Source organism: Jatrophihabitans sp. YIM 134969, from assembly GCF_054456675.1.
In genome coordinates this window covers 1-55,194 of the sequence record NZ_JBTJEQ010000029.1, presented here as the reverse complement: position 1 = coordinate 55,194, position 55,194 = coordinate 1, and the positions used below count along the sequence as shown (strand labels likewise).

The following is a 55,194-nucleotide window of genomic DNA, read 5'->3' as shown; positions in this document are numbered from 1 at the left end:
ACGCCGAACAGCTTGGCGAAGCTCAGGTGGCCCAACTCGTGGAGCGCGATCGACGCGAGCAGCCCGACGACGAAGATGAGGACGCCGAGCGCGTACAACCACACAGTTCAGGGCCTCTCACGACGACTCACCCGGTGCGACCGGGAGGGTTCAGACTAGGAGCGACCGCGCGCGGGCGCGCGCCCACTGCTCCGCTTCTTCGACGTCCTCGACGGTACGGGGGTTCCCGCCCCCTCCTCCGTGTTCGCTCAGCCACTGCTCCACGACGGTGCCGATCGAGTCGACGATGCCGAGGAACGGCAGCCGGCCGTCGTGGAAGGCGTCGACCAGTTCCTCGTTGGCCGCGTTGTAGACGGCCGGGGCGCAGCCGCCGGCGAGGCCCGCCCGGCGGCCCAGCGCGATCGCCGGGAAGGTCGTCTCGTCCAGTGGCTCGAAGGTCCAGGACGACGCCACGGTCCAGTCGACTGGTCCGGCGGCGCCCTCGATCCGGTCCGGCCAGCCCAGGGCGAGCGCGATCGGCAGGCGCATGTCGGGCGGGCTCGCCTGGGCGATGGTCGCGCCGTCGACGAACGTCACCATCGAGTGCACCACCGACTGCGGGTGGACGACGACGTCGATGCGGTCGTAGTCGACGTCGAACAGCAGCCGGGCCTCGATGACCTCGAGCGCCTTGTTGACCAGCGTCGCCGAGTTGGTGGTGATGAGCTTGCCCATGTCCCAGGTCGGGTGGGCCAGGGCCTCGGCCGGGGTGACGTCCCGCAGCTGCTCGCGGGTCCGACCCCGGAACGGCCCGCCGCTCGCCGTGACCACCAGCCGGGCGACCTCGCCCGCCGATCCCGAGCGCAGGCACTGCGCGAGCGCCGAGTGCTCGGAGTCGACCGGGACCAGCTGCCCGGGCTTCGCCGCCGCGGTGACCAACGGCCCACCCGCGATGAGTGACTCCTTGTTGGCCAGCGCCACCGTGGACCCGGCGTCGATCGCAGCGAGGGTCGCGCGGAGCCCGAGGCTGCCCGCGACCGCGTTGAGGACGGTGTGGGCGTCGCGCGCGGCGAGTTCCTGCACGGCGGTCGGGCCGGTGACGACCTCGGGGAGCGGACGGCCGTCGAACCGGACCCGCAGCGCGTCGACCAGCGCCTCGCGGTGGTCCTCGTTCGCCAGGCCGACCGCCTCGACGCCGAACTCCGCGGCCTGCTCCGCGAGGGTCTCGACACTCGAGGGCCGGCTGCCACCCGCGGCCACGGCGACGACGTCGACCCGCTCCGGGGCGAGCCGGGCGACCTCGAGGGTCTGGGTGCCCACCGACCCGGTGGACCCCAACAGGACGACGCGGCGGCGCTGATCTGTCACCCGGTCATCCTCCCGCTTCCCGGACTGGCAGAATCCACCCCATGGCGATCGTCCCGAAGCCCGGCAGTGAGCTCGACGCGCACGAGGGTCAGCCCGCCGACTACGTGCACGATCACCCGACCGAGACCCCCGAGGACTGGGGTTGGCACGGTGAGTGGGGCAAGTACGCCCGCATCGGCGGGTGGGTCAGCGCGATCATCCTGATCCTCATGGCCACCGCCACCCACTACAACAAGGCGGGCCAGGTCGCGCTGTTCGCGTTCGCCGCCCTGCTCGTCGTCGCCCTCATCCGCGACGCCGTGGTCCGCCGGACCTCCTGGCGCAGGTAGCCGACACCCGCTCCGGGCGAGTGGTCACGTCCTCCCCGGGCCCTGCTCTGGCGAGTGGGCACCTTCCCCGTCGAGTGGGCAGGAATTGGTGACCACTCGACGCCGGACGTGACCACTCGGCGAAGTCTCGTCACCCAGGTCTCGTCACCGGGGTCTCGTCACCGAGGTCTCGGACACCAGGGTCTCGGCACGAGCCGTCAGGCCGGGTCGAGCTCCTGCTGGCCCCACGGCGAGGCGTAGCCGTCACGGAGCAGGTCGAGGAACGGGATCGGCGGCAGGGCCTCGGGTCCGAGCACACCCGCGCCACTCCAGGCGCCGGTCGAGAGCAGTTCCAGGGCGACCACCGGGTTGACCGCGGTCTGCCACACGACGGCCTGGGCGCCGTACTCCGCCATCGACCACGCGTTGTCGACCACGTGGTAGAGGTAGGTCGAGCGCGGGTTGCCGTCCTTGCCCGTCCCCCGCACCCAGGTGCCGGCGCAGGTCTTGCCGCGCATCCGGTCCCCCAGCGTGGCCGGGTCGGGCAGGCAGGCGGCGACGACGTCGCGCGGTGAGACCTCGACCCCGCCCACCCGCACCGGCCGGGTCGAGTCCAGGCCGAGCGCGTGCAGCACCTTCAGCACGTTGATGAACTCGTTCCCGAGGCCGTACTTGAAGGTGACGCGCTTCGCGTCGACCCAGCGTGGGACGAGCAGCACCTCCTCGTGCTCCACGTTGACGCACTCGACCGGGCCGATGCCCTCCGGGAAGTCGAAGACCTCCGGCTCGGAGAACGGCGCGGTGGTCGTCCAGTCGCCGTTCTCCCAGATCACCGGCGGGTTGAGGCACTCCTCGATCGTGGTCCAGATCGAGAAGCTCGGGGCGACGATCGGTTCGCCGTCGTCACCCAGCACCTCGAGGTTGGCGCCGTCGCGGATGCCGACCTCGTCGATCTCGCTGAACAACTCGTCGGCGGCGTAGCGCGCGAAGACGTCAGCGAGGCCCGGCTCGACCCCGATGCCGACCAGCGCCAGCACGCCCGCCGCCTCGAAGTCGGCGGCGAGGGCGAACTGCTCGTCCCCGAGCTTGACCCCGGGCAGCTGGTGCGGGCGCTCCGGGTGCGGGGTCGACAGCGACATCGCCATGTCGAGGTAGGTGGTCCGGGTCTCCAACGCCGCCCGGAAGATCGGCATGGTGAACCGCGGGTCGGTCGCGCCGAGCACGGCGTCGACGTCCGCGAGCAGTTCGGCCAGGGCGAGTTGGTCGGAGGCGTCGACCCGGGCGGCCTCGAACCGGTCGTCGGCGACCGCGGCCACGGCCGCCTCGGCCTTGGCCAGGTCGTGGTCGGCGACGATCACACGGGTGGGGAACTCACGCCGGGCGAGGATGCGCACGGCGGCGCTCCCGACTCCACCGGCTCCGACGACGGCGACACGCACGATCAGGACACTCCTCGACGAGTAGCGATGCGGATCCCGTCACCGTAGCGAGTGACGGCGACGGAATCCATCGTGGAAACGGAGTCGAAACACCGAAACCCTTGCACCCGCGACGCTCAGCTGGATGAATGACCCTCCATCCGCACCCGTCACCGGACACGTGGGCCCTCGCGGCCCCAGGAGGGGAACCCGTTGACCGCCACCAGCACACCACCACCACCCGGCGCCCCGAGCTACGACCGCGACGACGGTGGCAAGGGGTTGAAGTCCGGCGCGATCGGCCTGGCCTCGAGCGTGGTGGTGGGCGTGGCATCGACCGCGCCGGCGTACTCGCTCGCGGCGACGCTGGGGTACGTCGTCATCCTCGTCGGCCTGCAGGCGCCGGCGGTCATCGTGCTCGCGTTCGTGCCGATCCTGTTCGTCTCGATCGGCTACCAGCAGCTCAACAAGCGCGAGCCGGACTGCGGCACGACCTTCACCTGGGCCACGAAGGCGTTCGGTCCGAAGTCGGGGTGGATGGGCGGCTGGGGCATCATCGCCGCCGACGTCCTGGTCATGGCCTCGCTCGCCCAGGTCGCCGGCCAGTACGTGTTCCTGCTGTTCGGCGCCGACGGCATCGGCGCGAACGCGGCGAGCGGGTGGGTGCTGCTGGTCGGCCTCATCTGGATGGCCCTCATGACGTGGATCTGTTACCGCGGGGTCGAGCTCTCGGCCAACATCCAGAAGGCGTTGCTGGCGCTCGAGGTCGTGGTGCTCGTGATCTTCGCGGTCACCGCCCTGGTCAAGGGCCTGGGCAGCGGCGCGCCCGCCACCGCCATCACGCCGTCGTGGGACTGGTTCAACCCCTTCAAGGTCGACGGCATCAACACCTTCGCCCAGGGCATCATCCTGATGCTCTTCATCTACTGGGGCTGGGACTCCGCTGTCGCGATCAACGAGGAGACCAAGGACCGCGACAAGACCCCCGGCCGCGCCGCGATCATCTCGACCCTGCTGCTGCTGGTCACCTACGTCATCGTCTCGCTGGCGTCCCAGACCTTCGCCGGGGTGGGTGACAGCGGGATCGGGCTCGCCAACGAGGACAACGCCACCGACATCCTCTCCGTGGTCGGCAACGCGGTGTTCGGCGACAGCGCCTTCGGCCAGGTGATGTCGAAGCTGCTGATCCTGCTGGTGTTGACCTCGGCCGCGGCCTCGACGCAGACCACGATCCTGCCGACGGCCCGGACCACGCTGTCGATGGCCGTCTACAAGGCCATCCCCGACACGTTCGCGAAGATCCACCCGAAGTACTTCAGCCCGACGTCGTCGACGATCTGGATGGGCGTGGTCTCGGCGCTGTTCTACCTGGCCGTGAACTTCTACAGCGACGGCGGCCTCATCGCCGACGCCGTGACGGCCATCGGCATGCTCATCGCGTTCTACTACGGGCTGACCGGCTTCGCGTGTGCCTGGTACTACCGCAAGGAACTGCTGGACAACGCCCGGACGTTCTTCCTGTGCGGGCTCATCCCGTTCCTCGGCGGCCTGATCATGTTCGGCGGCCTCGCCCTGACCGTCTACCAGGACTACAAGCCGATCAACAGCTACGTGGTGTTCACCATCCCGGGTACCGAGCACCAGATCGGCTGGGCGTTCCTCATCGGGGTCGGCTCGTTCGTGCTCGGCCTGATCCTCATGCTGATCGCGATGACCCGGTACAAGCCGTTCTTCCGCGGCGAGACCCTCAACCGCGACACCCCGATCCTCGCGCGGGAGGACGACCCGCTCGTCGGTGTGCTGCCCGATTCCCGCGAGAACCTGGTGCTGCCGCCGGATTCACCGCTGCGCAAGAACTGATGCACACAGCAACGGCGGCCGTCCCCGAGGGGGCGGCCGCCGTTGTCGTGTGTGGGGACGCGTCAGCGCAGCTCGGTGCCGACCTCGTGCAGGTAGGCGAGCGCGATGGCGTAGGACTTCGGCGCCGAGGTCTCGGTGTACGGCAGCCCCTGCGTCTCGCAGTGCGCCATGACCAGCGGCTTGAGCGCGCCCATCGAGTGGCGCGGGATGCTCGGGAACAGGTGGTGCTCGACCTGGTAGTTCAGGCCGCCCATGAGCCAGTCCGTGAGCGGGTGGGGGCGCACGTTGCGCGACGTCAGGACCTGACGCTGCAGGTGGGTCCAGTGCTCACCCGGCTGCGGCATCGGCATGCCCTTGTGGTTCGGCGCGAACGCGAGGCCGAGGTGCAGGCCGAAGATCGCCTGGTGCACGAAGAAGAACGCCACGACCTGCAGCGGGCTCAGCACCAGTGACAGCAGACCGAAGTAGAGGACGGCGTGCGTCAGCAGCAGGGCGATCTCGCCCCACGCCTTGCGCTTCCACACGTCCTGGGCGCTCGCGACCTTGAGGTTGAGCCCCTCGAGGGTCAGCATCGGGATGAACGCGTAGCCCTGGTGGGCGGCGAGCCACTTCAGGACGCCGTTGCGGTCGTCGGCCGCCTGCTCCGGGGTCCAGGCGATGACGCCGGTGCCGACGTCGGGGTCCTTCTCGACGTCGTTGGGGTTGGCGTGGTGGCGGTTGTGCTTGCGGTCCCACCAGCCCTGGCTCATGCCCGAGAGCACGTTGGCGAGGACCAGGCCGAGCCGGCGGTTCATCTGCGGGGTGCGGGCGACCTGCCGGTGACCGGCGTCGTGGCCGAGGAAGCCGATGCGAGCGCTCCACAGCGCGAGCGGCGCCGCGGCGCACAGCGCCCACCACGATCCGCCGGCGGCCAGGAGGATCACGACGGTCGCGACGAGCAGCAGCGAGTCCCCGAGGACCGACGCGACGTACATGCCTCGGCGACGCCGGAGCAGGTCGTGCTCCTTGACGAGGGCGACGAGCGGACCGAAGTCGCTCTCGGTCTTCGCGCGGGAGCGGGACGGGGTGCCGGTGAGCGTCGCGGTGGCGACGGGCGCGGGCAGGACAGCGGTCACAGCAGGTGGCCTCCGGGTCGGTTCGAGGGGGTGCGTCCAGCCTGACCGGCCGCGGGCGTGGAGGCAGTGGGTCCACGGAGCGGATCCGTGGTGGGCCTAGACCCCCCTCGGGCGCCGGGACTGTGACGAGGCTGTGGCGACACACGTCGGCGGCTGTGCATCGGGCCGGCCGACGGTGACCTCGACCTCGTGCGACGCGCCGCCGGATCCGCATCGGCCCGGTGGGACCATCGACACCAAGCGGTGCCCGCCCACCGCGGACGACCCGACCACGACCACGGAGGCCCGGATGCCCACGCGCTGGCACGCGCGCAGCGGCCTCACCGCCCTGGCCTTCGCCCTGGTCGTCGCCGGCGTCGTCGAACTGGCCGTGGGCTGGACGCTCTCGCTGCTCGGCGGCGGGCTCGTGCTCACCGTGGTCGGCACGCCGATGGCGATCGCGGCGACCCTCGTGGTCCGCCGCTTCGCCCACATCGAACGGTTCGTCGCCGGGCGCGTGCTCGGGCAACCGGTCCCCCACTACTACCGCCCGCTGACGGGCAACTGGTGGCGCCGCGGGCTGATCGTGGTGGGCGACCCCGCGACCTGGCGCGACCTCACCTGGCTCGTCGTCGCGGCGACCTACGGGGTCGTGCTGAGCGCCGCCGTCGTCGTGCTCGCGTGCGGGATCCTCTGGTACGCGGCCTTCCCCCTGCTGTGGCTCGTCACGCCCACGGGGTTGTTCGCCGCCGACTACGGCTTCGTCCGGTTCGACTCGCAGGCCAGTTCGTTCATCGCGTGGGCCTTCGCGGTGGCGTTCGCCCTCGCGTGGTGGTGGGCGACCCCGCAGTTGATGATCCTGCGGGCGCGGGCCGCCCGGTCGCTGCTGCGCCCCACCGAGGGCGGCGCCCTACGCATGCGGGTCGAGCAGCTCGCGGCGACGCGCGCCCAGGCCGTCGACGCCAGCGCCGCGGAGCTGCGCCGCATCGAACGCGACCTCCACGACGGTGTGCAGGCGCGGCTCGTCGCCCTCGGCATGAACCTCGGCCTGGCCGAGCAGATGTTCGACCGTGACCCGGCCGGCGCACGCGCGCTGATCGCCGAGGCCCGCGAGGCCACCAGCGCCGGCCTGGTCGAGCTGCGCAGCGTGGTCCGCGGGATCCACCCGCCGGTGCTGGCCGACCGCGGACTCGTCGGCGCGGTCCAGGCGGCGGCGATGGCGAGCCCGGTCGAGGTCACCGTCGAGGCCGAGGGCGTCGACCGGTTGAGCGCACCGGTCGAGTCCGCGGTGTACTTCGCGGTCGCCGAACTGCTCACCAACGTCGTGCGGCACAGCGGGGCGCAGCGCGGGTGGGTGAAGCTGAGCGTGGTCGAGGCGGACCGTGGTCCCGGGGTCCTGCGGGCCGCTGTCGGCGACGACGGCTGCGGCGGCGCCTGCCTCGACAGCCACGGCAGCGGGTTGGTCGGGGTGCGGCGCCGGCTGGCCGCCTTCGACGGCACCGTCACCGTCGACAGTCCCCCGGGTGGTCCCACCTGGATCGTCCTGGAGGTCCCGTGCGCATAGTCATCGGGGAGGACCTGGCGCTGCTGCGCGACGGTCTGGTGCGGCTGCTCGAGGCCAGCGGGTTCGAGGTGGTCGCGGCCGTCGACAACGGCCCTGACCTGCTGCGCGAACTGGTGCAGCAACGCCCCGACGTCGCGGTGGTCGACGTCCGCTTGCCCCCGACGTTCACCGACGAGGGCGTGCGCGCCGTCATCGAGGCGCGACGTCAGGTGCCGGGTCTCCCGGTGCTCGTCCTGTCGCAGTACGTCGAGCAGCTCTACGCCCACGAGCTCCTGGCCGACGCCCTGGGAGGCATCGGGTACCTGCTGAAGGACCGGATCTCGGACCCGGCGCAGTTCGTCGACGCCGTCCGCCGGGTCGCCGCCGGCGGCACCGCCCTCGACCCGGAGGTGGTGTCGCAGCTGCTCGGGCGGCGGCGCACGCCGTTGCAGACGCTCACCCCCCGCGAGCTCGAGGTGCTCGGACAGATGGCGCAGGGCCGGTCCAACGCGGCCGTGGCCGCGGCCCTGACGATCACCGAGAAGGCGGTCGGCAAGCACACCAACAACATCTTCTCCAAGCTCGGCCTGCCGCCGTCGGAGGACGACAACCGCCGCGTCCTGGCCGTCCTCGCCTACCTCGACCAGTGACGCCCGCTCCCACCGGGTGACCCGGGGCGGCTGTGAGACAGTCGGACCATGGGCCTGTTGGGACTTCCCGTGCCGGGACCGGGTGACGTCGCCCGCGCCTCCCTCGGGGCGCTGACCGCGCTCGACCAGGCGGTGAACCTCGTGCCGCGGGTGGTGACGCTGGTCGGTCGACTCGAGGTGCTCGCTGCCCGCGCCGACCGCCTCATCACGGCGGTGGAGGAGGTCGTCGGCGTCGCGGGTGGCACCGTGGAGCGGGTCGGGCGCGTGGTCGACACCGCCGCCGGCACGGTCGAGCGGGTCGACGACGTCGTCACCGTCGCCGCCGGCACCGTCGGCCGGGTCGACGGTGTGGTCGACGGCGCCGAGGTCGTCGTGGGCCGCACCGGCGAGGTCGTCGGCGGCGCCGATGCGATCCTGCGCCGCACCGCCGAGGTGGTCGACGGGGCCGACGCCGTGCTCGGCAAGTCGAGCCGGCTGGTCGACCGGATCACCGAGACCACCAGCGACGAGGAACTCGAGGCGATCGTCCACCTCATCGACACCCTCCCGCAGGCCGTCGACGTGCTGCGGGACGAGGTGCTGCCGGTGATGTCGACCCTCGGCACCGTCGCGCCCGACCTGCGCGACCTGCTCGACATCGCCAGCCAGCTCAACGGCGTCATCGGTTCGGTTCCCGGGTTGGGCCGGATCAAGAAGCGGGTGGAGAAGGCCCAGGCCGAGGAGGACGGCGAGAGCTACCGCGCCGACGACGAACCGCCCTCGGCGCCGGCGCGCGACTGACACCAGCGGTCAGGACGACGGATTCCGTCGCGAACGACGGGAAACGCCGCGGAATCGCTTGCACAGCCTGCCACGGTGGGCGACACTGCCCCGGTGGACGCGCCGCGCAGCCCCCACCTCGACGAGGTGTCCCGGGCGATCATCGCCCAGTTGCAGGAGGACGGCCGCCGGGCCTACGCCACCATCGGCAAGGCCGTCGGGCTGTCCGAGGCGGCCGTGCGGCAGCGGGTCCAGAAGCTGCTCGAGGCGGGCGTCATGCAGATCGTCGCCGTCACCGACCCGCTGCAGATGGGCTTCGCGCGTGAAGCGCTCATCGGCGTGGTCACCGACGGCGCCATCACGGCGGTCGGCACGGCCCTCACCGACGACGTCGACATCGACTACGTCGTGGTCACCGCCGGCACCTTCGACCTGGTGTGCGAGGCGGTCGCGACCGACGACGACCACCTGCTCGAGATCATCACCCGCATCCGGGCCATCCCGGGCGTGGTCCGCACCGAGACGTTCATGTACCTGAAGCTGATGAAGCAGACCTACGACTGGGGGACGCGACAAGCATGACCACTACGCCGAACGACGCTCCGACGGGCGAGGCGGCCGGCCGTCGCGCGTCCGAGAACCTCTGGATGCACTTCAGCCGCATGGGGTCCTACGGCGAGTCCGAGATCCCGACCATCGTCCGTGGCGAGGGTGCCTACATCTGGGACGACCGCGGCCGCCGCTACCTCGACGGCCTCGCCGGACTGTTCGTCGTGCAGGCGGGCCACGGTCGCACGGAGTTGGCGGAGGCGGCCTACAAGCAGGCGCAGGAGCTCGCCTTCTTCCCGCTCTGGAGCTACGCCCACCCGCAGGCGGTCGAACTGGCGCAGCGGCTGGCGGACGAAGCCCCCGGCGACATCAACAAGGTCTTCTTCACCACCGGCGGCGGCGAGGCCGTCGAGACGGCCTGGAAGCTCGCCAAGCAGTACTTCAAGCTGATGGGGAAACCCCTCAAGCACAAGGTGATCAGCCGTTCGGTCGCCTACCACGGCACTCCCCAGGGCGCCCTCGCGATCACCGGTATCCCCGCGGCCAAGCAGATGTTCGAGCCGCTCACGCCGGGCGGGTTCCGCGTGCCCAACACCAACTTCTACCGCGCCACCGAACACGGCGACGACCTGGAGGCGTTCGGCCGCTGGGCCGCCGACCGCATCGAGGAGGCGATCCTGTTCGAGGGGCCCGACACCGTCGCGTGCGTGTTCCTCGAGCCGGTGCAGAACTCCGGTGGCTGCTTCCCGCCGCCGCCGGGCTACTTCCAGCGGGTGCGCGAGATCTGCGACCGGTACGACGTCCTGCTCGTCTCCGACGAGGTCATCTGCGCGTTCGGACGGCTCGGCACCATGTTCGCCTGCGACAAGTTCGGCTACGTCCCCGACATGATCACCTGCGCCAAGGGGATGACCAGCGGGTACTCGCCGATCGGCGCGTGCCTGGTCTCGGACCGGATCGCGGAACCGTTCTGGACGGGCACGACCTCGTTCCCCCACGGCTACACCTTCGGCGGGCACCCCGTGTCGGCCGCGGTGGCCCAGGCCAACCTCGACCTGTTCGCCCGTGAGGGCCTGCTCCAGCACGTGCTGGACCAGGAGGGCGCTTTCCGGTCGACGCTGGAGAAGCTCAACGACCTGCCGATCGTCGGCGACGTGCGCGGCGACGGCTACTTCTACGGCATCGAGATGGTGAAGGACAAGGCCACCAAGGAGACCTTCGACGACGACGAGTCGGAGCGGCTGTTGCGCGGCTTCCTGTCCAAGGCGCTGTTCGACGCCGGTCTCTACTGCCGCGCCGACGACCGGGGCGACCCGGTGATCCAGCTCTCCCCGCCGTTGATCTGCGAGCAATCCCACTTCGACGAGATCGAGCAGATCCTGCGCGGGGTACTGACGGAGGCGTGGACTCGCCTGTAGGTCAGACCGTCACCGTCGTCGGGGCGGGTGTCGCCGGCGCGGCGTGTGCTGTCGCGCTCATCGCGGCCGACGTGCCCGTGCGCGTCGTCGAGCGCGGACGCGCGCCCGGCGGCCGGATGGCCTCACCCGAGGTGCAAGGGCGCCGGGTCGACCTCGGTGCCGGCTACTTCACCGTCAAGGACGACGGCTTCTCGGCCGTCGTCGACGGGTGGGAGGCCGCGGGCCTCGCGCGTCCGTGGACCGACACCTTCTCGGTGCTGACGCGCGGCGCGGAACCGTCGAGCTCGAGTGGGCCGGTGCGCTGGGCGACCCCGGGCGGCCTGCGGTCGCTGGTGCGCGCGCTGCTCGACGGCGCGGGCGTCGAGGTCGAGTACGAGGTCGTGATCGAGTCGCCGCCGGAGGGTCCGGTCGTCCTCGCGATGCCCGACCCGCAGGCCCAGCGCATCTTCGCCGCACCGGAACTGCGTTTCGTCGACTACGACCCGGTGATCGCCGTCGCGTGCGGCTTCGACGAACGCCGCTGGTCTGTGTTGCACGATGCAGCGTTCGTGAACGACCACCCCGACGTCTCGTTCATCGCCGACGACGGCGCGCGTCGCGGTGACGGCGCGCCGGTCCTCGTCGCCCACACCACACCCGAACGCGCCCGCAAACACCTCGTCATGCCCGACGACGCCGCCCGCCCGGTCGTCGCGGCCCTGACCGAACTGCTCGGCACCGGCGAACCGCTCTGGACCCACACCCACCGGTGGACGTTCGCCAAACCCGCCGACGCCCACGAGCACACGTTCCACCTGCACCAGGGCAGCAGCGGCGCGCCGGTCGGTCTCGCGGGCGACCAGTGGTGCCCCGAGGGCTCACCGCGCGTCGAGAGCGCGTGGCGCTCCGGCACCGATCTCGGGCGGGCGCTGGTCGCCGCGCTCTGACGTCCGGGTCAGAACCGGCGGATCTCGGGTTCGCGGTCGGGCGACGCCGGCGGGGTGGCGGGCAGTGCGAACCAGGTCGTCGTGACGCCCGCCCGGCGGACGAAGCCCCACTCGGACGCCACGGCGTCGAGGATGCGCAGGCCGCGGCCGCGCACCGCGCGTGGTTCGAGCGTGTCGGGATCATCGAGGGCGCCCACCGGCAGCCGACCGCCGGCGGGGGCGACCTCGGGAGCCTGCTCGACGACGGCGACGGCGATGCGGTCCGCTGTCACCCGCACCCGCACCCCGACCGACGTGCTCGAGGTGTGGTGACGCACGTTGGTGACCAGTTCGGAGACCAGCACCATCGCGTCGGCGATGGTGTCGGTGTCGACGGCCCAGGCGTTCAACGCGGTGAGGACGTGGGCGCGGACCTCGCTCGCGACCCCGGGTTCGTCGCAGCGGAACCAGACGAGCGCGGCGGTGGAGTCCTCCGTGGTCGCGATCACGGCGACGTCGTCCGGTTCGTCGGTCGGACCGGGCACGAGGCTCAGGGTCGGCAACGCGTCACTCCTGCCGGTCACCAGCACCGCGGGGCCGGAGTGCTGTCGAGGACGGACCCTAGCAGCGGAAGGCTTTTCGGGCCGTCAACGGTGCAGACCGCTCCGGATGTGTTGGAAGACCAGGTTGGTCTCGGTGAGCGCCACGTCGGGATGACCTGAGAGGAAGACCCCGACGAACTCCCGCAGGTCGTCGGTGTCGCGGGCGGCGACGTGCACGAGGAAGTCGTCGGCGCCGGCGAGGAAGAAGACGTCGAGCACCTCCGGTGCCGCCGCGAGTTGCTCGGCGAACGTGGCGATCTGCGCCCGTGCGTGGGCCTGGACGCGGACCGCGACGACGGCTTGGAGCGGTCGCCCGATCGCAACCGGGTCGACGTCGGCGTGGAAGCCGCGGATCACCCCGGCCTCGCGCAGGGCGCGCACCCGTCCCAGACAGGTCGAGGGCGCCACCCCGACGGCCGCCGCGAGGGCGTTGTTCGGCATCCGCGCGTCACGGGCGAGGTGTTCGAGGATGGCCCGGTCGACGCGGTCGAGCGTGGCGCTCCGCACGGCGTTCGGTGCAACCGTTGCCGACGGCACCGTCACAGAATCATCGTCGCTCACGGCGCCTCCTCGCAGAATCTTGTTCAGACTACTGGTGCGCCACCGCGCACAGCTTCAGACTGACCGCCATGAAGGTGGGCATCCCGAGCGAGGTCAAGAACAACGAGTTCCGGGTGGCGATCACCCCGGCCGGCGTGCACGAGCTGACGCGCCACGGGCACGAGGTGTTCGTGCAGCGCGACGCCGGGGTCGGCTCGTCGATCCCGAACGACGACTACGTCGGTGCCGGCGCGAAGATCGTCGACACCGCGGACGACGTGTGGGCCATCGGCGACCTGATCCTCAAGGTCAAGGAACCGATCGCCTCGGAGTACCACCGGATGCGCGCGGACCAGGTGCTGTTCACCTACCTGCACCTCGCCGCCGACCGCGCGGGCACCGACGCCCTGCTGGCCTCCGGCACCACCGGCATCGCCTACGAGACGGTGCAGCTGGCCGACGGCACGCTGCCGCTGCTCGCGCCGATGAGCGAGGTCGCAGGACGGCTGGCCCCGCAGGTCGGCAGCTACCACCTCATGCGCCAGGGCGGCGGCCGCGGCGTGCTCATGGGCGGCGTCCCCGGCGTGCACGCGGCCAAGGTCGTGGTCATCGGCGCGGGCGTGTCCGGCCAGAACGCGGCGACCATCGCGCTCGGCATGCAGTCCGAGGTCGTCCTGCTCGACCGGAACATCGCCCGCCTGCGCGAGATGGACGCGATCTACCAGGGCCACTGCCAGACCGTCGCCTCGAACTCGCTCGAGCTGGAGAAGGCCGTGCTCGACGCCGACCTCGTGATCGGCGCGGTGCTCATCGCCGGGGCCAAGGCGCCCAAGCTGGTGAGCAACGAACTGGTCAGCCGGATGAAGCCCGGCTCGGTGCTGGTCGACATCTCGATCGACCAGGGCGGGTGCTTCGAGGACTCCCGGCCGACCACGCACGACGAGCCGACCTACCGCGTCCACGACTCGGTCTTCTACTGCGTCGCGAACATGCCCGGCGCGGTGCCCCACACCTCGACGTACGCCCTGACCAACGTCACGCTCCCCTACGCGGTGGAGCTCGCGAACCGGGGCTGGCGCGCGGCGTTGCAGGCCGATGCCCCGCTGGCCCTCGGCCTCAACACGCACGCCGGCGCGCTCACCAACCGCCCGGTGGCCGAGGCGCACGGGCTGCCGTCGGTCGAGCTGGCGGACGTCCTCGCCTGACCGCGTTCCGATGACCGGTGCAGACGGCAACGATCCGCGCGGGCTGTCGTTGTGGCTCGAGTCCAGCGGCGACGACCTGACCCCTCGCTCACCGCTGGCGGGATCGACGGCCGTCGACGTCGTGATCGTCGGCGCCGGGTTCACCGGCCTGTGGACGGCGTACCACCTGCTCGGCGACGACCCGTCGTTGCGCGTGCTGGTCGTCGAGGCCGAGACGGCGGGGTTCGGTGCGTCCGGCCGCAACGGCGGCTGGTGCTCGGCGCTGTATCCGGTCACACTCACCACCCTGGCCGCGCGCCACGGCCGTGAGGCCGCCGTCGCGCAGTACCGCGCGATGGTCGAGAACCTCGACGCCATCGAGCAGATCCTGCTCACCGAGGGCATCGCGTGCGACTGGGTCCGTGGCGGCACCGTCGACCTCGCCCGGGGTGACGCCCAGCTCGAACGGGCCCGGGCGGCGGTCGAGGAGGCGCGGACGTTCGGGTTCGGCCCCGACCGGCTGACCCTGCTGTCGGCGGCCAAGGCGTCGGCGCGGGTGCATACGACCCGCACGCTGGGCGCCACGTACACCCCGGACTGCGCGACCGTCCACCCCGGCAAGCTCGTGCGCGGCCTGGCCCGGGCGGTCGAGCGCCGCGGTGGACGGATCGTCGAGGGCACCCGCGCGCTCGACGTCTCCCCCGGCCTGGTCCGCACCACCCACGGCGACGTCCGCGCCGCCTCGGTGCTGCTCGCCACCGAGGGGTTCACGCCGGCGCTGCCCGGACGGCGTCGCGACGTCGTGCCGGTGTACTCGCTCATGATCGCGACCGCGCCGCTGCCCGACGACCTCTGGCGCGCGGTCGGGCTCGCCGAGCGCGAGACGTTCACCGACTTCCGCCACCTCATCGTCTACGGCCAACGCACCGCCGACGGCCGCATCGCCTTCGGCGGGCGCGGTGCGCCCTACCACTTCGGGTCGAGGGTGCGGCCGTCGTTCGACCACGCCCCCGCCGTGTTCGAAGCGTTGCAGCGTGCACTGGTCGAGCTGTTCCCCGTGCTCGACGGTGTCGAGATCACCCACCGCTGGGGTGGACCCCTGGGCGTCACCCGCGACTGGTCGGCGTCGGTGCGGTGGTCACCCGTGACGGGGTTCGGTTCGGCCGGCGGGTACGTCGGTGACGGTGTCTCGACCACCCACCTCGCCGGCCGCACCCTCGCCTCGCTGGTGCTGGGTCAGGACACCGCGCTCACGCGGTTGCCGTGGGTCGGGCACGCCTCACCGCGCTGGGAGCCCGAACCACTGCGCTACGTCGGCGCCCGCGTGCTGGCCGGCGGCGTGGCGGCCGCCGACGCCGCCGAGGCCCGCGGCCGTCGCGCCGGCGCCGTGCCCGCCCTGCTCGACCGCCTCCTCCGCCACTGACGCGCCACGATGTGCCCGCTGGCAGGCACATCGGTCCACGATGTGCCCGCTACCGGGCACATCGGCCGACGATGTGCCCGCTACCGGGCACATCGGTTCCCACGGCAGGATGACGCGCCATGGGTCGCCTCGTGTACTCCGCACTCTGCTCGCTCGACGGCTTCACCACCGACCGCGACGGTGACTTCGGCTGGGCCGAACCGGACGCCGAGGTGCACGCGTTCGTCAACGACAGGGAGCGACGGATCGGGACGTACCTTTATGGCCGGCGGATGTACGAGACGATGCGGGTCTGGCAGGACGACGTCACGACGTGGGAGCCCTCGCCGTCGCCGGAGGTGGTCGAGTACGCCGAGGTCTGGCGCGACGCCGACAAGGCGGTCTTCTCGACGACGCTGCCCGAGTCCGAGGTGACGACACCCCGCACCACCCTGTACCGCACGCTGGACGTCGACGCGGTGAGCGCGATGAAGGAACTCTCCGACGTGGACCTCAGCGCCGGTGGGCCCACGTTCGCCGCGCACCTGCTGCGCGCCGGGCTCGTCGACGAGATCGCGCTGTACCTCGCACCGGTGGTGGTCGGCGGCGGGCTGGCGGTGCTGCCCGACGACGTCCGCCTCGACCTCACCTTGCGCGAGGAACGCAGCTTCGGCAACGGCACGGTGTTCCTGCGCTACGACGTCGGCTGACTCACCGGTCGATCCGCACCGACGCCAGCATCCGGTCGACGGCCGCCAGGTCGGCGTCCACGTCGCCGGGGCCGATGCACGCGGTCATCGTCAGCACGGTGCCCTTCCCGGTCGAGATGGCGGCAAGCACGCCCCGGACCGCCGCGGTGGGCCGGCACTCGTCCGGCAGAGCGGTCTTGTCGACCTTGGCCTCGAAGCCGGCGAGCACGACCGGGGTCCCGCTGTAGCGATCGAGCGGCTGTGGCGAGAGCACGACGTCGTCGGTCCAGTCGACGAACACCCCGCCGTCGCCGAGGAACGGTTCCGGCGGGTGGCAGGAGACGGACGGCCCGGACCCGCCCGCGGTCCCGGTCGTGCACACCGGCGGGAAGGGCGCCGAGCTGAGGTAGGCGACGGCGGACGACATCGTGGACGGCGCGCCCGTCGGGCGGCTCGTCCACTCCGTGGAGTACTCGAACGACACGCCCCGCCCGGAGAAGGTGGTCCAGGGGACGGCGGCGACCGAACCCGACGGCGTGAACGGCGGGGAGCTCGGGCCGGTCACGCCGGGCGCGTCGCGCAGCACCTCGGTGCCGACGACGGCCCCGCCCACCACCACGACCACGGCCGCGGCGGCGGCCGCCCACCACGCGTGGTGCCGACGACGCGGCGCGGCCCCGGCGGCGCGCACGGTCAGGTCCGTGCGGACGATGACGTCGATGTTGCGCTGTGCAACGGTGTCGTCGTACGCGACGGGGGCGGGCACGGGGTCGGCGGCGCGTAGCCGCTCCAGCACATCGGTCACGACGTCCCCTCCGGAACAACGGTCGCCTGGGGTTCGGGGTCGAGCAGGGCGGCGAGCCGCCGCCGGGCGCGCAGCAGCCGGACCCGGACGGTCGCAGCCGGCACGCCCAGCACCTGCGCCGCCTCGGCCGGGGTGAGTTCCTCCCACGCGACGAGCGTGAGCAGTTCCCGGTCGTCGGGCGAGAGTCGCGTGAGCGCGGCCACGACGTCGAGCACGGCGTCGGGTGCCTCCCGCACCACGCCGGGGCTCGGCAGCGCAGCGGTCACCCGCTCCCGCCGGGCCCCGCTGCGCGCGGCGTGCTGGACGTGGTGGTGGGCGGCGGCGAGCAGCCACAGCCGGTCGAGACGGTCGACCTCGTGCCGCCGTCGCCAGGCGGTGGTGAAGACCTCGGCCACAACGTCGTCGACCTCGTGACCGGGCACCCGGCGGCGGGCGTAGCGCAGGACGTCGCCGTGGTGGGCGCGGTAGAGCGCCGCGAACCACGTCTCGTCCCGGTCCCCCACGCCCCTACGTTCCCGCACCCGACGAGGGCGTTACACCCGGAAAGCGGAACGGCCCGCCGTCCGGAGAGGGACGACGGGCCGTGCGGTGGTGCGGTGCGGTCAGCTGGCCGCGGTCTCGCGGCGCGGGAGCTTCCAGTCCGCGCGGGGGAAGTGGCAGGTGTAGCCGTTCGGGTAGCGCTCCAGGTAGTCCTGGTGCTCCGGCTCGGCCTCCCAGAACGCGCCGGCGGGCTCGATCGTGGTCACGACCTTGCCGGGCCAGATGCCGGAGGCGTCGACGTCGGCGATGGTCTCCTCGGCGACCCGACGCTGCTCGTCGGACTGCGGGAAGATCGCCGACCGGTAGCTGTCACCGATGTCGTTGCCCTGGCGGTTCTTCGTGGTCGGGTCGTGGATCTGGAAGAACCACTCGAGCTGGTCGCGGTACGAGGTCACCGTGGGGTCGAAGACGATCTCGATGGCCTCGGCGTGGCCGCGGTGGTTGCGGTAGGTCGCGTTGGCGACCTGGCCGCCGGTGTAGCCGACCCGGGTCGAGACGACGCCCGGCCGGCGACGGATGAGGTCCTGCATCCCCCAGAAGCAACCGCCGGCGAGGACGGCGGTCTCGGTGGTCTCGGTGGTCTGACTGGTCACGTGGGCCTCCAAGGAGCCTGTTGGTGATACGTCCTCTGCAACGATCCCGCGGGTCCGGGTGTTCCGGGAAGGGTCGTCGGTGGGCACACCGACGCCCATGGCGACGTACACCGTCAACCCCGCCGGCGTGGCGCACACGAAGCGGCTGATCGAGAGCCGCCAGTACGTGCTGGACAGCGAGTGGGGCGACGTCCAGCCCTCGGCCGCCGACGAGACGGCGTACGTGCACGCGCACGGCTGGGACGACTACGCCGGCTGGTTCCTCGGGCTCACCGAGGGCGCGAACGAGGAGACCAAGGCGCGCTACGCGTTCGTGTGCGGCGACCTGCGCCGCGTGCACCGTTCCGGGCTCATCGCGTGCGTCTACCGCGCCTCGCAGTGGCGGCACAAGGCCGTCGAACTCGCCGCCCACGACCTGCTGCAGGAACTCGACCGCCGAGCCGGGATCGGCTGACCGTGACCCGCGTGGCACGCGGGTGCGGCCCCGACGGCTCGGGCAGGGTGGGGTGATGAACGAGCCCGCGCGGCCCGACCGCACCCAGCTCATCGGCCAGGGCATCGCCCGGGCCGCGACGTGGAGCGCCCGCGGGGTGTTGATCGCGCTCGGCCTGGTCGTCCTGGGGCTCGTGGTGAAGTACGCCTGGGTGGTCCTGCTGCCGGTGCTGCTGGCCGTCATCCTCGCGACCGTCCTCGCGCCGCCCGCGGCGTTCCTGCGCCGGCACGGCTGGCCGCCGGCGCTGGCCTCGGGCGTGGTGGTCGTCGTGGGTCTGGCCGTGCTGCTCGGGGCCCTCGCGGTCGTGACGCCGTCGGTCGTCGACCAGGCCGTGCAGTTCGGGTCCAGCGCCGCGGGCGGTCTGCAGAAGATCGAGGACTGGCTGACCGGGCCGCCGCTCAACCTCGACGAGAGCCAGATCAGCACCGCTGTCGACGCGATCACCCAACGCATCCAGGACAACGCCTCCACCATCGCGAGCGGGGTGCTCTCCGGCGTCAGCGCGGTGACCTCGGTGCTGGTGACGCTGCTGCTGGTCCTCGTGCTGGTGTTCTTCTTCGTGAAGGACGGCCGTCGGTTCCTGCCGTGGCTCGACCGCAGCCTGGGCGACCGCGTGGGCTCCCACCTCGACGTCCTGCTGACGCGGTGCTGGAAGTCGGTGGGCGGGTTCATCCGGGTGCAGGCCCTGGTCAGCCTGGTCGACGCCGTCTGCATCGGCCTGGGGGTCTTCATCGTCGGCGTCCCGCTCGCCCTGCCCATCGCGGTGCTGACGTTCCTCGGCGGGTTCATCCCGATCGTCGGCGCCGTCGTCGTCGGCTCGCTGGCGATCCTCATCGCCTTGGTGTCCGGTGGACTGGTCAAGGCCCTGATCGTGCTCGCGATCGTGCTGGCGGTGCAGCAGCTGGAGGGCAACGTGCTGCAGCCGGTCCTGCAGTCGCGCAGCCTCAAGCTGCACCCGGCGGTGATCCTGCTGGCCGTCACCGGTGGGGGGTCGGTGTTCGGCATCATCGGGGCCTTCCTCGCGGTCCCGGTCGTGGCGGTCGTGGCCGAGGTCGTGCGTTACCTCGGCGAACTGCTGGACGCCCGCAGCGCCGGCCCGCCCGCGGTCGACGGCGAGGTCCCGGACGACGACAGCGGACCGGATCCCGAGCCGACCCCCACAACGGGGTAAGCCCTCGGCATGGAGTTCCGAACCCTCGGGCGCAGTGGCTGCGCCGTGTCCACGCTCTGCCTCGGCACGATGACCTTCGGGTCGGAGACCGACGAGCAGGGATCCTTCGACCAGCTCGACGCCTTCACGGCCGCCGGCGGCACCTTCGTCGACACCGCCGACGTCTACTCGGCCGGTGTCTCGGAGGAGATCATCGGCCGGTGGTTCGCCTCGCGCCCGGCCGACGTCACCGAACCCGTCGTCCTCGCCACCAAGGGCCGGTTCCCGCTGGACGAGCACCCCAACGGGGCCGGGTTGTCGGCGCGGCACCTGACCCGCGCCCTCGACGCCTCGCTCACCCGCCTGGGCCGCGACCATGTCGACCTCTACCAGTGCCACGCCTGGGACGCGTACACCCCGGTCGAGGAGACCCTCCGCACGCTGGACGGCTTCGTGCGCGCCGGCAAGATCCGCTACTACGGCTTCTCCAACTTCCTCGGGTGGCAACTCACCAAGGCCGTGCACGTCGCGCGCGAGCTCGGCCTCGCGGCGCCGGTCTCGTTGCAGCCGCAGTACAACCTGCTGGTGCGCGGCATCGAGTTCGAGATCGTCGACGCCGCGCAGGACGCGGGCCTCGGGCTGCTGCCGTGGTCGCCGCTCGGCGGCGGCTGGCTGTCCGGCAAGTACCGCCGCGACCAGCGTCCGACGGGCGCGACCCGCCTGGGTGAGGACCCGGAGCGCGGCATGGAGGCGTACGGCCCCCGCGCCCAGCAAGAGGTCACCTGGGACGTCATCGCCGCGGTGCAGCAGATCGCCGAGGCCCGCGGCGTCTCGATGGCCGAGGTCGCGCTGGCCTGGGTCACCGACCGTCCGGGCGTGACGTCGACGATCCTCGGCGCCCGCACCACCGAGCAGCTCGCGACGAACCTCGCCGCGGCCGACCTGCACCTCACCGCCGAGGAGACGGCCACCCTCGACGAGGTCAGCGACCCGCACATGCCCGACTACCCGTACGGGCCGATGGGCATCGAGCAGCGCGACCGCAAGCTCGCCGGCGGCCGCTGACGGGGGATCTTCCGGTCGACGGGGTGATAGCGGACGAACCCGGCACATTCGGTGCGCCGTTGTGAAGCTGAGGTGAGACAGTGCGGTCATGACCGCGTTGCTGGCCCCCGCAGCCGAGGCGGTCGAGCGCGCCCGCATGGACGCCGTGCACCGTTACGACGTCCTGGACTCCCCGCCCGACCGGGCCTTCGACCGCATCACCGCGTTGGCCGCGCGGCTGTTCGAGGTGCCGGTCTCGCTCGTCAGCATCGTCGACACCGACCGGATCTGGCTGAAGTCGACCTACGGGCTGCCGGGCGTCGCCGAGATCCCGCGGACGCCCGGCCTGTGCGCCTCGGTGGTGCTGCAGGACGACCCGTGGGTGGTCACCGACGCCGAACACGACCCGCGCACCCGCACCAACCCGCTGGTGAGCGGGGAGTTCGGTCTGCGGTTCTACCTCGGGATCCCGCTGCGCACCCACGACGGGCACAACCTCGGCTCGCTGTCGGTGATCGACACCAGCCCCCGCGACGTCACCCCTGACGAGGTCGACACCATGGTCGACCTCGCCCAGGTGGTGGTCGACGAACTCGAACTGCGGCTGGCCGCACACCGGAACATCGCGTTGCAGACCACGTTGCGCGAGGCCGCCGAGGAGCAGGCGACGATCCTGCAGGAGGCCCTGCTCCCGCCGTCGCTGCCGCGCGTCGACGGTCTGGAGATCGCGTCGCGGTACCGGGCGGAGGAGGGCCGGGTCGGTGGGGACTTCTACGACGTCGTCCCGACCCCGCGCGGGGCGGCCGTCATGGTCGGCGACGTGTGTGGCAAGGGCGCGCGGGCGGCGTCGTTCACCGCCACCGCCCGGTGGTCGCTGCGCACCCTGCTGCAGGACTCCTCCCGCCCGGCCGACACCCTGGGCCGGCTCAACACGGTGCTGACGCGCAGCACCTCGGCGTCGGACCACTACTGCACGGTCGCCCTCGGCGTGGTCAGCACCCGCGGTGACGGCTTCGACCTTCGCGCCTCCCTCGGCGGCCACCCGCCGCTGCTGGTGCTGCGCCGTGACGGCCGGGTCGACCGACTCGGGGTGCCCGGCCCGATCGTCGGGTGGCTGCCGGGCGGCGGCTACACCGACAGCATCACCCGGCTGCAACCCGGCGAGACCGTCGTCCTGTACACCGACGGCCTGCTCGACGCCGTGTGCGGCCGGGGCGCGAGCTCCGACGAGCCCCTCGTCACCCTGCTCGGTCGGCTGGCCGGCCGCACGGCGGAACAGATCGCCGGTGCGCTGGACCTGGCCGCCCAGCGCGGAGGCGTGACCGACGACGTCGCGATCGTGGTGCTGCGTGCCGTCGACCGCGGGTGACCCCGTCACCGACGCCCGGACGGGAGCGGTCATGGCCGACGACCCCCGCGTGACGATCGTGGACGACGGCCGCGTGCGCACCGTGCGCTTCACCGTCGCGGGTGACCTCGACCTGGTCGCGGAGCGCGCCCTGGTCGACGACGTCGTCGACGTCGTGCGCGACACCCGCCCCGACCGGCTCGTCCTGGACCTGACCGGGGTGCCGTTCCTGGACTCGTCCGGGCTGCGGGGGCTGTTGCGCTGCGCCCGGGCGGCGGAGGACCACGGGGTGCTGCTGACCCTCGACGTCGTACCGGGGCCGGTGACCATGCTGCTCGACACCGCGGGCGTCCGGAACTGGTTCGGGTACGAGTGACGGGGTCTCCGTAGGCTTCGCCTCGTGCTCCCACGCGTCGACGTCGTCCGCTACGTGACGCCGCTGCGGGAGGGCGGATCGCTGCCGGGGCTCATGGAGGCCGACGACCTCGGCACCTACGTCGTGAAGTTCCGCGGCGCCGGGCAGGGCCTGCCGGTGCTGGTCGCCGAGGTCATCGCCGCGGGACTCGCCCGGGCGCTCGAGCTGCCGGTGCCGGACCTCGTGGTCGCCGCGCTCGACGCCGGGTTCGCCGCCGGCGAGCCCGACGAGGAGGTCCAGGACCTGCTGCGGGCGAGCGCCGGCGACAACCTCGGCGTCGACTTCCTGCCCGGAGCGCTCGACGCCGACCGGATCGCGGTGGAACGCGGCGCCGACCCCGCTTTCGCCGGGCGGGTGCTGTGGTTCGACGCCTACGTCAACAACGTCGACCGCACCTGGCGCAACCCGAACATGCTCTGGTGGGGCGGACAGCTGTGGCTCATCGACCACGGCGCGTCACTGACGTTCCACCACAACTGGTCAGGCGCCGACGCCGCGGTGCACCGCGCCTACCGCACCGACGGTCACGTCATGCTGGACCGGCACCCCGATCTCGCCGCGGCCGACGCGTTCTCCCTCCCCCGGCTGTCCGACGACGTCCTCACCGCCGTCGTCGCCGACGTCCCCGACGACTGGCTCGCGGTGGAGGACCTGGCACCCTCCGCGGTCCGCGAGCGCTACGTCGCCTGGCTCGCCGCGCGGCGCGACGCCCACGCCGACTGGGTGCCGGCGTGACTGGGTCCGTGCGCCGCGAACCGTACGAGTACGCGCTGTTGCGGGTGGTGCCGCGGGTCGACCGCGGTGAGTCGCTCAACGCCGGCGTGGTGCTCTACAGCCGGGCCCACGACTTCCTCGCCGTCGCGACCTGCGACGATCCGGTCCGGTGGCGGATGCTCGACCCGTCGCTCGACGTGGACGCCGTCCGCGACGCCCTGGCCTCGGCGGCCGAGGGGCCGGCCCCCGACGGCATCGGCGCCCGCTTCCGGTGGCTCACCGCGCCACGCAGCACGGTGGTGCAGCCCGGTCCGATCCACACCGGCATGACGGCCGACCCGGCCGCCGAACTCGAACGGCTGCGGCTGGCACTGTTGCCGGCTGCAACAGTGGCGCCGGAGCCCGCCGAGCAGGTGCGGCAGGCCGCGATCCGTGTGTCGTCGCTCGCCCGCGACGGTCTCGCCTACACGACCAACGACTTCGACCGCGACCGGTGGGTGCAACTGGAGGCCGTCGCCGCGGGGCTGTTCGGACTGCTGGCCGACCGTCCCGCCGCCGACTTCGCGCTGCCCCTGGACGCCGACTTCGGCTACGTCACCCCGAAGGTCGAGATCCGCGGCGGGATCGTCGACGACCACGACCGGTTGCTCATGATGCGCGAACGTCTCGACGGCCGTTGGTCGCTGCCCGGTGGTTTCGCCGACCCCCTGGACACCCCGTCGCTCGCCGTGGTGCGCGAGGTGCGCGAGGAGACCGGTTACGAGGCGGAGGCGGTCAAGCTCGTCGGGTGCTGGGACCGCGACACCCAGGGCCACACCCCGAAGTTCCCCATCGCCATGTGGAAGTTGTTCTTCCTGTGCCGCCTCACCGGCGGTTACGCGCCGCCCAGCGAGCTCGAGACCCTCGACGTCGGCTGGTTCGGCCTCGACGAACTGCCGGAGCTGTCGACCGGACGGGTGCTCCCCCACGAACTCGCCCGGATCGTCGCGCACGCCCACGACCCGTCCCTGCCCACGGAGTTCGACTGATGTCGGCGTTGCTGGGCGTCACCGAGGTCGCGGACGACGTGTGGTTCGCCCGCGGCCGCGACGTCAACTGGACCCTGCTCGTCGAGGGCTCGGCGGTCACGCTGGTCGACGCCGGATATCCCGGGTACGCCGGCGCCGTCCGCGAATCCCTCGACGCCGTCGGACGTTCCTGGGGTGACGTGGCCGCGGTCCTCGTCACCCACGGCCACGTCGACCACGTCGGCGCCCTCCCGGCCCTGTTGCAGGACGCGGAGGTCCCCGTGTACGCGGGGCCCGGCGAGCTGGCGAACCTGCACGGCGAGCGGCACGAGTCGGCCGGGGTCGGCGACGTCGTGAAGCACCTGGCCGGGCACGGCGTGCTGCCGTGGGCGCTGCGGATCTCGCGAGCGGGCGGCAGCGCGAAGACCACGGTGCGGTCCGCGACGTCCTACACGACGGTCACGGCGTGGGACGACGCCCTGGACGTCCCCGGCCGCCCGGTCCCGGTGCCGACCCCGGGCCACACCAGCGGTCACACCGCCTACCTGATCCCGTCGGCCGGAGCCGTGGTCACCGGCGACACGCTGTGCACCGGCCACGCCCTCTCCCGGGTCGAGGGACCGCAGCTGCTCCCGCCGTGGTTCGACCACGACCGGGCCGGCGTCGTCGACCAACTGGACACCCTCGCCGCCCTGGACGCCGACATCGTCCTGCCGGGTCACGGACCGGTGCTGGGTGCAACGCTCGCGGCGGCTGCGGATGCGGCACGCCTGACGGCGTAGGCGTCAGGACGCGTCGAGCCACGCGACGTCGGCAGCGGACAGGACCGTCCCGGCCGCGGCGACGTTCTCGCGCAGGTGCGCCACTGACGACGTGCCCGGGATGAGCAGGATGTTCGGTGCACGCTGCAACAACCACGCCAGCGCCACCGCGCGGACTCCCGTCCCCAGCCGGTCGGCCACCTCGGTGAGCCGCGCGGACTGCAGCGGGCTCCAGCCTCCGAGCGGGAAGAACGGCACGTAGGCGATCCCGTCGGCCGCCAGCGCGTCCACGAGGTCGTCGTCGACCCGGTACGCCAGGTTGTAGAGGTTCTGGACGGCGACGACCGGCGCGATCGCTCGCATCTCGGCCACCTGCTCGGGCGTCGCGTTGCTGATGCCGAGGTGGCGGATCAGCCCAGCCTGGTGCAACAGCGCGAGCGTGGTCGCCGCCTCCTCGACCGACCCCGGCACCGGACCGAGCGGACCACCGGCACGCAGGTACACCAGGTCGAGGACGTCGAGCCCGAGCACGTCGAGATCGCGGTGCACGGCGGCCCGGATCTGGCCGGGTTCCCGCGCGACCGGCCAGCCGCCCTCCGGGTCACGGTGCGCCCCGACCTTGGTGACCACGTGCAGGCCGTGGGGGTAGGGGTGCAGGGCTTCGCGGATCAGCCGGTTGACCACCTCGGGCCCGTACGCCCCGCTGGTGTCGACGTGGGTGACGCCGAGGTCGACCGCGGTACGCAGGACCCGTACCGCCTCGGCGGGGTCGGCGGGCGGGCCCATGACGTTCGGGCCGGCGAGCTGCATGGCGCCGTAGCCGACGCGGGAGAGCTCGAGGTCGGGGGCGAGGGCGAGGGAACCGCCGGGCGGCGTCTTCTGGGTCATCGGTCCAGCGTGGCGACGCCGCGTCCGAGGTCGGTGGCCCGCTTTCCCCTGGGAGTGGCAGGACCACCCGGCCGACCGGGCGGCTGGCTACCGTCGGAGCGTGCGTGACGACAACCGCCTCGGCGAGTACCTGCGGGCCCGCCGCGAGCTGGTCCGACCCGAGGACGTCGGACTGGTGCCCGGAGGCACGCGCCGCGTGGCCGGGCTGCGCCGCGAGGAGGTCGCGATGCTCGCGGGGATCAGCGCGGACTACTACCTGCGACTCGAGCAGGGGCGTGACCACCACCCGTCCGTGCCGGTGGTCGAGTCGCTGGCGCGCGTGCTGCTACTCGACGACGACGCCGCGGCCCACCTGCTCGGCCTGGCGGTGCCGGCCGGCCGCCGCCCGCGTCCGGCGCGACCCGACGTCGTCCCGGCGAGCCTGCGCGCGCTCGTCGACACCCTCGACCTGCCGGCGTTCGTCGAGAACCGCTACACCGACGTGCTGGTCGCGAACTCGCTGGCGACGGCGGTCTCGGCCACGCTGCGGGCCGGGGCGAACCGCGTGCGCAGCATGTTCCTCGACCCGGGCGAGTGGGTGCTGTGCCCGCGGTACGAGCAGGCCATGGCCTCGATGGTCGCGGGCCTGCGCCAGGCCGTCGGCACCGACACCGACGACCCCCGCCTCGTGGAACTGGTCCGCGACCTGTCCGCGGCCAGCGCGCGGTTCGCGGAGCTCTGGGCGCGGCACGACGTCGCCGTCCGCGAGTGCGGCGAGACCGCGATGCAGCACCCGCAGGTCGGCGAGCTGGTCGTCTACAAGGAGCGGCTGGAGGTCGGCGGCCTGACCCTCGTCATCCACCACCCCGTGCCCGGCACCGGCAGTGCCGAGAAGCTCGCCCTGCTGGCGTCACTCACCGCGACCGGCACCGAGCGCACCGCCGCTGTCGGAGGCGCGCTCTAACGTCCGGGCGGTGACCGACACCCCGTCCGACCTCGAGGCGGTCCGCCGCTCCTACGACGCCGTGGCCGACAACTACGTCGCGATGGGCATGGGCGACCTGCGGCCTGAGCCCTGGTTGCGGGCCGCGCTGGACGCGTTCGCCGAACAGGTGCGGGACGTCGGGCCCGTGCTCGACGCGGGCTGCGGACCCGGGCAGGTGTCGGCGTACCTCCGCGCGGCCGGGGTCGAGGTGACCGGGATCGACCTGTCGCCGCGGATGGTCGAGCACGCCCGCCGCCGGTACCCGGACATCGCGTTCGAGGCGGTCTCGGTGACCGACGTGCAGCCGGAACCGGGCTCGCTGGGTGGCGTGCTCGGCTGGTGGTCGTGGTTCAACCTGCCCCGTGAGGTCCTGCCGCAGGTGGTCGCGACGATGGCGGCGGCGCTCCGGCCGGGTGGGCAGCTGATGATCGGCACCCACCGCGGCGCAGGCGACGTCGAGCGCACCAGTGGTTACGGCGACGTCCCGGTCCGTTGGACCACGCACCTGTACGAGCCCGGCGACCTCATCGCGATGCTCGGGGCGGCCGGACTCGAGCTCGTCGTCGACCTGCGCTTCCCACCCGTCTCGCCGTCGCCGCGTCCGCAACTGGTGGTCGTCGGCCGCCGCCCGTGACGTCCACGCGGCGCCGTCGGGTCTAGCGGCCGGACGGTGTGCAGATGCAGGAGCGGTTGCCGGCGGCGTCCTCGACGACCCGGTACGACGGCGCGTTCTCGGCACTGACCAGCCGCCCGCCGGCGTCGAGGACGGCCTGCAGGCGTCGCTCGGCGTCGTCGTGAGCGACCCAGACGTCGAGGTGCCACCGCTGTTGGAAGTCCTGCGCCGGCAGGGCCGAACCGGAATCGGACGCGTCCGGGTTCTGCCACCAGATCGTCGGCACCTGTCCGCTCGGATCGACCGGCTCGCCGCCCTGCACCGTCGATCCGAGCAGGGTCGCGTAGAACGGCGCGAGGTGGTCGTCGCGGGAGGTGTCCAGTCCCAACTCCACCTGGGTGAGCCCGGCCGGGTCGGCCGTCGCGCCGAGGTCGGCTGCCACGGTGGTGATCCTCGCGGCCAACTCGAGATCCCGTCCGGCGATCCCGCGCGCCTGCGGGGTCGAGAGCGCGAGGACGACGCTGCCCGGCGTCAGCGTGATCTCCGGGTGCGCGTCCGCCTCGGCCGCGAGCCGGCCGATCCGGTGGGTCAGCTCCACGCCCGCCGGCAGGTCGACGGTGGAGTACCGGGCCTTGAGCCGGTTCAGGATCTGCCGCCAGTCCGTGAGCCCGGCTTCTTGCACCTCGGTCGCGGACAGCTTCTCCAGCTCCGCCATGACGACCCTCCACCTCGTCGGACCACCTGATCGGGCGACGCCGGCCGGGGCGGCGCGGGCGTCGTCGGGGCTAGAGCTTCTCGCGACCGTGCGTGGTGTGCCAGACCGACGGGTCCGGGCCCTTCGGCACGATGCCGGTCGGGTTGATGTCGGTGTGCACGACGTAGTAGTGCTTCTTGATCTGGTCGAAGTCGACGGTGTCGCCGAAGCCGGGCGTCTGGAACAGGTCCCGGGCGTAGCCCCACAGCGCCGGCATCTCGGTCAGCTTGTTGCGGTTGCACTTGAAGTGGCCGTGGTAGACGGCGTCGAAGCGAGCCAGGGTCGTGAACAGCCGCACGTCGGCCTCGGTGATCGCGTCGCCCATGAGGTACCGGCGGTCGGTGAGCCGCTCCTCGAGCCAGTCCATCGCGACCCACAGCCGGTCGTAGGCCGCCTCGTACGCCTCCTGGGAGCCGGCGAAACCGCAGCGGTAGACACCGTTGTTGACCTCGGTGAAGACCCGCTTCATCACCGACTCCATCTCGTCGCGGACGTCGTCCGGCCAGAGGTCGGGTGCGTCCGGACGGTGGTGGTCGCGCCACTCGAAGAAGAAGTCGTGGGTGATCGACGGGAAGTCGTTGGTGACGACGGCCTTGCTCGGGACGTCGACCACCGCGGGCACGGTGATGCCCTTCCCGTAGTCCGGGTACCGCGCGAAGTACGCCTGCTGCAGCCGTTCGTAGCCGAGCACGGGGTCGACGGCGCCGGGGTCGAGGTCGAACGTCCAGCTGCTCGCGTCGTGGGTCGGTCCGGCCAGCCCCATCGAGATGACGTCCCCGAGGCCGAGCAGCTCCCGCACGATGATGGCGCGGTTGGCCCACGGGCACGCCCGCGCGGCAACGAGGCGGTAACGACCGGGCTCGACCGGCCAGGTGGGGGTGTCGAGCGGACCCTCGTGCGGGTCGGCGGACGCGCCCTCGCGCGCGGTGATGCGGTCGGTGATGTAGGTCATGTCCCGCTCGAAGGCCTTGCCCTTCTCGGTGAAGGTCGGCCCCTTCGCGGAGTCGGTGGGCTTCTCGTCGACGTCGGGCACGACACCGTCATGCCCGCGCGCGGTGAGGCGTTACCCGTGAACCGGCTGCGTCACGGCGAGGTCGGCCGGCAACTGCGTCATGGCGCCCAGCACCCGGCGGGTCGTCGCGACGGCGTCGGCGTCGCCCACGGCCACCGCGAGCGCGGCGTCCGAGCGCCGGGCACACTCGTCGGTCAGCGCAGCGACCTCGCGTCCGCGGTCGGTGAGCCCCAACGTGATCCGCCGGCGGTCGTCGGGCACCGCGACGCGTTCCACGTACCCGCGCAGGACGAGGGTGTCGACCAGCTGACTGAACGCCTGCTTGGTGACGCCCAGCGCCCGCGGCAGCTCCGACATCGACAGCGAACCGCGCGCCGTGGCCCCGACGACGTAGGCGCCGTTGCGCGGCAGGTCGTCGAAGCCCGCCTCGGCCAGCGCCCGTCTGACGACCTCGCCGTACGAGCGCCACGCCGCCCGCAACAGGGCGGAGGTGGCGACCTCCTCCCACCAGGGGGTCGTCGCGGTCTGCTCGTCGTGGGGCATGCCACCAGCATGACCGTCAAGGAACTGGACGGTCAACGAACTTGACGAACCTCGAACTCAGCCGCTGGCGGCGAGCTGCCCGCAGGCGCCGTCGATCTCCCGGCCGCGGGTGTCGCGCACGGTGCAGGACACCCCGGCCGCCTTGACGCGACGGACGAACTCCCGCTCCACCGGCTTCGGGGAGGCGTCCCACTCGCTGCCGGGAGTCGGGTTGAGCGGGATGAGGTTGACGTGCGCGAGCCGGCCCGCCAGCAGGTCGCCCAGCAGGTCGGCGCGCCACGGCTGGTCGTTGACGTCGCGGATCATCGCGTACTCGATGGAGTAACGACGCCCGGTGCGGGCGGCGTAACGGTCGGCCGCGGCGAGCACGTCGGTCAACGGGAACCGGTTGTTGACCGGGACCAGGGTGTCGCGCAGTGCGTCGTCCGGGGCGTGCAACGACACCGCGAGGGTGACCGGCAGGCCTTCGTCGGCGAGCTTGTCGATGGCCGGGGCGATCCCGACGGTCGAGACGGTCACCGAACGGGCCGACAGGCCGAGGCCGTCGGGCGCCGGGTCGATGAGCCGGTGCAGCGCGGCGACCACCCGGTTGTAGTTGGCCAGCGGCTCGCCCATGCCCATGAACACGACGTTCGAGAGGCGGACCGGTCCGCCCGGCAACTCGCCCGCGGCGGCCGAGGCCGCGGCCGCGACGACCTGGTCGACGATCTCGGCCGTGGACAGGTTGCGCTGCAGGCCGCCCTGGCCGGTGGCGCAGAACGGACACGCCATGCCGCAGCCGGCCTGCGAGGAGATGCAGACGGTGAGCCGGTCGGGGTAGCGCATGAGCACGCTCTCGACGAGCGTGCCGTCGAACAGCTTCCACAGGGTCTTGCGGGTGGTCTGCTCGTCGGTCTCGACGTGGCGCACCTCGGTGAGCAGCGGGGGCATCAGCGTGGTCGCGAGCTGCTCGCGCAGCCCCACCGGCAGGTCGGTCATGTCGGCGGGATCGCGGGTCAGACGGCCGAAGTACTGGCGGGCGACCTGGTCGGCCCGGAAGCCCGGCAGACCGAGGTCGGTGACGGCCTGCTTGCGGTCGGACGGGGCGAGGTCGGCGAGGTGGCGGGGCGGCTTGCCGCGGCGGGGGGCGTCGAAGACGAGCGGGAGCGTGGTCATGGCCCCTCCAGTGTCCTCTCCCCCGCCTCGACCGGCTGCTCGAGCCAGTTCTCGACCGGCGGGAGCGGGCACGCCCAGCGGGAGTCGTAGGCGCACGACGGGTTGTAGGCGTAGTCGAAGTCGAGTCGGACGGTGGTGCCGCCCGTCAGCGTGACGCCGCGGCCGAAGGTGCCCTTGACGGTGTCGGTGAGGTACCGGCCGCCGCCGTAGGTGGTCTGACCGCTGGTGGCGTCGCGGAACGGCAGGAACAGCCCGCCGCCGTAGGCCGCGATCCAGAACAACGTCAGCGCACCCCACGGGGTGTCGACCCGGCCGAGGCGTCGGTAGGTGACCACGCCGTCCTCACCGCCGGTGTCGACCTCGACCGTCGCCGTGGCCTCGGGGCCGTCGACGGGGTGCAGCGTGGCCTCGCACCGGTGGTCCGAGGCCGGGTAGTAGGGCAGGCCCTCGAACGACGACGGGTCGACCGGCGACTGCGGGTGGGTGGCGAACATGGCGTCGCGCCCGGCCCGGAACCCGGCCAGGTCGAGGTCGGACAGGTACAGCGCCGCCGTCCGCTGCCGCCAGTCGGCGAGGGTGAGGTCCACACCGCCAGTGTGGTCCGTGGGTCCGACAGCCAAGATGGTGGCGTGCAGTTCCGTGAAGCCGTCGACGCCGACGCCCCCGTCATCGCCGCCCTCGTCCACTCCGCCTACCGCGGCGACACCAGCCGGCAGGGGTGGACGTCCGAGGCCGACCTGCTCGACGGCGACCGCATCTTGGTGCAGGACGTCCGCGCGCTGATCGCCGAGCCGCAGGCCGTCGTCCTGCTGGGGCTCGACCCCGACGACTCGGTCCTGGCGTGCTGCGAACTGCGCGCCAGCCGTGACGGCGTCGCGTACTTCGGCATGTTCGCGGTGCAGCCGGGCCGGACGGGTGGCGGTGTCGGCCGCACCGTGATGGCCGAGGCCGAGCGGTACGCCGTCGAGCGGTGGGGTGTGACGACGATGGAGATGTCGGTGATCGCGCAGCGGACCGACCTGACCGCCTGGTACGAGCGCATGGGCTACGCGCGCACCGGCGAGACCAAGCCGTTCCCGTACGGCGACCCGCGTTTCGGCGCACCGCGCCGCGACGACCTCTACTTCGAGGTGCTCGCGAAGGACCTCAGGTGAACAGCTGGAGCAGCAGGTAGGCGACGGCGGCACACGGCAGCAACGAGTCGAGGCGGTCCATCAGCCCGCCGTGCCCGGGCAGCAGCCGGCCCATGTCCTTGACGCCGAGGTCGCGCTTGAGCATGGACTCGCCGAGGTCGCCGAGGGTCGCGGCGATCATCACCGCGACACCCAGGAGCAGACCCTTCCACCAGTCCTCGTGGAACGTCAGGGTCATGAACAGCACGCCCGCGACCCCGCACGCGAGCAGCGACCCGGCGCTGCCCTCCCAGGTCTTGCCCTTCGAGACCCCCGGTGCGAGCGGGTGTTTCCCGAACAGCACGCCGACCGCGTAGCCGCCGGTGTCGGAACAGACCACGAGCGCGACGAACGTGACGACCCGCGCGGCGCCGTCGCCCGGCACCGACAGCAGCACCGCGAACGCGGCGAGCACCGGCAGGTAGGTGAGGATGAAGACGGCGCTCGCGACGTCGCGCAGGTAGCCCGCGGCGCCTTCCCCCAGCCGCCAGATGACGATCGCGGTGGCGGTCAGCAGGGTCGCGACCACCAGGCCGTTCGGGCCGCTGCGGTAGGTCGTGTAGGCGATGGCCGCGCCGCCCAGCACGAGCGGGACCAGCGGCGGCCGGGCCTCGACGGTCGCGATCGCGGTCCGCAGTTCGTAGCAGCCGTAGACCACGGCGAGGATCACGACGACGACGAAGCTCGGCTTGTAGAGGAACAGGGTCAGCAGGACGACCGCGCCGAGGCCCACGCCCACGCCGATCGCCGCGGGGAGGTCGCGCCCGGCCCGTGAGGAGCGGGGGGCGTCGGGCGGCGCCTCCTCGGTCTGCGGCGAGCTCGCGAACGCCGGCACGGTCGGTGGTGCCGCCGCCTCGACCTCGGCCAGGGCCACCGCACCGTCCGCGGTGTCCGAGGTGTCTCGCACGCCTCCGGACGAGCGGGTGGTCACCTCGGGAGCGAGGGTGCGGCCGGTGCCGTCGGTCGGACCTGGACCCGTCCACCCGGCGGGCGGATCCTCGACGGGCTCGGCCTCGACCGTAGGCGCCTCGACAGCCGGCGCGTCGACAGCAGGCGCCTCGAAAACCGGCGTTTCGACGACCGGGGGGCCGGCGACCGGGGGGTCGGCGACCGGCGGCGTCTCGACCGGGGCCGCGGCCGAGGAGGTCGGGTCGGCCCAGGTCTGCTCGTCGGTCGGCGGCGGGTCGAGCGTGAGCGGCGGCGGGTCGAGGCGCAGCGGCGGGGCGTGGTCGACCGCGGGCTCGGTGTGGGCGAGCGTCTCCTCGACGGCGTCGTCGGCGACCAGGTGCAGGGTCGAGGTCGACACGTCGCCCGCGGCGGTGTGCGCCTCGAGCGGGTCCGGACCGAGGGGGACGTCGGCGAGGTCGGGGAAGCTGTGCCGCCCGGTCTCGGTGACCGACGCGAGGTCGATCTCGCCGGTCGCGAGTGCGCGCTCGTACTCGAGGACCGCTGCGGCGTCGTCCCCGTCGTCGTCAGGGTTGGAGTGGCGACCCATCAGATCTCGAGGAGTTCGGCTTCCTTGGCCTTCACCAGGTCGTCCACGGTGGTCGTGTAGCGGCTGGTGAGCTTGTCCAGCTCGGCCTCGGCGCGGCGGACGTCGTCCTCCCCCGCGTCGCCGTCCTTGACCAGCTTGTCGAGGGCGTCCTTGGCGTGGCGGCGGACCGAGCGGATCGAGACCTTGCCGTCCTCACCCTTGCCCCGCGCGACCTTCACCATGTCGCGGCGGCGTTCCTCGGTCAGCTGCGGGAACACGACGCGGATGACCGTGCCGTCGTTGGTGGGGTTGACACCGAGGTCGCTGTCGCGGATGGCCTTCTCGACGGCCTGCAGCTGGGTGGCGTCGTAGGGCTTGATGACGGCCATGCGGGCCTCGGCGATGTTCACCGACGCCAGCTGCGGGATCGGGGTGGGGGCGCCGTAGTAGTCGACGGACAGGCGGGCGAACGCGTTCGGGGTCGCGCGGCCGGTGCGGATGGAGGCCATGTCGGCGCGGGCGACGTCGACCGCCTTCTCCATCTTCTCCTCGGCTTCGAAGAGGGCCTCGTCGATCATCTCTCGCTCCCCGTCTGGTCGTCGCTCGTGCTCGTGGTGCGTGCGGTCGAAGGCGTTCAGGCCGTGACCAGCGTGCCGATCCTCTCACCGCGCAGGGCGCGCGTGATGTTGCCGGGCTGGAGTCCGAACACGGTGATCGGCATGTTGTTGTCGCGGCACAGGATGAACGCGGAGAAGTCGGCGACCTGCAGCCCGCGGGACACGACGTCCTCGTAGCTGATCGCGTCGATCTTCTTGGCGTCCGGGTTCTTGCGCGGGTCGGAGTCGTAGACGCCGTCGACGCCGCTCTTGCCCATGAACAACATCTGGCAGCCGATCTCCAGCGCGCGCTGGGCGGCGACGGTGTCGGTGGAGAAGTACGGCATGCCGGCGCCGGCGCCGAAGATGACGACGCGGCCCTTCTCCAGGTGCCGTTCGGCGCGGCGCGGGACGTACGGCTCGGCGACCTGGCCCATCGCGATGGCGGTCTGGACGCGGGTGGGGATGCCGGCCTTCTCGAGGAAGTCCTGCAGCGCCAGGCAGTTCATGACCGTGCCGAGCATGCCCATGTAGTCGGCGCGGTCGCGGTCCATGCCGCGCTGCTGCAGCTCGACGCCGCGGAAGAAGTTGCCGCCACCGACCACGATCGCGACCTGGGTGCCGCCGCGGACGGCCTCCGCGATCTCACCGGCGATGCCGGCGACGATGTCGGGATCGACGCCGACGGCGCCGCCGCCGAAGACCTCACCCGACAGCTTCAGCATCACGCGTCGGTAGGGACCCTCGGTGACGGTGGCGGCCATCGTGTTCTCCTCCGGAGCGCGGGCGGGAAGTTCGTTGCTGTGGGCAACGATCTCGCGATCGTTGCCCACAGCAACGGGGGTGGGCGTCACCGCCCGGGGTGGATCAGCCGACCTCGAAGTGCGCGAACCCGGTGACCAGCACGCCGGCTTCGTCGAGCAGGGCCTTGACGCTCTTCTTCGGGTCCTGCACCGAGGCCTGCTCGAGCAGCACGTTGTTCTTGTAGTAGCTGTTGACGGTGCCCTCGATGATCTTGGGCAGCGCCTGCTCCGGCTTGCCGTCCTCGCGGGCCTTGGCCTCGGCGACGCGCTTCTCGGTCTCGACCGTCTCGGCCGGGACGTCCTCGCGCTGCAGGTAGCCCGGACGCATCGCGGCGACCTGCATGGCGGCGCCGCGGGCGGCGGCCAGGGCCTGCTCGCCGTCACCGGCGAACTGCACGAGGACACCGACCTGCGCGGGGAGGTCCGCCGACTTCTTGTGCAGGTAGGTGGCGACGGTGCCCGAGAGCTTGACGGCCTTGGCCAGCACGAGCTTCTCGCCGATGACCGCGGCCAGGGCGTCGATGTTCTCCTGCACGGTGCGGCCGTCGGCGAGCGTCTCGTTCTTGAGCTTCTCGGCGAAGGCGGCCGGGTCGGCGGCACCGGCGGACGCCTCGTCGAGGCTCGATCCCGCGAGGTGGGCCACGATGTTGCCGGCCAGGGTCTGGAAGTCCTCGCCCTTGGCGACGAAGTCGGTCTCGCAGGCCAGCAGGATCATCGCGTTCTCGGCGGCGGCGACCAGGCCGTTCGCGGCCTCGCGGTCGCCCGCGCGCTTCGCGACCTTGGCCGCGCCCTTGACCCGCAGGACCTCGATCGCGGCGTCGAAGTCGCCGTCGGTCTCGTCGAGGGCCTTCTTGGCGTCCATCATCCCGGCGCCGGTGGCGTCCCGGAGCTTCTTCACGTCTGCGGCGGCGTAGTTCGCCATCTGTCGTCCCGTCTCATCTGGTTGTGCTGGGTGTGTCGTGGCGTGCGACCGCCCGCGCGGACCGGTCCGTCGAGCGACGGTCCGGCCCACGCGGGCGGGTGGATCACTGGTGCTGGGTCACGGCCGGTCCTGCGCCGGGATGGTCTCCTTGGCGGAACCGGTGTTCGTGTCCTCGACCTGCTCGGCGACCGCTCCGGCGTCCGCGACGCTCGGGGCGCCCGCGGGCACCTCGGCGGCGGTCTGCGGGGCGGAGTCGGACTCCTGGGCGCCCGCGGGCTGCAGCAGGTCGCGCTCCCACTCCGGCAGCGGCTCGGCGGCCGCACCCGGGTCGGTCTCGCTGGCGCGACCGGCGTTGGCCTGGCTGGCGGCGCGGGCCATGAGGCCGTCGGCGACGGCGTCGGCGATCACGCGGGTGAGCAGCGCCGCGGAGCGGATGGCGTCGTCGTTGCCCGGGATCTTGTAGTCGACCTCGTCGGGGTCGCAGTTGGTGTCGAGGATCGCGATGACCGGGACGCCGAGCTTGCGCGCCTCGCCGACCGCGATGTGCTCCTTCTTGGTGTCGACGATCCAGACCGCCGACGGCACCTTGGCCATCTCGCGGATCCCGCCGAGCGTGCGCTCCAGCTTGATCTTCTCGCGGGTCAGGATGAGCTGTTCCTTCTTGGTGGCCGTGCCCTCCCAGCCGTTCTGCTCCATGGCCTCGAGCTCCTTGAGGCGCTGCAGGCGCTTGTGCACGGTCTGGAAGTTGGTGAGCATGCCGCCCAGCCAGCGCTGGTTGACGTAGGGCATCCCGACGCGGGTCGCCTGCTCGGCGATGGCCTCCTGGGCCTGCTTCTTGGTGCCGACGAACATCACCGTGCCGCCGTGGGCGACGGTCTCCTTGACGAACTCGTAGGCCGAGTCGACGTAGGCCAGCGTCTGCTGGAGGTCGATGATGTAGATGCCGTTGCGCTCGGTGAAGATGAAGCGCTTCATCTTCGGGTTCCAACGGCGGGTCTGGTGACCGAAGTGGACGCCCGAGTCGAGCATCTCCTTCATGGTGACGACGGGCATACCCGTTTCTCTCCTTCTCGCGCGTGCGGCGGCGCACCGTCCGGAACGGTCCCGGCGGCGCGTCGGATCGCAGGGTGCGCGGTCCTCGGTTGTCGCGACGGCCCGGTCGGACCGCCGCCCTGGTGCCCCGGACCGCACGGTCGGTGGGCCGGGTCCGAGAGCGGACCGGGACCGAGGACGACCGCGCTGCCGCCGCCACGAGCCGACCCACGGGGGACGGTGCGGCGTGCGGAGGGCACGCGAAGTCACCCCGCTCGCGCGGAGTGCCTCTTCATCGTAGCGCTTGCGCTCACTGCTCCCTCACGGCCTGTGGACGACGCACGCTCGTCCACAGATCGGCCGGAGACCTCGCGCCGGCCACGTGGTCGGGCCACTGTCGGGACCGTGGACGGACGACGGTGGTGGCACGGCGCGGTCGCGCTGCTGACCCTGCTCGTCGTGTGGGCCTCGCCGGCCGCGGCGCTCTCCGCGAACCCGCCCGTGGTCACGTACCGCGCGCCGGTGGCCGGTCCGCTCGTGGTGCTGCGCGGGTTCGACGACGTCGGCCCCTACGCCCCGGGCCACCGGGGCGTCGACCTCCGCGCGGGGCCGGGCGGGGCGGTGCTGGCGGCGGGCGCGGGCGTGGTGACCTTCGCGGGGCCGGTCGCCGGCCGCGGCGTGGTCACCGTGCTGCACGCCGACGGGGTCCGCACCTCCTACGAGCCGCTCACCCCGGCCGTGGCCGCCGGGGCCGTCGTCGCGGCCGGGACGGTCCTCGGTCGGCTCGAGGGCGCGCACGGCAGCTTCCCCGCGGGCGCCGTCCTGCACTGGGGCGCCCGCCTCGGCGAGCGCTACCTCGACCCGCTCACCCTGCTCGCGCCCCTCGGCCCGGTCCGGCTGCTGCCCTGGGACGACCCGTGAACCCGCGCGAGGGGGCGGTCGTCAGTCGAGCAGGCCGTCGCGGCGGGCGATGGCCGCGGCCTCGGTACGACTGGCGGCGCCGAGCTTGGCCAGCACGTTCGACACGTGCACGCTCACCGTCTTCTCGGAGATGAACAGCGCCTTGGCGATCTGGCGGTTGGTGCGGCCGTCGGCGATGAGGGTGAGCACCTCGTGCTCGCGGGCGGTGGGGCTGCGGGTGGGTTCGGCGGCGCGGCGGGTCGGGGTCGCCAGACCGGTGAGCTCGTCCAGCAAGGCCCGCGCGCCGATCTGACGGGCGGCGTCGCGCGCGAGCGCGGCGGTGGCGGTGGCGGCCTCGACGTCGCCCGCGACCCGCAGGGCGTCGGCGAGCCGGGCGCGGCTGCGCGCCAGTTCGTAGGCCGGGCCGTAGCCGAACGCGTCGACGACCCGCTGCCACAGCGCGACGTGGTCCGCGGCAGACGCGGCACGGTCGCCCTCGTCGACGCCGTCGCCACCGTCGACTCCGTCGACGGTGGCGTCGGCCGGACCGGCGGTGTCGGCCCGGTGGGAGGAGGTGGTGGTGGCGGAGGGGTCGGGGGCGGGGGCGGGGGGAACGTCGAGCAGACGTCGTAGGCGGGCCCACTCGGCCTCGAGGCGCACCCGCCAGGCCCGCCCCTCCGGACCGACCTCGGCCGACCCGGGGCGGGCGACGCGCGCGGCGTGGCGGGCGGCCACGACCTGCGCCCGCGCCCAGTCCAGGGCGTCCGGCCACTGGGCCGACGACAGCTCGGGGGCGTGGGTCGCGACGAGCCCGACCGCGAGGGCTCCCATCCGCACCCGGGCCATGAACTCGGTGTCACCCCACCTCTCGGCGATGAGGTCGACGGCCGCACCGAGGTGCTCGCGGCCGGCGTCGAGACCCTCGGCGCGAGCCAGGATCTCGGCCTCCGCGGCCGCGCCGATGATCGCCAACTGCGGGTCGAACATCCACGCGTGACGGGTCGAGCGAGCCGTGGCGGCGTCGGTGTCGCCGCGCGCCGCCAGCACGAGGGCGCGGGTGGCGGCGAGCGCGGGCGCCTGGACCGGCGGGGCGTCGGGCAGGGCGAGACCGGTGACGGCGTCGTCGAAACGGCCGAGCTCGTAGAGCACCACGCTGCGGGTGATGCGGGAGCTGAGCCCGTACGGCGACCACAGCTGCCCGGTCCGTTCGGCGAGTGCGACGACGTCGCTGTAGAACGCCACGGCCTCCTGCAGCCGTCCGCTCTCGTAGAGGACGGTGCCGAGGTTGTGCCGGCTGCGCAGTTCGACCGACACCGCACCGTCGGCCCGGGCACGGTCGGCCAGTTCGCGCAGGTCGCGCAGGGTCTGCTCGGTGTCGTCGGTGCGGCGGTTCAGCACGGTGAGCGTGGCGAGCGCGTCCGCCCGCGCCTCCCGGGCGAGCGGTGAGTCCATCGCCGGATCGGTGCTCTCGGACAACTCGACCGCGTGCCGCGCCACCTGCAGCGCCTCCCGCCACTGGGAGGCGGAGTCGAGCACCCGGGCCTTGATGCTGAGCAGGCCGATCGCGGTGGAGTTCGGTGGGCCGCCCTCGAGCAGGGCCAGACCGGCGTCGACCTCCTCGACGGCGCGGCCCTGTTCGTCGAAGAAGTAGTGCAGTTGGGCCGAGCGGTACAGCAGGTCGGCCTGCTGGCGGGGGGTGCGGGGCCGCGGGTCGCGCAGGGCGTCGTCGAGCAGGGCGCGGGCGCGCTCGGGGTACCCCGCCACGAGGTAGACGTCGGCCAGGTCGGTGACCAGTTCCCACCGTGACCGCGACTCGGCAGTCTCGGGCAGGCGGTCGACCAGTTCCAGGGCCAGCTCGTAGTGCCGACCGGCTTCGGCCGGTGCGCCCACGCCGAAGGCCTCGTCCCCGGCGCGCACACCGGCGTCGTAGGCGGTCGCGAGGTCGTGGGAGGCCCGGGCGTGCAGGGCCAGTTCGGCGTAGGAACCGAGGGACGGGTCGTCGGCGAGCGCGCGGGCGAACGCCGTGTGCAGCCGGACCCGTTCGCCGGGCAGCAGGTCGTCGTCGACGGCCTCCCCCATGAGCGCGTGCCGGAACGCGTAGCCCTCGCCGCGCGCCTCGACCAGGTGGGCGTCGACGGTCTCGCGCAACGCGTCGTCCAGGGCGGCGTCGGTGAGACCGCTGACGACGCCGACCAGATCGTGCGGGGTCGGCCGACCCGCCACCGACAGCACGCGGGCGACCGTCCGACCCGCGTCGGAGAGCCGGTCGACCCGCACGAGCAGGAGGTCGGCGAGGTCCGGCGGAACGGCAGGCCCGGCGGATCCGTCGGCCGAGGTCGCGAGCTCCTCGGCGTAGAAGGCGTTGCCGTCGGCCCGGTCGATGATGGAGCGCACCGCACCCGGGCCGAGTTCGGGGCGCAGCCCGTGCACCAGTTCGGCGACGTCGGCCGCGGCCAGCGGGGTGAGGTCGAGGCGACGGACGGCGGGCAACCGGCTCCACTCGGCGACGACGCGGCGCAGCGGGTGGCGACGGTGCAGGTCGTCGCTGCGGTAGGACACGACCACCGCGAGACGCTGACCGCTCAACCGGGTGAGCAGGAAGCCGATGAGGTCGCGGGTCGACTCGTCGGCCCAGTGGGCGTCCTCGACGATCAGCAGCAGCGGGTCGGCCGCGGCCAGTTCGCCGAGCGCGGCGGTGACGGCCTCGAACAGGGCCACCCGGTCGACGCGGTCGTCGGCGGGTGTCGGGGTGGAGCCCGCCGGGCGCCGGTGCGCCGGGAGCAGGCGTTGGACGTCGGGGTGGGCGGCCACGACGCGCTCGACTTCCTCGGGCCGTTCTTCGGCGAGGCGGCCGAACACCTCGGTGAACGGCAGGAAGGGCAGGGCGGTCTCGCCGAAGTCCAGGCAGTGACCGACGACGGTGGCGACCCCGCGGCGCTCGGCCTCGGCCAGCAGTTCGGCCAGCAGGCGGGTCTTGCCGACGCCGGCGTCACCGGACAGCACCACGGCGCCCGGTCGGCCCGCGACGGCGTGCTCGACCGCCTCGGTGAGGACGGCGAGCGGTTCGGCGCGGCCGACCAGCGGGGTCGACGGACGGGGCACGGCGACCATCATGGCGGGCCCCGCCGACATCGCGGCCGACGTCACGGCCGTCATCTGCGGCCCGACGTCGGGCCGAGGTGGGGCGCGGTCGGGCGGGGAGCGCCGGTCACCGTGGCGGCGGGGTCGCCGACCACGGTGCCGGTCACCCCGTCGGTCGCCCCGTCGTTCGCGCTGCCGGTCGTGCCGACGGTCGCCCCGCCGATCGCACGACCGGTCGTACCGCCGACGGACACCGTGCGCCTCACTTGGCGGCGGTGCCGTTCCGGCGGCGGTCGCGCCACCCGAGGAACCGGCTGTGGTGGCGGACGCCGGCGGAGGTCCGCAGGTCGTGCGTCGCGCGCTCGCGGCGGTACTGGTCCTCGACGACGGTGGCGTAGGTGGTGAAGGAGCTGCTCATCGTGGGCCTCCCGGTCCGTCCCCGGCGGCGTCTCCGCCGGACACGAACGAGATTGCGCGGCTGAGGGGGGCCCGGACATCGGAGGAGTTCCGTATCCGGCCGAGCCCGGAGCGGACCCCCGAGGCGTCCTACGGCGCTCCGACCCCCGGGACCTCCCTAGACGGGTGCCGCGGCGGACCGGACCTCCCTAGGGAACGACCCCGGTCAGGCGCGGGGGTGGGCCTGGCGCATGGTCTCGCGCAGCCGTTCGACCGAGACGTGCGTGTAGAGCTGGGTGGTCGCGAGGCTCGCGTGACCGAGCAGCTCCTGGACCGCCCGCAGGTCGGCACCGCCGTCGAGCAGGTGTGTGGCCGCCGAGTGCCGCAGGCCGTGGGGACCCATGTCCGGTGCGCCCTCGACCCGCGCGACCCGTTCGTGCACGACCCGCCGCACGGTCCGCGGGTCCAGTCGGCGTCCGCGGACGCCCAGCCACAGCGCGCGGCCGCTACCCGGGCCGACCACCACCTCGCGGCCCGCGCTGAGCCACGTGCGCAGCGCGTCGGCCGCCGGCACCCCGAACGGCACCGTGCGTTCCTTGCGCCCCTTGCCGAACACCCGCAGGGTGCGCCGGTCGAGGTCGACGTCGTCGAGGTCGAGCGAGGTGAGCTCAGAGACCCGGATCCCGGTGGCGTAGAGCAGTTCGGCGACCGCGCGGTCGCGCCTCGCGACGGCCCGGGCGAGGACGGGGTCGTCGGCACCCCCGGGTTCGCCCGGTGCGGGCGCCGCCGTCGACGCGGTGGCCGCCGACGCCGGCGCGGGAGGTGTGGTCGCGGGGAGCTGCGCGAAGCGCGACGCCTGGTCGGCGGACAGCACCGACGGCACGTGCTGGTGCCGCCGCGGGCTGGCCAGCGCGACGGCCGGGTCCGCGCTCAACCGTCCGGTCTCGGTGGCCCACCGGGTGAAGGTGCGGGCGGCGGCCGCGCGACGCGCGATCGTGGTCCGGCTGCGCCCGGCGGCGTGGGCCGCGGCGAGCCACGCCCGCAACGCCGCGAGGTCGAGAGCGGAGAGTCCCGCTGAGTCCCCGACCCGGCGGCGCAGGTGGTCGAGCAGGTCGACGACGTCGCCCACGTAGGCCCGGATGGTGTGGTCCGACCGGTCACGTTCGAGGCGCAGGTGCCGTTCGAACGCCGACAGGGCGTCGCCGAGCTCGACCGGCAGCGCGGCCCGCTGGGCGGCGCGGTCCGGCCGTTCGGCAGGGCGTGGGGACGGCACGACCCCACGGTTCGGCACCCGGGTCGCGGCGTCAAACAGGCTCGCCGGGTCTCGATAGGCTCGGAGGCGTGAAGGTGTCGCTGACCGGGATCAAGCCGACGGGAGCGCCGCACCTGGGCAACTACGTCGGCGCCATCCGCCCCGCGCTGAAGCTCGCGGAGTCCTACGACCAGGCCTACTACTTCGTCGCGGACTACCACGCGCTCACGACCGAGCGTGACCCGGCGCTGGTGCGGGAGTACACGCTGCAGGTCGCGGCGGCGTGGCTCGCGTGCGGCCTCGACCCCGAGCGGACCGTGTTCTACCGGCAGTCCGACGTGCCCGAGACCTTCGAGCTGCAGTGGGTGCTCTCGTGCGTCACCCCCAAGGGGATGATGAACCGCGCCCACGCCTACAAGGCCGCCGTCGACGCCGCGCCCGATTCGGACACCGCCGACGCCGGGGTCAACATGGGGCTCTACAACTACCCCGTCCTCATGGCCGCCGACATCCTCATCATGGACGCCGACGTCGTGCCGGTCGGCTCGGACCAGATGCAGCACATCGAGTACACCCGCGACCTCGCCGAGCGGCTCAACGCGTGGGTCGGGCCGGAGCACGCGTTGAAGGTGCCGAGCGCGGTGGCCGTCGCGGCCGAGGCCGCGGTGGTCGGGCTCGACGGCCGGAAGATGAGCAAGTCCTACGGCAACCAGATCCCGTTGTTCGCCGACCGCGACGAGCTCTGGAAGCTGGTCAAGCGGTTCAAGACCGACTCGACCCCGCTCGAGGAACCGAAGGACACCACCGCGCCGATCGTGGAGTTGTTCGACCTGTTCGCCACCGCTGAGCAGACCGCCGACCTGCACGCACGGCTCGAGGCGGGCGGCATCGGCTGGGGCCACGTCAAGCAGGAACTGCTCGAGGTCCTCGACGCCGCGCTCGGACCGGTCCGGACGAAGTACCTGGACCTGGTGGCCGACCCGGCAGAGCTGGACCGGGTGCTCGCCGAGGGCGGCGAGCGGGCCCGGGCCCGGGCGACGCAGGTGCTGGCGTCGGTACGCGCCGGCGTGGGCATCGACCGGCACTGACCGCCCACCGTCCCCACCCCACGCGGTCACCGCAGCACGTCCTTCGCCACCCGGTGGCCGTCGTAGGAGCTCTCGACCAGCCCCTCGACGACCAGGGTCGGGAGCGCCCGGGCGACCTCGAGCGCGGTGACCCCGGCCCGGCCGGCCACCGTGACCTCGTCCGCCCAACCCCGGCGGGGCAGACCGTCGAACACCCGACGCGCGAGCGGTGGCAGCCGGTCGAGCGCGCGGCGCAGGTCGTCACCGCCGGTGGTGACCCGGTCGGGTAGTGAGCCGTCGACGTGCGCCATGACGTCGTCCACCCCCGTGCAGATCTGCGCGCGGGTGAGCGGGTCGTCGGTCCCGGTGCCGCGTAGCTGCTCGTGGCACCCGACCGACATCGTCGAGGTGATGGGTCCGGGCACGGCCAGCAGCGGGCGGCCGAGCGCACGGGCGTGACGCGCCGTGCTCAACGCTCCCGACCGCGCGGCCGCCTCGACGATGACCGTTGCACTGGACAACGCAGCGATGAGCCGGTTGCGCATGAGGAAACGGTGCCGCAGCGGACGGGCGCCCGGCGGGTACTCGGTGACCACCAACCCCTCGGACGCGACCCGCTCGTAGAGCGGGGCGTGCCGCTGCGGGTAGGGCCGTTCGATGCCACCGGCCGACACCAGCCAGGTGCGCCCGCCCGATGCGATGGCGGCCCGGTGCGCGCACCCGTCGATGCCGTAGGCGCCACCGGACACCACGGTGACGTCGCGTTCGGCGAGGTCGCGGGACAGTTCGGTCGCGACGTGTTCGCCGTAGGCGGTCGAGGCCCTCGACCCCACCAGCGCCGCCGACCGCACCGCGGCTTCAGCCAACCGGTCCGGGCCGCGCACCCACAGCGCCACGGGCACCGTCGGCTCGCTGTCGGCGAGCTTCTCGTCCTCGGCCGGTGAGGACCCAGCCAGCCGGGCGGTCTGCGCCGCGTGGAGGCAGGCGAAGGCGAAGTGCGGCCACTCGTCGTCGTCCGGGGTGACCAACCGGGCACCGACCCGGGCACCGGCCTCGAGGTCCGCCTCCGGGTCGGCGTCCGGCAGCCGGCTGGCCGCCAACTGCTGGACCGCCTCCGGCGCGGTACCGCGGCGCAGTGCACCCGCGGCTTCCGACACGTCGGTGCGGGCGAGCCAGCCCGCGACCGCCAGCGACCGCGGTTCGAGCACCCGGCTGATGAGGGCGTGGTCGACCAGACGTTGGTCACGGCCGTAGCCCGGCGCGCTCACGCCGCCCACCCCTGGTCGCGGCCGGTGCGCAGGTACATCGCGTCGTCGACGTGCACGACCGTCGGCGACCCCGCACCCTCCAGGTCGGCGAGGGTCCACGCGAGCCGCAACACCTTGTCCAGACCGCGGGTGCTCATGGTGCCGGCGTCGAGCAGTCGCTCGGCCGCCCGCAGGACTCCCGCGGCGGGACGCCACGGCAGGCGGCGCAGGGTCGGCCCGTCGGCCTCGGCGTTGCTCCCCCACCCGACCCCGGCCCACCGTTCCCGCGCCGCCGCGCGGGCGGTCGCGACCCGCGCGGCGACCACCGCCGTCGACTCCGGCGCGGGCGCGAGGACCGGGTCGGTGAACAGGTCGGCCCGCCGGACCGGGTCGACCCAGACTCGGATGTCGACCCGGTCGAGCAGCGGGCGTGACAGCCGGTCGGCGTAGCGACGACGGGTCGCCGGTAGGCACTCGCACGAGCGTTGCGGGCGTCCGCACGGGCACGGGTTGGCGGCCAGCACCAACTGGAAGCGCGCCGGGTAGGTCACGGTCCCGCCGCTGCGGTTGACCGTCACGGTCCCGCTCTCCAACGGCGCGCGCAGCGCGTCCAGGGTGGCGACGTCGAACTGCGGCGCCTCGTCGAGGAAGAGCACGCCGTGGTGGGCGAGCGAGATCGCGCCGGGCGTGGCGAGGTGGGACCCGCCCCCGACCATCGACGGGGTGGTGGCGGAGTGGTGCGGCGCCTGGAACGGGGCGTGACGCACCAGCCCGGAATCGGCGGCGAGCCGCCCGGCGACCGAGTGCACGGCCGTCACCTCGAGCGCGGCACGGTCCGACAGTGCCGGCAGCAACCCCGGGAGCCGCTCGGCCAGCATGGTCTTGCCGGAGCCGGGGACGCCCTGCAGGAAGACGTGGTGCCCGCCCGCCGCCGCCACCTCGATCGCCCGCCGGGCCAGCGGTTGACCGGCGACGTCGGCGAGGTCCGGCCGGTGGCCGCTCAACGGGGCGTCGGCGGCGCGCTCGGCGCGGGGCAGGGCGGTGCCGTCGGGGAGGCTCGCCAGCACCTGCGCGAGGTGGGCTGCGGTGCGGACCTCGACCCCCTCGACCAACGCCGCCTCCGGTCCGTTGGCGTGGGCCACGACCACGCGCCTGATGCCGGCCTCGCGGGCGGCCAGCACCGCGGGCAACACCCCGCGCACCGGCCGCAGGGCGCCGTCGAGACCGAGTTCCGCGAGCCACACCGTGGTCTCCAGGGCCGGCACCGACGGGATCTCGTCGGCCGTCGCGAGGACCGCCAGTGCGAGGGCGAGGTCCAGGTGGGACCCGGTCTTGCGCAGGTCGGCCGGCAGCAGGGCCACGGTGATCCGTCGGTTCGGCCAGCCGATCCCCGCGTTGGTGACGGCCGAGCGGATCCGGTCGCGGGCCTCGGTGATCGAGGTGCCGGCGAGCCCGGTGAAGGCGAGGGTCGGGATGCCGTTGGACAGGTCGGCCTCGACCCGCACCACCTGCCCGGACACGCCCCGCAGCACCACCGTCGAGGTGGCGGCGACGGCCATCAGAACGCACCCCGCAGGTGCCGCAGCGTGGGTGCGCCGAGGCTCGGGCGCAGCACGGCGACGATGTCGAAGCGCAGGTCGGGCGCGCGGGTCTCGGGGTGTTCGGCGAGGTACCGCCCGGCGAGGTGGTGGATGCGCCGCGACTTGTGGAACCCCACCGCCTCGGCGGGATCCCCGAACGCCGTCGAGCTGCGGGTCTTGACCTCGCAGAACACCAGGGCCGGCCCCTCGCGGGCCACGATGTCGAGCTCGCCGAGCTCGCAGCGCCAGTTGCGGTCGAGGATCTCCAGCCCCGCCGCGGTCAGGTAGCGGGCGGCGACCGCCTCACCCCACCGACCCGTCTCGTCCTTCGCTCGCATACCGCAGAGCCTCACCGCGACCGGGCGGGCGGCGCGGACGGACCGGTCGGTTGTGGACGACACACGGGGCTGTGGACGAGCGATCCACGACAGGTCGAGATCTGCTACCGGACGGGTACCCCACGGTCATGACGACACCGCAGGACGACGAGGTCCGGACCGCCACGACCCCGGTCCACGACACGGGGGACGCCGGGAACACCGGGGACGTCGGGGAGGCCGGCGACACCGACCGTCAGCACGCCGAGGAAGCCGCCGAGGGCGACGACACCGGTGGCACCGACGTGCCGCGGGAGCACAGCGAGGACCCGGCCGAGGGCTGACCGCTCGACCAGCGGGCGCGAGGGCGCCCGGGAGAACTCAGTCGCGCGGGAGTTCGAGCTCCGGCTTGTCGAGTTCTTCGATGTTGACGTCCTTGAACGTCACGACCTTGACGGTCTTGACGAAGCGCACCGGGCGGTACATGTCCCACACCCAGGCGTCGCGCATGGCGACCTCGAAGTACACCTCGCCGTCCGCGCTGCGCGGGGTCAGCTCGACGTCGTTGGTGAGGTAGAACCGCCGCTCGGTCTCGACCACGAAGTTGTACTGGGCGACGATGTCGCGGTACTCGCGGTAGAGCTGCAGCTCCATGTCGGTCTCGTAGTTCTCGAGGTCTTCAGCGCTCACAGGCGGTCACAGGGCTCCGTCGCGTCGAGGTTCAGCCAGCAGCCAACAGGTCGTCACCATCATCCCCCACGAACTGCTCGCCCGGTGCGCCCGCACCGTCGAGCGGCGCCAGGCCCGCGGCGGCGCGGCGCACGTTGACGTACCGCTGGCGGTGCTCGGCGCACGGCCCGTGGGCGGTGAGCGCCGCGGTGTGCTCGGCGGTCACGTACCCCTTGTGGCCGGCGAAGCCGTACCTCGGGAACGTCTCGTGCAGGTCGGTCATGATCCGGTCCCGGGTCACCTTGGCGAGGATCGACGCCGCGGCCACGCAGGCCACCGTGGCGTCGCCCTTCCAGACCGCGGTCGACGGCGCCCCGAGTCCCGGCACCGCGAAGCCGTCGGTGAGCGCGTAGTCGACCGGCACGCCCAAGCTGCCGATCGCCCGCCGCATCCCGGCGAGGTTCGCCACGTGCAGCCCCCAGGCGTCGATCTCGGCGGCCGGGATGACCACGACCCGGTACGCCCACGCCCGCCGGACGATCAGGTCGTACAACCGTTCACGGGTGGCCGCGGTGAGGGCCTTGGAGTCGTCGAGGTCGGGGATGACACCTCGCCGGCCGGGCGGCAGCACGCAGGCGGCGACCACGAGCGGTCCGGCGCAGGCTCCACGGCCCGCTTCGTCGGCCCCGGCGACGGTCTCGAAACCGGCCCGGCGCAGCGCCGCCTCGTAGGCGTAGAGCGGCTCGATCCGCGGCCACATCGCCCGCGGCACACGGAACGGAACCGGTTCGACCGGGCGGGTCGGACGCCGCCGACGCACCGGTCGGCGAGCCCGAGCGGTGCGGGTGGAGGGACCGGCCATGACGCAGGTGAGGTTACGCGCGGGTCCGACGTCGTCGCAGCCAGCGGCGGGCCCGCACCCGACCGGGTGGACGTCGCCGGGATCGTCGCCAGGACCCCACGGAGCCCGCCGCGACCAGGCCGACGCCGAGCGGGCCCACGGTGGCCAGCGACGCCAGGCCGGCGTCACCGGCCGCCGACGGCAGCGGGATGTTCTCGAACGTGGGAGGCGTGCCGAGCGTCGTCCAGCGCGACGGCGGCCACGCGATGAGCACCGCCTTGCCGATGACGTTGTCGACCGGGACGGTCGACTCCACCGCCTGCTGCTCCGACCCGTCCGCGCACACCGGCTGGTCGGGCGCGGGTTGGCCGCCGCAGTTGTAGCGCGAGTCGGCCGAGTTGTTGCGGTGGTCGCCCATCACCCACAACCGGTCCTTCGGCACGGTCACGGGTCCGAACGGCAGCGAGCCGTAGTCGGCGGAGCCGGGGTCGACGTAGGTGTAGCTGGGATCGTCGAGGGAACGGAACTGGCCGTTCGGACCGTCGTCGCTGATCTGGACGTTGCCGTCCGCGTCGCAGCACTTCACCGTCTGCCCGCCGACTGCGATGACCCGCTTGACGAGGTCGGACTCGTTCGGGGGCACCACCCCGACCAGCTGCCCGAACCAGCGCACGCCCTTGACGATCGGGTTCGACGACGTGGTCGTCGCGACCGTCTCGTCCGGCCAGCTCGACGGCGCCTTGAACACCACGATGTCGCCCGGGTGGGGGTCGCGGAAGACGGTGTAGATCGGCTTGTTGACGATGATCCGGTCGCCGCTGCAGCCCTCGCAGCCGTGCAGCGTCTTCTCCATCGACGCCGACGGGATGTAGAACGGCTGGATCAGGAACGTCTTGACGAGGATCGCGACCACGACGGCCACGATGACCAGCACCGGCAGCTCCCACCAGGGAGCCTTCTTGCGCTCGGCACGGGAGGCCTTGCGGCGGGCCCGCCAGCCGCCCCGCTCCGGGGTCCTCGCCGTCTCCGCGGCCGCCGACGGTTCGGCGGGCTGATCCGATCGAGCGGTGCTGTCAGCCCCCGCGGTGTCCTCGGTGGTCTCGGCGGGGTCGTCGTCGCGCACGCGGTCCAGACCTACCGGTTCGGCACTGCGACGGGGACGCCCACCACGAGCGGGAGCGATGTCGGGATCGCCTGCGAGCTTGCGACGCCGGTGGGACGCGGCAGACGACATGCGGCGGAGGTCACCCGGTGCCGGTCTCTGACTCTGCGGTCAGCGCGCGACGGGCTCGCGCTTCTCCTTGATCTTGGCGGCCTTGCCGCGCAGGTCGCGGAGGTAGTAGAGCTTCGCGCGGCGGACGTCGCCGCGGGTGACGACCTCGATCTTCTCGATGATCGGGGTGTGCACCGGGAAGGTGCGCTCGACGCCGACGCCGAAGCTGACCTTGCGGACGGTGAAGGTCTCGCGCAGCCCGCCGCCCTGGCGCCGGATGACGACACCCTGGAACACCTGGATGCGGGAGCGGTTGCCCTCGACGACACGCACGTGCACCTTGAGGGTGTCGCCGGCGCGGAAGGCGGGGACGTCGTCGCGCAGGCTCGAGGCGTCCAGGGCATCCAGGGTGTTCATCGCTGCTCTCTCGTCGGGTGCTGAAGATCGATCGGCCCGGGGCGCGGAGCGACCCGTGATGGACACAACGGGGTGCGCGCCGCCCGATGGGCAACCACGCCATGGTGCCACATCAACCGGGCGGGATCGAACCGGGCCCGTCGGTGTCGCCGTCGGTCAGCAGGTCCGGGCGCCGCGCGCGGGTCAGTGCGCGGCCCTGTTCGGCGCGCCACGCCGCGATCCGGCCGTGGTGCCCGGACATGAGCACCTCCGGGACCGCGCGGCCCCGCCACACGGCGGGTTTGGTGTAGGGCGGGGTCTCGAGGATGCCGCTCGCACCGGCGCTGAACGAGTCGTGGACGGCGGAGTCGGCGTTGCCGAGCACCCCGGGCAGCAAGCGCACCACGGCTTCCACGGTCGCGAGCACGGCGACCTCTCCCCCACAGACGACGACGTCGCCGATCGAGATCTCGACGACCTCCATGCGGGTGCCGGCGTCAGCGGTCACCCGGGCGTCGATGCCCTCGTAGCGACCGCAGGCGAAGACCAGCCACGGGCGCGTCGCGAGCTCGGCCGCGAGGGCCTGGTCCAGGCGTCGGCCGGCGGGGGTGGGGACGACGAGCGTGGGCTGCTGCTCGCCGTCCGTGGGGGCGACGGCGTCGAGCGCCCGGCCCCACGGTTCGGGGAGCATGACCATGCCGGGGCCGCCCCCGTACGGGGTGTGGTCGACCGTGCGGTGGACGTCGTCGGTCCACTGCCGCAGGTCGTGCACCGCGAGGTCGACGATGCCCCGCTCGATGGCCCGGCCGGGCAGCGACAGGCGCAGCGGGGCCAGGTAGTCCGGGAAGATCGTGACGACGTCGACCTTCACAGTTCCCACAAGCCCTCGGGGGCGTCGACGACGACCCGGCCCGCGGCGAGGTCGACGCGCGGCACGATCACCGACACGAACGGCACCAGGTGGTCACGGCCGTCGGAGGTGACCACCAGCCGGTCGCCGCCCGCGCCGTGCTCGACGGCGGTCACGGTCCCGAGCGGCCCACCCGCAGGGTCGACGGCCGTCAACCCGACCAGGTCGGTGTCGTAGAAGTCGTCGGGATCCTGGAGCGGAGGCCGCGCCGCCTGCGGTACGAACAGCTGGGTGCGGCGCAGGGCCTCGGCGGTGTTGCGGTCGTCGACGCCGTCGAAGCGGACGACGAGTTTGGCGCCCTGGAACCGGGACGCGGCGACCGTGAACGGACCGACGTCCGCGGGTTCGGTGGACAACACCGATCCCGGGGCGAAACGCAGTTCCGGGTCGTCGGTCCAGCTGACGATCGTCACCTCGCCGCGGATGCCGACCGCGGCGCCGACGGCGCCGACGGCGACCAGGCCGTCGTCGTCGCCGTCTCTCGGGCTCGTGGGCTCAGCGGCCATCCGTGTCGAGGACGTCGACGCGCACGCCCTTGCCCCCGACGCCGTGGACGACCGAACGCAGGGCCTTCGCGGTGCGACCGCTGCGGCCGATCACCCGGCCGAGGTCGTCGGGGTGCACCCGGACCTCGAGCCGCTGTCCGCGACGGCCGCCGACCATGTCGACCCGGACGTCGTCCGGGTGGTCGACGATGCCGCGGACCAGGTGCTCGAGGGCCTCTTCGAGCGCCGTCACGACTCGTCGGTGGAGGCGTCGGCCTCGGTGGCCTTCGGCGCGGCCTTCTTCTTCGGGGTGGTGGCGCCCGAGGTGTCGGCCGCGGCACCGCCGCCGAGTTCCTGCAGCGCGAGGTCGTAGCGCTCGCGGCGGGTCTGCTTCGGGGCGGCGACCTTCATCGGCTCCGGGGCGGGCAGGCCCTTGAACTTCTGCCAGTCGCCGGTGACCTTGAACAGCGCCTCGACGGCGGCGGTCGGCTGCGCGCCGACACCCAGCCAGTAGGCGGCGCGGTCGGCCTGGACCGAGATGACCGAGGGGTCGTTCTTGGGGTGGTACTCGCCGATGGTCTCGATGCTGCGACCGTCACGCTTGGTCCGCGCGTCGGCCACGACGATGCGGTAGTGCGGGTCGCGCATCTTGCCGAGACGCATGAGCTTGATCTTCGTTGCCACGGTGGTTCGTCGTCTCCGTCTGTTGGGTGAAGGCCCACGGTGAGCCAGGGCGTGGTGCGCACACGGCCGACCGACCGTGTGACACCGGGCCCAGCGACCTCGCCCACCCGGCACGCGGGCAGGCGGGAGCCGCTGTTCGTCGACCATTCTGCCAGACCGCGGCGACGACCCGCTCCACCCCTGTGCCCGGCTCAGCCCACGACGTGGCCCCGCAGCAGGGTGCGCCGGGGCGTGTCGAGGGTGTCGAGGTCGGCGCGGGGATCGGCGTCGTAGGCGACCAGGTCGGCCGGGCCGCCCTCGACGAGGGACTCGAAACCCAGCCACGCCCGTCCGCGCCACGACGCCTGGGCGACGACCTCGGCCTGCGGGATCCCGGCGCCGACCAGGTTGCGCACCTCCTGCCGGACCAGGCCGTGGGGCAGGGAGCCGCCGGCGTCGGTGCCGACGTAGACCGGCACGCCCGCCTCGTACGCGGCCCGCACCCGTTCGCGGCTGGTGGCGTGCAGCGCACGCATGTGGGCGGCGTACACGTCGTACTTGCCGTCCGCGCTCGCCGCGATGCGCGGGAACGTGTCGATGTTGACCAGCGTGGGCACGACGGCCGTCCCCGAGGCCACGGCCGCGGCGATGGTGTCGTCCGTCAGCCCGGTGCCGTGCTCGAGGGAGTCCAGCCCGGCGGCGAGCAGCGGGCCGATCGCGTCCTCCCCGAAGACGTGCGCGGCGACCCGGGCACCGAGTTCGTGGGCCCGCCCGATGGCCGCCACCAGCACGTCGTCCGGCCACACCGGTTCGAGGTCGGACGCGTCGCCCCGGCTCCGGTCGATCCAGTCCGCGGCGAGCTTGACCCAGCCGTCACCGCGGGCGACCTGCCGCTCCACCTCGGCGACCAGGTCCTCGGGTTCGACCTCGACGCCGAGGTGCCGGATGTAGCGCCGGGGTCGGGCGATGTGCCGACCCGCGCGGACCAGGCGCGGTAGGTCCTCGCGGGACTGCACGACCCGGTTGTCGACCGGGGACCCGACGTCGCGCAGCAGCAGGGCGCCGGCGTCACGATCGGCCAGAGCCTGCTCGACCATGGTCGCGTCGTCCGGAGCGAAACCGTCGGGTGAGAGGCCGACGTGGCAGTGGGCGTCGACGAAGCCCGGGATGATCCAGCCGCCGTCGACGACGGTCTGCGCCGCGTCGACCCCGGGCACGGTCGGCCGGGAGAACGTCAGCCGGCCCTCGACCACCCAGGCGTCACGCTCGGTCTCGTCGGGCAGGAACACACCGCGCAGGTGGAGGACGGTCACGCCGGGACGCTAACGTGCCGCAGCTGACACGGCAGTACCAGGAGCGCGCCGAGCGTCGTGAGGAGCCACCGAGCCTCGGCACCGCACCCGGGGGTCCGATCGACCGTTGCTGGCTGCAACGATCGCTGCGGCTCCCCGGTCGCCGGGGTCAGCGGCGCCGCGTCCCGAACACCCCGCGGGTGATCTCGCGGCCGAGTTGGGTGCCGACCGACCGGGCCATCGACTGGAACGCCTTGCTGCCCAGCACCTTGCCGATCGTGCCCATGGCGCCGTCGTCGTGCTCCTGCTCGGTCCTGGGCCGGGATCTCGGCGCCTCCGCCTTCGGCGACGGCGTGGGTCCCGCCGGCTGGGCCGTGGGTGCGGGCGGCGGCGGCGCGAGCTTCGCCGCGAGCAGCTCGTACGCCGATTCCCGGTCGACCGCCTGGCCGTACTTCGCGATGAGAGGCGACCCCTGCACCGCGGCGGTCTGCTGCGCCTCCGGCAGCTGCCCCATGTCCGCCCGTGGCGGAGCCAGCCGGGTCCAGGCGACGGGGGTCGGCGCGCCGCGTTCGGACAGCACGGTCACGACCGCCTCGCCGGTGCCCAACTGGGTCAGCAGGTTGGCCAGGTCGTAGTTCTCGGTGGTCGGGTAGGTGCGGACCGTCTTCTTGAGCGCGGTGGCGTCGTCGGGGGTGAAGGCGCGCAACGCGTGCTGGACGCGGTTGCCCAGTTGAGCGAGCACCTCGTCCGGGACGTCGGTGGGGTGCTGGGTCACGAAGAAGATCCCGACGCCCTTGGACCGGATGAGCCGCACGGTCTGCGCGACGGCGTCGAGGAAAGCCTTGCTGGCACTGTCAAAGAGCAGGTGGGCCTCGTCGAAGAAGAACACCAGCCCGGGCTTGTCGACGTCGCCGATCTCGGGCAGCTCCTCGAACAGGTCGGCGAGCAGCCACATGAGGAACGTCGAGAACAACACGGGTTTGTCCTGGATCGCCGAGAGTTCGAGGCTGGAGATCACACCCCGGCCGTCGGTCGCCGTGCGCATGAGATCGGCGGGTGACCACTCCGGTTCGCCGAAGAACACGTCACCGCCACCGTCAGCGAGCGTGACCAGTTGGCGTCCGATCACACCGGCGGTGGCCTTGCTGATCCCGCCGAGGGATTCCAGGTCCGCCTTGCCGTCGTCGGAGACCAGGTAACGCACGACGGACTGCAGGTCCTTGAGGTCGACCAGCGGCAGTTTCGCCTTGTCGGCCCAGTGGAACATCAGGTTCAGCGAGCTCTCCTGCGTGGCGTTCAGCCCCAGGACCTTGCTCAGCAGGATCGGGCCGAAGCTGGTCACCGTGGCCCGGACCGGCACGCCGTTGCCCAGGCCACCGAGGGCGAGGAACTCGACCGGGAACGCGGTGGGTGTCCAGTCGTCTCCGGTGTCGGCGGCGCGGGTGGTGACGCGGTCGTTCGCGGCGCCGGGCGTCGCGAGGCCGGAGAGGTCGCCCTTGAGGTCGGCGACGACCACCGGCACACCGTGGGCCGACAACCGCTCGGCGAACAACTGCAGGGTGCGGGTCTTGCCCGTACCGGTCGCCCCGGCGATGAGGCCGTGCCGGTTCATCATCGCGAGCGGCACCCGGATGTGGTCGGTCGGGAACGCCCGTCCGTCCAGGACGACGGCGCCCAGGTCGAGTGATGCGCCGTCGGTCGCGTAGCCGTCGGCGATGGCCTTCGCGGCCGCCGCCTGGGCCGGGTCGACCGGCTCGGGCTCCGGCGCGTCGGTCGTGGGCGCCGGGGTCGTGGGCGCCGGGGTCGCCGACGCCGGGCC

Annotated in this window: 62 protein-coding genes (1 of these 62 only partly in view); 25 read left to right on the top strand and 37 right to left on the bottom strand. The window is 72.8% G+C overall.

What is annotated here, in order from left to right; all coding sequences use genetic code 11:
- A protein-coding gene (locus tag ACXR2U_RS15600; RefSeq protein WP_458825982.1) for a M50 family metallopeptidase crosses the window boundary here: on the bottom strand, positions 1-104 show its 5' portion. It extends 1,198 nt beyond the left edge of the window; 104 of the gene's 1,302 nt are visible here — the first part of the coding sequence; it begins with the start codon at positions 102-104; the stop codon falls past the left edge of the window.
- 46 nt (positions 105-150) lie between these two features.
- A complete protein-coding gene (gene dxr / locus ACXR2U_RS15595; RefSeq protein WP_458825981.1) occupies positions 151-1,347 on the bottom strand; it encodes a 1-deoxy-D-xylulose-5-phosphate reductoisomerase in 1,197 nt (398 codons plus the stop codon).
- A 41-nt stretch (positions 1,348-1,388) separates the two neighbouring features.
- On the opposite strand from dxr, the gene ACXR2U_RS15590 reads away from it, so the two are divergent.
- Positions 1,389-1,676, top strand: coding sequence for a DUF2631 domain-containing protein (locus ACXR2U_RS15590; RefSeq protein WP_458825980.1), 288 nt, complete (start codon positions 1,389-1,391; stop codon positions 1,674-1,676).
- Positions 1,677-1,873: 197 nt separating this feature from the next.
- Here ACXR2U_RS15590 and ACXR2U_RS15585 read toward each other — a convergent pair whose 3' ends face one another.
- Positions 1,874-3,094, bottom strand: coding sequence for a saccharopine dehydrogenase family protein (locus ACXR2U_RS15585; protein WP_458825979.1), 1,221 nt, complete (start codon positions 3,092-3,094; stop codon positions 1,874-1,876).
- 192 nt (positions 3,095-3,286) lie between these two features.
- Here ACXR2U_RS15585 and ACXR2U_RS15580 point away from each other — a divergent pair, with 192 nt between their 5' ends.
- Positions 3,287-4,933, top strand: a complete 1,647-nt coding sequence (locus ACXR2U_RS15580) for an APC family permease (protein ID WP_458825978.1) — start codon at positions 3,287-3,289, stop codon at positions 4,931-4,933.
- Positions 4,934-4,995: 62 nt separating this feature from the next.
- On the opposite strand, the gene ACXR2U_RS15575 is transcribed toward ACXR2U_RS15580, so the two are convergent.
- Positions 4,996-6,048, bottom strand: coding sequence for a fatty acid desaturase family protein (locus tag ACXR2U_RS15575; RefSeq protein WP_458825977.1), 1,053 nt, complete (start codon positions 6,046-6,048; stop codon positions 4,996-4,998).
- 289 nt (positions 6,049-6,337) lie between these two features.
- Here ACXR2U_RS15575 and ACXR2U_RS15570 point away from each other — a divergent pair, with 289 nt between their 5' ends.
- The 6 genes from ACXR2U_RS15570 to ACXR2U_RS15545 all read left to right on the top strand — a co-directional run bounded on the left by ACXR2U_RS15570 (position 6,338) and on the right by ACXR2U_RS15545 (position 11,872).
- Positions 6,338-7,591, top strand: coding sequence for a sensor histidine kinase (locus ACXR2U_RS15570; protein ID WP_458825976.1), 1,254 nt, complete (start codon positions 6,338-6,340; stop codon positions 7,589-7,591).
- The gene (locus ACXR2U_RS15565) at positions 7,582-8,220 is read left to right on the top strand and encodes a response regulator (protein WP_458825975.1); all 639 of its coding nucleotides are present in this window, start codon (positions 7,582-7,584) and stop codon (positions 8,218-8,220) included. The genes ACXR2U_RS15570 and ACXR2U_RS15565 overlap by 10 nt, the downstream gene beginning before the upstream one ends.
- A 48-nt stretch (positions 8,221-8,268) precedes the next feature.
- Entirely contained in the window at positions 8,269-9,000 is a 732-nt protein-coding gene (locus tag ACXR2U_RS15560) for a hypothetical protein (protein ID WP_458825974.1), read from the top strand.
- Positions 9,001-9,075: 75 nt separating this feature from the next.
- Complete coding sequence (locus ACXR2U_RS15555; RefSeq protein WP_458825973.1) at positions 9,076-9,561, top strand: Lrp/AsnC family transcriptional regulator; 486 nt, start codon at positions 9,076-9,078, stop codon at positions 9,559-9,561.
- The gene (locus ACXR2U_RS15550) at positions 9,558-10,946 is read left to right on the top strand and encodes an aspartate aminotransferase family protein (RefSeq protein ID WP_458825972.1); all 1,389 of its coding nucleotides are present in this window, start codon (positions 9,558-9,560) and stop codon (positions 10,944-10,946) included. Before ACXR2U_RS15555 ends, ACXR2U_RS15550 begins: the two co-directional genes overlap by 4 nt.
- Positions 10,931-11,872, top strand: a complete 942-nt coding sequence (locus ACXR2U_RS15545; protein ID WP_458825971.1) for an NAD(P)/FAD-dependent oxidoreductase — start codon at positions 10,931-10,933, stop codon at positions 11,870-11,872. The genes ACXR2U_RS15550 and ACXR2U_RS15545 overlap by 16 nt, the downstream gene beginning before the upstream one ends.
- Before the next feature lie 8 nt (positions 11,873-11,880).
- On the opposite strand, the gene ACXR2U_RS15540 is transcribed toward ACXR2U_RS15545, so the two are convergent.
- Positions 11,881-12,396 (bottom strand): ATP-binding protein, encoded by a 516-nt coding sequence (locus ACXR2U_RS15540; protein ID WP_458825970.1) that lies wholly within the window; start codon positions 12,394-12,396, stop codon positions 11,881-11,883.
- A gap of 102 nt (positions 12,397-12,498) precedes the next feature.
- A complete protein-coding gene (locus tag ACXR2U_RS15535; RefSeq protein WP_458825969.1) occupies positions 12,499-12,996 on the bottom strand; it encodes an Lrp/AsnC family transcriptional regulator in 498 nt (165 codons plus the stop codon).
- Positions 12,997-13,082: 86 nt separating this feature from the next.
- On the opposite strand from ACXR2U_RS15535, the gene ald reads away from it, so the two are divergent.
- The 3 genes from ald to ACXR2U_RS15520 all read left to right on the top strand — a co-directional run bounded on the left by ald (position 13,083) and on the right by ACXR2U_RS15520 (position 16,289).
- Positions 13,083-14,198, top strand: a complete 1,116-nt coding sequence (ald, locus tag ACXR2U_RS15530; protein WP_458825968.1) for an alanine dehydrogenase — start codon at positions 13,083-13,085, stop codon at positions 14,196-14,198.
- Between the two features lie 10 nt (positions 14,199-14,208).
- A complete protein-coding gene (locus ACXR2U_RS15525) occupies positions 14,209-15,600 on the top strand; it encodes an NAD(P)/FAD-dependent oxidoreductase (protein ID WP_458825967.1) in 1,392 nt (463 codons plus the stop codon).
- A gap of 119 nt (positions 15,601-15,719) precedes the next feature.
- Positions 15,720-16,289: a dihydrofolate reductase family protein gene (locus ACXR2U_RS15520; protein ID WP_458825966.1), complete on the top strand. Its 570-nt coding sequence runs from the start codon at positions 15,720-15,722 to the stop codon at positions 16,287-16,289.
- Position 16,290: 1 nt separating this feature from the next.
- On the opposite strand, the gene ACXR2U_RS15515 is transcribed toward ACXR2U_RS15520, so the two are convergent.
- From ACXR2U_RS15515 to msrA, 3 genes are all read right to left on the bottom strand, one after another.
- On the bottom strand, positions 16,291-17,073 hold the full coding sequence (locus ACXR2U_RS15515; protein WP_458825965.1) for a hypothetical protein: 783 nt from the start codon (positions 17,071-17,073) through the stop codon (positions 16,291-16,293).
- Entirely contained in the window at positions 17,070-17,576 is a 507-nt protein-coding gene (locus ACXR2U_RS15510) for an RNA polymerase sigma factor (protein ID WP_458825964.1), read from the bottom strand. The genes ACXR2U_RS15515 and ACXR2U_RS15510 overlap by 4 nt, the downstream gene beginning before the upstream one ends.
- 99 nt (positions 17,577-17,675) lie before the next feature.
- Positions 17,676-18,206, bottom strand: a complete 531-nt coding sequence (gene msrA / locus ACXR2U_RS15505) for a peptide-methionine (S)-S-oxide reductase MsrA (protein ID WP_458825963.1) — start codon at positions 18,204-18,206, stop codon at positions 17,676-17,678.
- 97 nt (positions 18,207-18,303) lie between these two features.
- Between msrA and ACXR2U_RS15500 the strand changes: the two genes are divergently transcribed.
- The 8 genes from ACXR2U_RS15500 (at position 18,304) to ACXR2U_RS15465 (ending at position 25,159) form a co-directional block, all read left to right on the top strand.
- On the top strand, positions 18,304-18,660 hold the full coding sequence (locus tag ACXR2U_RS15500) for a hypothetical protein (protein ID WP_458825962.1): 357 nt from the start codon (positions 18,304-18,306) through the stop codon (positions 18,658-18,660).
- Positions 18,661-18,715: 55 nt separating this feature from the next.
- Positions 18,716-19,870: an AI-2E family transporter gene (locus tag ACXR2U_RS15495; protein WP_458825961.1), complete on the top strand. Its 1,155-nt coding sequence runs from the start codon at positions 18,716-18,718 to the stop codon at positions 19,868-19,870.
- Between the two features lie 9 nt (positions 19,871-19,879).
- Positions 19,880-20,914 (top strand): aldo/keto reductase, encoded by a 1,035-nt coding sequence (locus tag ACXR2U_RS15490; protein ID WP_458825960.1) that lies wholly within the window; start codon positions 19,880-19,882, stop codon positions 20,912-20,914.
- 88 nt (positions 20,915-21,002) lie between these two features.
- A complete protein-coding gene (locus tag ACXR2U_RS15485) occupies positions 21,003-22,262 on the top strand; it encodes a PP2C family protein-serine/threonine phosphatase (protein WP_458825959.1) in 1,260 nt (419 codons plus the stop codon).
- Positions 22,243-22,617, top strand: a complete 375-nt coding sequence (locus ACXR2U_RS15480; protein WP_458825958.1) for an STAS domain-containing protein — start codon at positions 22,243-22,245, stop codon at positions 22,615-22,617. Before ACXR2U_RS15485 ends, ACXR2U_RS15480 begins: the two co-directional genes overlap by 20 nt.
- 24 nt (positions 22,618-22,641) lie before the next feature.
- Complete coding sequence (locus ACXR2U_RS15475; protein ID WP_458825957.1) at positions 22,642-23,391, top strand: HipA family kinase; 750 nt, start codon at positions 22,642-22,644, stop codon at positions 23,389-23,391.
- A gap of 8 nt (positions 23,392-23,399) precedes the next feature.
- Positions 23,400-24,398, top strand: coding sequence for an NUDIX hydrolase N-terminal domain-containing protein (locus ACXR2U_RS15470; RefSeq protein ID WP_458825956.1), 999 nt, complete (start codon positions 23,400-23,402; stop codon positions 24,396-24,398).
- On the top strand, positions 24,398-25,159 hold the full coding sequence (locus ACXR2U_RS15465; protein ID WP_458825955.1) for an MBL fold metallo-hydrolase: 762 nt from the start codon (positions 24,398-24,400) through the stop codon (positions 25,157-25,159). Before ACXR2U_RS15470 ends, ACXR2U_RS15465 begins: the two co-directional genes overlap by 1 nt.
- A gap of 3 nt (positions 25,160-25,162) precedes the next feature.
- Here the strand turns inward: ACXR2U_RS15465 and ACXR2U_RS15460 are convergent, their stop codons facing one another.
- Positions 25,163-26,026: an oxidoreductase gene (locus tag ACXR2U_RS15460; protein ID WP_458825954.1), complete on the bottom strand. Its 864-nt coding sequence runs from the start codon at positions 26,024-26,026 to the stop codon at positions 25,163-25,165.
- Positions 26,027-26,126: 100 nt separating this feature from the next.
- Here ACXR2U_RS15460 and ACXR2U_RS15455 point away from each other — a divergent pair, with 100 nt between their 5' ends.
- On the top strand, positions 26,127-26,969 hold the full coding sequence (locus tag ACXR2U_RS15455) for a helix-turn-helix transcriptional regulator (RefSeq protein ID WP_458825953.1): 843 nt from the start codon (positions 26,127-26,129) through the stop codon (positions 26,967-26,969).
- 10 nt (positions 26,970-26,979) lie between these two features.
- The gene (locus ACXR2U_RS15450; RefSeq protein WP_458825952.1) at positions 26,980-27,624 is read left to right on the top strand and encodes a class I SAM-dependent DNA methyltransferase; all 645 of its coding nucleotides are present in this window, start codon (positions 26,980-26,982) and stop codon (positions 27,622-27,624) included.
- 22 nt (positions 27,625-27,646) lie between these two features.
- On the opposite strand, the gene ACXR2U_RS15445 is transcribed toward ACXR2U_RS15450, so the two are convergent.
- The 5 genes from ACXR2U_RS15445 to ACXR2U_RS15425 all read right to left on the bottom strand — a co-directional run bounded on the left by ACXR2U_RS15445 (position 27,647) and on the right by ACXR2U_RS15425 (position 31,654).
- Positions 27,647-28,318 (bottom strand): 4a-hydroxytetrahydrobiopterin dehydratase, encoded by a 672-nt coding sequence (locus tag ACXR2U_RS15445; RefSeq protein ID WP_458825951.1) that lies wholly within the window; start codon positions 28,316-28,318, stop codon positions 27,647-27,649.
- A gap of 70 nt (positions 28,319-28,388) precedes the next feature.
- Positions 28,389-29,309: a glutathione S-transferase family protein gene (locus tag ACXR2U_RS15440; protein WP_458825989.1), complete on the bottom strand. Its 921-nt coding sequence runs from the start codon at positions 29,307-29,309 to the stop codon at positions 28,389-28,391.
- Positions 29,310-29,420: 111 nt separating this feature from the next.
- Positions 29,421-29,912 (bottom strand): MarR family winged helix-turn-helix transcriptional regulator, encoded by a 492-nt coding sequence (locus ACXR2U_RS15435; protein ID WP_458825950.1) that lies wholly within the window; start codon positions 29,910-29,912, stop codon positions 29,421-29,423.
- A gap of 57 nt (positions 29,913-29,969) precedes the next feature.
- Positions 29,970-31,067: a 23S rRNA (adenine(2503)-C(2))-methyltransferase RlmN gene (gene rlmN / locus ACXR2U_RS15430; RefSeq protein WP_458825949.1), complete on the bottom strand. Its 1,098-nt coding sequence runs from the start codon at positions 31,065-31,067 to the stop codon at positions 29,970-29,972.
- Positions 31,064-31,654: a DUF1684 domain-containing protein gene (locus ACXR2U_RS15425; RefSeq protein WP_458825948.1), complete on the bottom strand. Its 591-nt coding sequence runs from the start codon at positions 31,652-31,654 to the stop codon at positions 31,064-31,066. Before ACXR2U_RS15425 ends, rlmN begins: the two co-directional genes overlap by 4 nt.
- 42 nt (positions 31,655-31,696) lie before the next feature.
- Between ACXR2U_RS15425 and ACXR2U_RS15420 the strand changes: the two genes are divergently transcribed.
- Positions 31,697-32,221 carry a GNAT family N-acetyltransferase gene (locus ACXR2U_RS15420; protein ID WP_458825947.1) on the top strand — a complete coding sequence of 175 codons (525 nt, stop codon included), beginning with the start codon at positions 31,697-31,699 and terminating at the stop codon, positions 32,219-32,221.
- On the opposite strand, the gene ACXR2U_RS15415 is transcribed toward ACXR2U_RS15420, so the two are convergent.
- The 5 genes from ACXR2U_RS15415 to rpsB form a co-directional block, all read right to left on the bottom strand.
- On the bottom strand, positions 32,214-33,734 hold the full coding sequence (locus tag ACXR2U_RS15415) for a phosphatidate cytidylyltransferase (RefSeq protein WP_458825946.1): 1,521 nt from the start codon (positions 33,732-33,734) through the stop codon (positions 32,214-32,216). The genes ACXR2U_RS15420 and ACXR2U_RS15415 overlap by 8 nt on opposite strands.
- Positions 33,734-34,291, bottom strand: a complete 558-nt coding sequence (frr, locus tag ACXR2U_RS15410) for a ribosome recycling factor (RefSeq protein WP_458825945.1) — start codon at positions 34,289-34,291, stop codon at positions 33,734-33,736. The genes ACXR2U_RS15415 and frr overlap by 1 nt, the downstream gene beginning before the upstream one ends.
- Before the next feature lie 56 nt (positions 34,292-34,347).
- Positions 34,348-35,073, bottom strand: a complete 726-nt coding sequence (gene pyrH / locus ACXR2U_RS15405) for a UMP kinase (RefSeq protein ID WP_458825944.1) — start codon at positions 35,071-35,073, stop codon at positions 34,348-34,350.
- Positions 35,074-35,176: 103 nt separating this feature from the next.
- Positions 35,177-36,034, bottom strand: a complete 858-nt coding sequence (gene tsf, locus ACXR2U_RS15400; protein WP_458825943.1) for a translation elongation factor Ts — start codon at positions 36,032-36,034, stop codon at positions 35,177-35,179.
- A gap of 117 nt (positions 36,035-36,151) precedes the next feature.
- Positions 36,152-37,087 (bottom strand): 30S ribosomal protein S2, encoded by a 936-nt coding sequence (gene rpsB, locus ACXR2U_RS15395; protein ID WP_458825942.1) that lies wholly within the window; start codon positions 37,085-37,087, stop codon positions 36,152-36,154.
- 384 nt (positions 37,088-37,471) lie between these two features.
- Between rpsB and ACXR2U_RS15390 the strand changes: the two genes are divergently transcribed.
- Positions 37,472-37,987: a peptidoglycan DD-metalloendopeptidase family protein gene (locus ACXR2U_RS15390; protein WP_458825941.1), complete on the top strand. Its 516-nt coding sequence runs from the start codon at positions 37,472-37,474 to the stop codon at positions 37,985-37,987.
- A 21-nt stretch (positions 37,988-38,008) separates the two neighbouring features.
- Here the strand turns inward: ACXR2U_RS15390 and ACXR2U_RS15385 are convergent, their stop codons facing one another.
- The 4 genes from ACXR2U_RS15385 to ACXR2U_RS15370 form a co-directional block, all read right to left on the bottom strand.
- On the bottom strand, positions 38,009-41,113 hold the full coding sequence (locus ACXR2U_RS15385; protein WP_458825940.1) for a helix-turn-helix transcriptional regulator: 3,105 nt from the start codon (positions 41,111-41,113) through the stop codon (positions 38,009-38,011).
- A 5-nt stretch (positions 41,114-41,118) separates the two neighbouring features.
- Positions 41,119-41,313 (bottom strand): hypothetical protein, encoded by a 195-nt coding sequence (locus ACXR2U_RS15380; RefSeq protein ID WP_458825939.1) that lies wholly within the window; start codon positions 41,311-41,313, stop codon positions 41,119-41,121.
- The gene (locus tag ACXR2U_RS15375; RefSeq protein ID WP_458825938.1) at positions 41,310-41,465 is read right to left on the bottom strand and encodes a hypothetical protein; all 156 of its coding nucleotides are present in this window, start codon (positions 41,463-41,465) and stop codon (positions 41,310-41,312) included. Before ACXR2U_RS15375 ends, ACXR2U_RS15380 begins: the two co-directional genes overlap by 4 nt.
- A gap of 204 nt (positions 41,466-41,669) precedes the next feature.
- A complete protein-coding gene (locus ACXR2U_RS15370) occupies positions 41,670-42,716 on the bottom strand; it encodes a tyrosine-type recombinase/integrase (protein ID WP_458825937.1) in 1,047 nt (348 codons plus the stop codon).
- 68 nt (positions 42,717-42,784) lie between these two features.
- Between ACXR2U_RS15370 and trpS the strand changes: the two genes are divergently transcribed.
- Entirely contained in the window at positions 42,785-43,783 is a 999-nt protein-coding gene (trpS, locus tag ACXR2U_RS15365; protein ID WP_458825936.1) for a tryptophan--tRNA ligase, read from the top strand.
- Positions 43,784-43,809: 26 nt separating this feature from the next.
- Here the strand turns inward: trpS and dprA are convergent, their stop codons facing one another.
- The 3 genes from dprA to ACXR2U_RS15350 are packed head-to-tail and all read right to left on the bottom strand — an operon-like array spanning position 43,810 to position 46,927.
- On the bottom strand, positions 43,810-45,030 hold the full coding sequence (dprA, locus tag ACXR2U_RS15360; RefSeq protein WP_458825935.1) for a DNA-processing protein DprA: 1,221 nt from the start codon (positions 45,028-45,030) through the stop codon (positions 43,810-43,812).
- Complete coding sequence (locus ACXR2U_RS15355; protein ID WP_458825934.1) at positions 45,027-46,568, bottom strand: YifB family Mg chelatase-like AAA ATPase; 1,542 nt, start codon at positions 46,566-46,568, stop codon at positions 45,027-45,029. Before ACXR2U_RS15355 ends, dprA begins: the two co-directional genes overlap by 4 nt.
- Positions 46,568-46,927, bottom strand: a complete 360-nt coding sequence (locus ACXR2U_RS15350) for a YraN family protein (RefSeq protein WP_458825933.1) — start codon at positions 46,925-46,927, stop codon at positions 46,568-46,570. The genes ACXR2U_RS15355 and ACXR2U_RS15350 overlap by 1 nt, the downstream gene beginning before the upstream one ends.
- 128 nt (positions 46,928-47,055) lie before the next feature.
- Here ACXR2U_RS15350 and ACXR2U_RS15345 point away from each other — a divergent pair, with 128 nt between their 5' ends.
- Complete coding sequence (locus ACXR2U_RS15345) at positions 47,056-47,250, top strand: hypothetical protein (RefSeq protein ID WP_458825932.1); 195 nt, start codon at positions 47,056-47,058, stop codon at positions 47,248-47,250.
- Between the two features lie 37 nt (positions 47,251-47,287).
- Here the strand turns inward: ACXR2U_RS15345 and ACXR2U_RS15340 are convergent, their stop codons facing one another.
- The 10 genes from ACXR2U_RS15340 to ACXR2U_RS15295 form a co-directional block, all read right to left on the bottom strand.
- A complete protein-coding gene (locus tag ACXR2U_RS15340) occupies positions 47,288-47,596 on the bottom strand; it encodes a DUF2469 domain-containing protein (protein WP_458825931.1) in 309 nt (102 codons plus the stop codon).
- Between the two features lie 31 nt (positions 47,597-47,627).
- On the bottom strand, positions 47,628-48,335 hold the full coding sequence (locus ACXR2U_RS15335) for a ribonuclease HII (RefSeq protein ID WP_458825988.1): 708 nt from the start codon (positions 48,333-48,335) through the stop codon (positions 47,628-47,630).
- Between the two features lie 115 nt (positions 48,336-48,450).
- The gene (gene lepB, locus ACXR2U_RS15330) at positions 48,451-49,539 is read right to left on the bottom strand and encodes a signal peptidase I (protein ID WP_458825930.1); all 1,089 of its coding nucleotides are present in this window, start codon (positions 49,537-49,539) and stop codon (positions 48,451-48,453) included.
- Positions 49,540-49,689: 150 nt separating this feature from the next.
- A complete protein-coding gene (rplS, locus tag ACXR2U_RS15325; RefSeq protein ID WP_458825929.1) occupies positions 49,690-50,046 on the bottom strand; it encodes a 50S ribosomal protein L19 in 357 nt (118 codons plus the stop codon).
- 112 nt (positions 50,047-50,158) lie between these two features.
- Positions 50,159-50,896, bottom strand: coding sequence for a tRNA (guanosine(37)-N1)-methyltransferase TrmD (gene trmD, locus ACXR2U_RS15320; protein WP_458825928.1), 738 nt, complete (start codon positions 50,894-50,896; stop codon positions 50,159-50,161).
- Positions 50,893-51,441, bottom strand: coding sequence for a ribosome maturation factor RimM (rimM, locus tag ACXR2U_RS15315; RefSeq protein ID WP_458825927.1), 549 nt, complete (start codon positions 51,439-51,441; stop codon positions 50,893-50,895). Before rimM ends, trmD begins: the two co-directional genes overlap by 4 nt.
- Entirely contained in the window at positions 51,431-51,673 is a 243-nt protein-coding gene (locus ACXR2U_RS15310) for an RNA-binding protein (protein ID WP_458825926.1), read from the bottom strand. The genes rimM and ACXR2U_RS15310 overlap by 11 nt, the downstream gene beginning before the upstream one ends.
- Positions 51,670-52,104 (bottom strand): 30S ribosomal protein S16, encoded by a 435-nt coding sequence (rpsP, locus tag ACXR2U_RS15305; protein WP_458825925.1) that lies wholly within the window; start codon positions 52,102-52,104, stop codon positions 51,670-51,672. The genes ACXR2U_RS15310 and rpsP overlap by 4 nt, the downstream gene beginning before the upstream one ends.
- 191 nt (positions 52,105-52,295) lie before the next feature.
- Positions 52,296-53,396, bottom strand: coding sequence for an amidohydrolase family protein (locus tag ACXR2U_RS15300; protein ID WP_458825924.1), 1,101 nt, complete (start codon positions 53,394-53,396; stop codon positions 52,296-52,298).
- 148 nt (positions 53,397-53,544) lie between these two features.
- Positions 53,545-55,092, bottom strand: a complete 1,548-nt coding sequence (locus tag ACXR2U_RS15295) for a helicase HerA-like domain-containing protein (protein WP_458825987.1) — start codon at positions 55,090-55,092, stop codon at positions 53,545-53,547.
- Positions 55,093-55,194: the final 102 nt, after the last annotated feature.

Bases quoted from the DNA above. Each gene is read 5' to 3' on its own strand.
- ACXR2U_RS15590 (WP_458825980.1), top strand. From the start codon at position 1,389: ATGGCGATCGTCCCGAAGCCCGGCAGTGAGCTCGACGCGCACGAGGGT.
- ACXR2U_RS15570 (WP_458825976.1), top strand. From the start codon at position 6,338: ATGCCCACGCGCTGGCACGCGCGCAGCGGCCTCACCGCCCTGGCCTTC.
- ACXR2U_RS15560 (WP_458825974.1), top strand. From the start codon at position 8,269: ATGGGCCTGTTGGGACTTCCCGTGCCGGGACCGGGTGACGTCGCCCGC.
- ACXR2U_RS15550 (WP_458825972.1), top strand. From the start codon at position 9,558: ATGACCACTACGCCGAACGACGCTCCGACGGGCGAGGCGGCCGGCCGT.
- ald (WP_458825968.1), top strand. From the start codon at position 13,083: ATGAAGGTGGGCATCCCGAGCGAGGTCAAGAACAACGAGTTCCGGGTG.
- ACXR2U_RS15525 (WP_458825967.1), top strand. From the start codon at position 14,209: ATGACCGGTGCAGACGGCAACGATCCGCGCGGGCTGTCGTTGTGGCTC.
- ACXR2U_RS15520 (WP_458825966.1), top strand. From the start codon at position 15,720: ATGGGTCGCCTCGTGTACTCCGCACTCTGCTCGCTCGACGGCTTCACC.
- ACXR2U_RS15500 (WP_458825962.1), top strand. From the start codon at position 18,304: ATGGCGACGTACACCGTCAACCCCGCCGGCGTGGCGCACACGAAGCGG.
- ACXR2U_RS15495 (WP_458825961.1), top strand. From the start codon at position 18,716: ATGAACGAGCCCGCGCGGCCCGACCGCACCCAGCTCATCGGCCAGGGC.
- ACXR2U_RS15490 (WP_458825960.1), top strand. From the start codon at position 19,880: ATGGAGTTCCGAACCCTCGGGCGCAGTGGCTGCGCCGTGTCCACGCTC.
- ACXR2U_RS15485 (WP_458825959.1), top strand. From the start codon at position 21,003: ATGACCGCGTTGCTGGCCCCCGCAGCCGAGGCGGTCGAGCGCGCCCGC.
- ACXR2U_RS15465 (WP_458825955.1), top strand. From the start codon at position 24,398: ATGTCGGCGTTGCTGGGCGTCACCGAGGTCGCGGACGACGTGTGGTTC.
- ACXR2U_RS15460 (WP_458825954.1), bottom strand. From the start codon at position 26,026: ATGACCCAGAAGACGCCGCCCGGCGGTTCCCTCGCCCTCGCCCCCGAC.
- ACXR2U_RS15445 (WP_458825951.1), bottom strand. From the start codon at position 28,318: ATGGCGGAGCTGGAGAAGCTGTCCGCGACCGAGGTGCAAGAAGCCGGG.
- ACXR2U_RS15440 (WP_458825989.1), bottom strand. From the start codon at position 29,309: ATGACCTACATCACCGACCGCATCACCGCGCGCGAGGGCGCGTCCGCC.
- ACXR2U_RS15435 (WP_458825950.1), bottom strand. From the start codon at position 29,912: ATGCCCCACGACGAGCAGACCGCGACGACCCCCTGGTGGGAGGAGGTC.
- rlmN (WP_458825949.1), bottom strand. From the start codon at position 31,067: ATGACCACGCTCCCGCTCGTCTTCGACGCCCCCCGCCGCGGCAAGCCG.
- ACXR2U_RS15415 (WP_458825946.1), bottom strand. From the start codon at position 33,734: ATGGGTCGCCACTCCAACCCTGACGACGACGGGGACGACGCCGCAGCG.
- frr (WP_458825945.1), bottom strand. From the start codon at position 34,291: ATGATCGACGAGGCCCTCTTCGAAGCCGAGGAGAAGATGGAGAAGGCG.
- pyrH (WP_458825944.1), bottom strand. From the start codon at position 35,073: ATGGCCGCCACCGTCACCGAGGGTCCCTACCGACGCGTGATGCTGAAG.
- tsf (WP_458825943.1), bottom strand. From the start codon at position 36,034: ATGGCGAACTACGCCGCCGCAGACGTGAAGAAGCTCCGGGACGCCACC.
- rpsB (WP_458825942.1), bottom strand. From the start codon at position 37,087: ATGCCCGTCGTCACCATGAAGGAGATGCTCGACTCGGGCGTCCACTTC.
- ACXR2U_RS15375 (WP_458825938.1), bottom strand. From the start codon at position 41,465: ATGAGCAGCTCCTTCACCACCTACGCCACCGTCGTCGAGGACCAGTAC.
- ACXR2U_RS15355 (WP_458825934.1), bottom strand. From the start codon at position 46,568: ATGGCCGTCGCCGCCACCTCGACGGTGGTGCTGCGGGGCGTGTCCGGG.
- ACXR2U_RS15350 (WP_458825933.1), bottom strand. From the start codon at position 46,927: ATGCGAGCGAAGGACGAGACGGGTCGGTGGGGTGAGGCGGTCGCCGCC.
- ACXR2U_RS15345 (WP_458825932.1), top strand. From the start codon at position 47,056: ATGACGACACCGCAGGACGACGAGGTCCGGACCGCCACGACCCCGGTC.
- ACXR2U_RS15335 (WP_458825988.1), bottom strand. From the start codon at position 48,335: ATGTGGCCGCGGATCGAGCCGCTCTACGCCTACGAGGCGGCGCTGCGC.
- rplS (WP_458825929.1), bottom strand. From the start codon at position 50,046: ATGAACACCCTGGATGCCCTGGACGCCTCGAGCCTGCGCGACGACGTC.
- rimM (WP_458825927.1), bottom strand. From the start codon at position 51,441: ATGGCCGCTGAGCCCACGAGCCCGAGAGACGGCGACGACGACGGCCTG.